The 51364-nt window shown below is 57.6% G+C and carries 63 protein-coding genes (1 of these 63 running past the window's edge); 24 read left to right on the top strand and 39 right to left on the bottom strand.

Going from position 1 to position 51364, the window contains the following annotated elements:
* From infB to VO84_RS04375, 8 genes are all read left to right on the top strand, one after another.
* Window positions 1-1092, top strand: partial view of a translation initiation factor IF-2 gene (infB, locus tag VO84_RS04340; RefSeq protein ID WP_058186066.1) — the final stretch only. Its footprint begins 2253 nt before the window's first position; only the last 1092 of its 3345 coding nucleotides appear in the window; its start codon lies off the left edge, out of view; it ends in the stop codon at window positions 1090-1092.
* Between the two features lie 294 nt (window positions 1093-1386).
* A complete protein-coding gene (locus VO84_RS04345; protein ID WP_058186067.1) occupies window positions 1387-1929 on the top strand; it encodes an RNA polymerase sigma factor in 543 nt (180 codons plus the stop codon).
* Window positions 1922-2464, top strand: coding sequence for a hypothetical protein (locus VO84_RS04350; protein ID WP_058186068.1), 543 nt, complete (start codon window positions 1922-1924; stop codon window positions 2462-2464). The genes VO84_RS04345 and VO84_RS04350 overlap by 8 nt, the downstream gene beginning before the upstream one ends.
* A 9-nt stretch (window positions 2465-2473) precedes the next feature.
* A complete protein-coding gene (locus tag VO84_RS04355; RefSeq protein ID WP_058186069.1) occupies window positions 2474-3052 on the top strand; it encodes a hypothetical protein in 579 nt (192 codons plus the stop codon).
* Between the two features lie 146 nt (window positions 3053-3198).
* Complete coding sequence (locus VO84_RS04360) at window positions 3199-4236, top strand: phospholipase D-like domain-containing protein (protein ID WP_058186070.1); 1038 nt, start codon at window positions 3199-3201, stop codon at window positions 4234-4236.
* Window positions 4237-4562: 326 nt separating this feature from the next.
* On the top strand, window positions 4563-8132 hold the full coding sequence (locus VO84_RS04365) for a TonB-dependent receptor (RefSeq protein ID WP_082661706.1): 3570 nt from the start codon (window positions 4563-4565) through the stop codon (window positions 8130-8132).
* A 200-nt stretch (window positions 8133-8332) separates the two neighbouring features.
* Window positions 8333-9478, top strand: a complete 1146-nt coding sequence (locus VO84_RS04370) for a PP2C family protein-serine/threonine phosphatase (RefSeq protein WP_058186071.1) — start codon at window positions 8333-8335, stop codon at window positions 9476-9478.
* Between the two features lie 34 nt (window positions 9479-9512).
* On the top strand, window positions 9513-10160 hold the full coding sequence (locus tag VO84_RS04375) for a dihydrofolate reductase family protein (RefSeq protein ID WP_058186072.1): 648 nt from the start codon (window positions 9513-9515) through the stop codon (window positions 10158-10160).
* A gap of 40 nt (window positions 10161-10200) precedes the next feature.
* Here the strand turns inward: VO84_RS04375 and VO84_RS04380 are convergent, their stop codons facing one another.
* Entirely contained in the window at window positions 10201-11991 is a 1791-nt protein-coding gene (locus VO84_RS04380) for an acyl-CoA dehydrogenase family protein (RefSeq protein WP_058186073.1), read from the bottom strand.
* A 160-nt stretch (window positions 11992-12151) separates the two neighbouring features.
* Between VO84_RS04380 and VO84_RS04385 the strand changes: the two genes are divergently transcribed.
* Complete coding sequence (locus tag VO84_RS04385; protein WP_058186074.1) at window positions 12152-13744, top strand: thioredoxin family protein; 1593 nt, start codon at window positions 12152-12154, stop codon at window positions 13742-13744.
* Here the strand turns inward: VO84_RS04385 and VO84_RS04390 are convergent.
* On the bottom strand, window positions 13738-14163 hold the full coding sequence (locus VO84_RS04390) for a hypothetical protein (protein WP_058186075.1): 426 nt from the start codon (window positions 14161-14163) through the stop codon (window positions 13738-13740). The two genes, VO84_RS04385 and VO84_RS04390, sit on opposite strands and share 7 nt — an antisense overlap.
* An 81-nt stretch (window positions 14164-14244) precedes the next feature.
* Between VO84_RS04390 and VO84_RS04395 the strand changes: the two genes are divergently transcribed.
* Both VO84_RS04395 and VO84_RS04400 read left to right on the top strand, forming a co-directional pair.
* Entirely contained in the window at window positions 14245-14469 is a 225-nt protein-coding gene (locus tag VO84_RS04395; protein WP_058186076.1) for a ribbon-helix-helix protein, CopG family, read from the top strand.
* A complete protein-coding gene (locus VO84_RS04400) occupies window positions 14466-14828 on the top strand; it encodes a type II toxin-antitoxin system VapC family toxin (protein ID WP_231737780.1) in 363 nt (120 codons plus the stop codon). The genes VO84_RS04395 and VO84_RS04400 overlap by 4 nt, the downstream gene beginning before the upstream one ends.
* Before the next feature lie 25 nt (window positions 14829-14853).
* Here the strand turns inward: VO84_RS04400 and VO84_RS23220 are convergent, their stop codons facing one another.
* Window positions 14854-15117, bottom strand: coding sequence for a hypothetical protein (locus tag VO84_RS23220; protein WP_082661707.1), 264 nt, complete (start codon window positions 15115-15117; stop codon window positions 14854-14856).
* Between VO84_RS23220 and VO84_RS04405 the strand changes: the two genes are divergently transcribed.
* From VO84_RS04405 to VO84_RS04430, 5 genes are all read left to right on the top strand, one after another.
* Window positions 15088-16572 (top strand): cellulose synthase family protein, encoded by a 1485-nt coding sequence (locus VO84_RS04405; protein ID WP_082661708.1) that lies wholly within the window; start codon window positions 15088-15090, stop codon window positions 16570-16572. The two genes, VO84_RS23220 and VO84_RS04405, sit on opposite strands and share 30 nt — an antisense overlap.
* The gene (locus VO84_RS04410; protein ID WP_231737781.1) at window positions 16573-16857 is read left to right on the top strand and encodes a BrnT family toxin; all 285 of its coding nucleotides are present in this window, start codon (window positions 16573-16575) and stop codon (window positions 16855-16857) included. It begins immediately after the preceding gene.
* Window positions 16841-17074: a hypothetical protein gene (locus VO84_RS04415; protein WP_058186079.1), complete on the top strand. Its 234-nt coding sequence runs from the start codon at window positions 16841-16843 to the stop codon at window positions 17072-17074. The genes VO84_RS04410 and VO84_RS04415 overlap by 17 nt, the downstream gene beginning before the upstream one ends.
* A gap of 79 nt (window positions 17075-17153) precedes the next feature.
* Entirely contained in the window at window positions 17154-18284 is a 1131-nt protein-coding gene (locus tag VO84_RS04420) for an aminotransferase class I/II-fold pyridoxal phosphate-dependent enzyme (RefSeq protein WP_058186080.1), read from the top strand.
* A gap of 205 nt (window positions 18285-18489) precedes the next feature.
* Window positions 18490-19383, top strand: coding sequence for a hypothetical protein (locus VO84_RS04430; protein WP_058186082.1), 894 nt, complete (start codon window positions 18490-18492; stop codon window positions 19381-19383).
* A gap of 131 nt (window positions 19384-19514) precedes the next feature.
* On the opposite strand, the gene VO84_RS04435 is transcribed toward VO84_RS04430, so the two are convergent.
* On the bottom strand, window positions 19515-22145 hold the full coding sequence (locus VO84_RS04435; protein ID WP_058186083.1) for an ABC transporter permease: 2631 nt from the start codon (window positions 22143-22145) through the stop codon (window positions 19515-19517).
* A gap of 237 nt (window positions 22146-22382) precedes the next feature.
* Here VO84_RS04435 and VO84_RS04440 point away from each other — a divergent pair, with 237 nt between their 5' ends.
* The 3 genes from VO84_RS04440 (at window position 22383) to VO84_RS04450 (ending at window position 24127) form a co-directional block, all read left to right on the top strand.
* Window positions 22383-23156, top strand: a complete 774-nt coding sequence (locus VO84_RS04440) for a DUF4184 family protein (protein ID WP_058186084.1) — start codon at window positions 22383-22385, stop codon at window positions 23154-23156.
* Window positions 23157-23187: 31 nt separating this feature from the next.
* A complete protein-coding gene (locus VO84_RS04445; RefSeq protein ID WP_058186085.1) occupies window positions 23188-23571 on the top strand; it encodes a nuclear transport factor 2 family protein in 384 nt (127 codons plus the stop codon).
* A gap of 145 nt (window positions 23572-23716) precedes the next feature.
* On the top strand, window positions 23717-24127 hold the full coding sequence (locus tag VO84_RS04450) for a nuclear transport factor 2 family protein (protein WP_058186086.1): 411 nt from the start codon (window positions 23717-23719) through the stop codon (window positions 24125-24127).
* Between the two features lie 285 nt (window positions 24128-24412).
* Here the strand turns inward: VO84_RS04450 and VO84_RS04455 are convergent, their stop codons facing one another.
* The gene (locus tag VO84_RS04455; protein WP_058186087.1) at window positions 24413-25609 is read right to left on the bottom strand and encodes a cellulase-like family protein; all 1197 of its coding nucleotides are present in this window, start codon (window positions 25607-25609) and stop codon (window positions 24413-24415) included.
* Window positions 25610-25841: 232 nt separating this feature from the next.
* Here VO84_RS04455 and VO84_RS04460 point away from each other — a divergent pair, with 232 nt between their 5' ends.
* Both VO84_RS04460 and VO84_RS04465 read left to right on the top strand, forming a co-directional pair.
* On the top strand, window positions 25842-26348 hold the full coding sequence (locus VO84_RS04460) for a hypothetical protein (RefSeq protein ID WP_058186088.1): 507 nt from the start codon (window positions 25842-25844) through the stop codon (window positions 26346-26348).
* Between the two features lie 444 nt (window positions 26349-26792).
* Window positions 26793-28049, top strand: coding sequence for a M23 family metallopeptidase (locus VO84_RS04465; RefSeq protein WP_058186089.1), 1257 nt, complete (start codon window positions 26793-26795; stop codon window positions 28047-28049).
* A gap of 780 nt (window positions 28050-28829) precedes the next feature.
* Here VO84_RS04465 and VO84_RS04475 read toward each other — a convergent pair.
* Window positions 28830-29732, bottom strand: coding sequence for a restriction endonuclease (locus VO84_RS04475; RefSeq protein WP_197413890.1), 903 nt, complete (start codon window positions 29730-29732; stop codon window positions 28830-28832).
* Between the two features lie 379 nt (window positions 29733-30111).
* Here VO84_RS04475 and VO84_RS04480 point away from each other — a divergent pair, with 379 nt between their 5' ends.
* From VO84_RS04480 to VO84_RS04490, 3 genes are all read left to right on the top strand, one after another.
* Window positions 30112-30570, top strand: a complete 459-nt coding sequence (locus tag VO84_RS04480; RefSeq protein WP_058186092.1) for a hypothetical protein — start codon at window positions 30112-30114, stop codon at window positions 30568-30570.
* A 445-nt stretch (window positions 30571-31015) separates the two neighbouring features.
* Window positions 31016-32542 (top strand): IMP dehydrogenase, encoded by a 1527-nt coding sequence (guaB, locus tag VO84_RS04485; protein ID WP_058186093.1) that lies wholly within the window; start codon window positions 31016-31018, stop codon window positions 32540-32542.
* Entirely contained in the window at window positions 32532-33038 is a 507-nt protein-coding gene (locus VO84_RS04490) for a VanZ family protein (RefSeq protein ID WP_058186094.1), read from the top strand. The genes guaB and VO84_RS04490 overlap by 11 nt, the downstream gene beginning before the upstream one ends.
* Before the next feature lie 78 nt (window positions 33039-33116).
* Here the strand turns inward: VO84_RS04490 and rplQ are convergent, their stop codons facing one another.
* The 33 genes from rplQ to VO84_RS04655 form a co-directional block, all read right to left on the bottom strand.
* On the bottom strand, window positions 33117-33590 hold the full coding sequence (gene rplQ / locus VO84_RS04495) for a 50S ribosomal protein L17 (RefSeq protein WP_058186095.1): 474 nt from the start codon (window positions 33588-33590) through the stop codon (window positions 33117-33119).
* Between the two features lie 122 nt (window positions 33591-33712).
* Entirely contained in the window at window positions 33713-34807 is a 1095-nt protein-coding gene (locus tag VO84_RS04500; RefSeq protein WP_058186130.1) for a DNA-directed RNA polymerase subunit alpha, read from the bottom strand.
* 148 nt (window positions 34808-34955) lie between these two features.
* Complete coding sequence (rpsD, locus tag VO84_RS04505) at window positions 34956-35585, bottom strand: 30S ribosomal protein S4 (RefSeq protein ID WP_058186096.1); 630 nt, start codon at window positions 35583-35585, stop codon at window positions 34956-34958.
* Between the two features lie 71 nt (window positions 35586-35656).
* Window positions 35657-36073 carry a 30S ribosomal protein S11 gene (rpsK, locus tag VO84_RS04510; RefSeq protein ID WP_058186097.1) on the bottom strand — a complete coding sequence of 139 codons (417 nt, stop codon included), beginning with the start codon at window positions 36071-36073 and terminating at the stop codon, window positions 35657-35659.
* Window positions 36073-36459: a 30S ribosomal protein S13 gene (rpsM, locus tag VO84_RS04515; RefSeq protein WP_058186098.1), complete on the bottom strand. Its 387-nt coding sequence runs from the start codon at window positions 36457-36459 to the stop codon at window positions 36073-36075. Before rpsM ends, rpsK begins: the two co-directional genes overlap by 1 nt.
* 150 nt (window positions 36460-36609) lie before the next feature.
* Window positions 36610-36723, bottom strand: a complete 114-nt coding sequence (gene rpmJ / locus VO84_RS04520; protein WP_058186099.1) for a 50S ribosomal protein L36 — start codon at window positions 36721-36723, stop codon at window positions 36610-36612.
* Between the two features lie 53 nt (window positions 36724-36776).
* Complete coding sequence (infA, locus tag VO84_RS04525) at window positions 36777-36995, bottom strand: translation initiation factor IF-1 (protein ID WP_058186100.1); 219 nt, start codon at window positions 36993-36995, stop codon at window positions 36777-36779.
* Window positions 36996-37046: 51 nt separating this feature from the next.
* Window positions 37047-37799 (bottom strand): type I methionyl aminopeptidase, encoded by a 753-nt coding sequence (gene map / locus VO84_RS04530; RefSeq protein WP_082661711.1) that lies wholly within the window; start codon window positions 37797-37799, stop codon window positions 37047-37049.
* Between the two features lie 55 nt (window positions 37800-37854).
* Window positions 37855-38574, bottom strand: coding sequence for an adenylate kinase (locus tag VO84_RS04535; protein ID WP_058186101.1), 720 nt, complete (start codon window positions 38572-38574; stop codon window positions 37855-37857).
* Window positions 38574-39959 carry a preprotein translocase subunit SecY gene (secY, locus tag VO84_RS04540; protein ID WP_058186102.1) on the bottom strand — a complete coding sequence of 462 codons (1386 nt, stop codon included), beginning with the start codon at window positions 39957-39959 and terminating at the stop codon, window positions 38574-38576. Before secY ends, VO84_RS04535 begins: the two co-directional genes overlap by 1 nt.
* A gap of 138 nt (window positions 39960-40097) precedes the next feature.
* Window positions 40098-40568: a 50S ribosomal protein L15 gene (rplO, locus tag VO84_RS04545; protein ID WP_058186103.1), complete on the bottom strand. Its 471-nt coding sequence runs from the start codon at window positions 40566-40568 to the stop codon at window positions 40098-40100.
* A gap of 41 nt (window positions 40569-40609) precedes the next feature.
* Window positions 40610-40861, bottom strand: coding sequence for a hypothetical protein (locus tag VO84_RS04550; protein ID WP_157439721.1), 252 nt, complete (start codon window positions 40859-40861; stop codon window positions 40610-40612).
* A 42-nt stretch (window positions 40862-40903) separates the two neighbouring features.
* Window positions 40904-41092: a 50S ribosomal protein L30 gene (rpmD, locus tag VO84_RS04555; RefSeq protein ID WP_058186105.1), complete on the bottom strand. Its 189-nt coding sequence runs from the start codon at window positions 41090-41092 to the stop codon at window positions 40904-40906.
* Window positions 41093-41095: 3 nt separating this feature from the next.
* On the bottom strand, window positions 41096-41605 hold the full coding sequence (gene rpsE, locus VO84_RS04560) for a 30S ribosomal protein S5 (protein WP_058186106.1): 510 nt from the start codon (window positions 41603-41605) through the stop codon (window positions 41096-41098).
* Between the two features lie 96 nt (window positions 41606-41701).
* Window positions 41702-42052: a 50S ribosomal protein L18 gene (rplR, locus tag VO84_RS04565; protein WP_058186107.1), complete on the bottom strand. Its 351-nt coding sequence runs from the start codon at window positions 42050-42052 to the stop codon at window positions 41702-41704.
* A gap of 116 nt (window positions 42053-42168) precedes the next feature.
* On the bottom strand, window positions 42169-42708 hold the full coding sequence (gene rplF, locus VO84_RS04570; protein WP_058186108.1) for a 50S ribosomal protein L6: 540 nt from the start codon (window positions 42706-42708) through the stop codon (window positions 42169-42171).
* A gap of 148 nt (window positions 42709-42856) precedes the next feature.
* Window positions 42857-43252, bottom strand: a complete 396-nt coding sequence (gene rpsH / locus VO84_RS04575) for a 30S ribosomal protein S8 (protein WP_058186109.1) — start codon at window positions 43250-43252, stop codon at window positions 42857-42859.
* A gap of 89 nt (window positions 43253-43341) precedes the next feature.
* The gene (locus VO84_RS04580) at window positions 43342-43527 is read right to left on the bottom strand and encodes a type Z 30S ribosomal protein S14 (protein ID WP_058186110.1); all 186 of its coding nucleotides are present in this window, start codon (window positions 43525-43527) and stop codon (window positions 43342-43344) included.
* Window positions 43528-43544: 17 nt separating this feature from the next.
* Window positions 43545-44093, bottom strand: coding sequence for a 50S ribosomal protein L5 (rplE, locus tag VO84_RS04585; protein WP_058186111.1), 549 nt, complete (start codon window positions 44091-44093; stop codon window positions 43545-43547).
* Window positions 44094-44201: 108 nt separating this feature from the next.
* Window positions 44202-44528 (bottom strand): 50S ribosomal protein L24, encoded by a 327-nt coding sequence (rplX, locus tag VO84_RS04590; protein WP_058186112.1) that lies wholly within the window; start codon window positions 44526-44528, stop codon window positions 44202-44204.
* A 28-nt stretch (window positions 44529-44556) separates the two neighbouring features.
* Window positions 44557-44928 (bottom strand): 50S ribosomal protein L14, encoded by a 372-nt coding sequence (gene rplN / locus VO84_RS04595; protein ID WP_058186113.1) that lies wholly within the window; start codon window positions 44926-44928, stop codon window positions 44557-44559.
* Window positions 44929-44952: 24 nt separating this feature from the next.
* Window positions 44953-45273, bottom strand: coding sequence for a 30S ribosomal protein S17 (rpsQ, locus tag VO84_RS04600; protein ID WP_058186114.1), 321 nt, complete (start codon window positions 45271-45273; stop codon window positions 44953-44955).
* Window positions 45274-45528, bottom strand: coding sequence for a 50S ribosomal protein L29 (gene rpmC, locus VO84_RS04605; protein WP_058186115.1), 255 nt, complete (start codon window positions 45526-45528; stop codon window positions 45274-45276).
* Between the two features lie 68 nt (window positions 45529-45596).
* Window positions 45597-46043 (bottom strand): 50S ribosomal protein L16, encoded by a 447-nt coding sequence (rplP, locus tag VO84_RS04610; protein WP_058186116.1) that lies wholly within the window; start codon window positions 46041-46043, stop codon window positions 45597-45599.
* A 143-nt stretch (window positions 46044-46186) separates the two neighbouring features.
* Window positions 46187-46855: a 30S ribosomal protein S3 gene (gene rpsC / locus VO84_RS04615; protein ID WP_058186117.1), complete on the bottom strand. Its 669-nt coding sequence runs from the start codon at window positions 46853-46855 to the stop codon at window positions 46187-46189.
* 35 nt (window positions 46856-46890) lie between these two features.
* Complete coding sequence (gene rplV, locus VO84_RS04620; RefSeq protein ID WP_058186118.1) at window positions 46891-47394, bottom strand: 50S ribosomal protein L22; 504 nt, start codon at window positions 47392-47394, stop codon at window positions 46891-46893.
* 65 nt (window positions 47395-47459) lie between these two features.
* A complete protein-coding gene (gene rpsS, locus VO84_RS04625) occupies window positions 47460-47750 on the bottom strand; it encodes a 30S ribosomal protein S19 (RefSeq protein ID WP_058186119.1) in 291 nt (96 codons plus the stop codon).
* 14 nt (window positions 47751-47764) lie between these two features.
* On the bottom strand, window positions 47765-48589 hold the full coding sequence (rplB, locus tag VO84_RS04630; protein WP_058186132.1) for a 50S ribosomal protein L2: 825 nt from the start codon (window positions 48587-48589) through the stop codon (window positions 47765-47767).
* Window positions 48590-48700: 111 nt separating this feature from the next.
* Window positions 48701-48994, bottom strand: coding sequence for a 50S ribosomal protein L23 (locus tag VO84_RS04635; RefSeq protein WP_058186120.1), 294 nt, complete (start codon window positions 48992-48994; stop codon window positions 48701-48703).
* The gene (gene rplD / locus VO84_RS04640) at window positions 48994-49668 is read right to left on the bottom strand and encodes a 50S ribosomal protein L4 (RefSeq protein ID WP_058186121.1); all 675 of its coding nucleotides are present in this window, start codon (window positions 49666-49668) and stop codon (window positions 48994-48996) included. Before rplD ends, VO84_RS04635 begins: the two co-directional genes overlap by 1 nt.
* A 98-nt stretch (window positions 49669-49766) precedes the next feature.
* Window positions 49767-50492 (bottom strand): 50S ribosomal protein L3, encoded by a 726-nt coding sequence (gene rplC, locus VO84_RS04645; protein WP_058186122.1) that lies wholly within the window; start codon window positions 50490-50492, stop codon window positions 49767-49769.
* A 58-nt stretch (window positions 50493-50550) separates the two neighbouring features.
* Window positions 50551-50868 carry a 30S ribosomal protein S10 gene (gene rpsJ, locus VO84_RS04650; RefSeq protein ID WP_058186123.1) on the bottom strand — a complete coding sequence of 106 codons (318 nt, stop codon included), beginning with the start codon at window positions 50866-50868 and terminating at the stop codon, window positions 50551-50553.
* Between the two features lie 57 nt (window positions 50869-50925).
* Window positions 50926-51364, bottom strand: a 439-nt coding sequence (locus VO84_RS04655) for an EF-Tu C-terminal domain-related protein (RefSeq protein WP_269431402.1), incomplete at its 5' end; no start/stop codon positions are given.

A 51364-nucleotide genomic window follows, 5' to 3' on the forward strand; every position in this document is an offset into this window, starting at 1 on the left:
GCCAAGAAGCATCTCAATCTCGATCTGCTTCTCGAGATGATCTGCCTTGTCTCGGACCTCAAGGCTCCCAAGGCCACTCCGGGCCGTAAAGCCGTCGGATCTGTCCTCGAAGCCAAGCTCGATCGCGGTCGCGGCGCAGTCGCCACCATCCTCGTGCAGGACGGCACGCTTCACCTCAACGACAGCTACATCGTCGGCAACACCTTCGGTAAGGTCCGCGCCATGTTCGACGATCGCGGACGCGCCATTGAAGAAGCCGGCCCGTCAACGCCCGTCGAAGTCCTCGGACTCGAAGCCATGCCCGACTCCGGCGACACGTTCCTCGTCGTCGGCGATCGTGACAAGGCCAAGGGCATCGCGCAATACCGCAAGATGAAGGATCGCGAAGCGCAGCTCGCCAAGAGCTCCCGCGTCTCGCTCGAAGGCCTCGCCGAACAGATTCGTCTGGCCGGCGTCAAAGACCTTCCGCTCATCATCAAGGGTGATGTCACCGGCTCGGTCGAAGTCCTCGCTGACTCGCTCGTCCGCATGTCCACCGAGAAGGTGCGCGTCAAGGTCATCCACTCCGGCGTCGGTTCCATCACGGAATCTGACGTGCTCCTGGCGACGGCCTCGAACGCCATCATCATCGGCTTTAATGTGCGCCCCGAGCGCAAGGCCGCTGAGCTTGCCCAGCAGGAAAGCGTCGATATCCGCCTGCACTCCATCATCTACGAGTTGCAGGATGAAATGCGCCTCGCCATGATGGGTCTCCTCGAACCCACCTTCAAGGAGAACTATCTGGGCCGCGCCCAGGTGCTGCAGGTCTTCCGCATTCCCAAGGTCGGCACCATTGCCGGCTGCCGTGTGCAGGATGGCGCCTTCAAGCGCGATTCGGAAGTCAAGGTCATGCGCAACGGCGAACAGGTCTTCAAGGGCAAAATCGGCTCGCTCAAGCGCGTCAAGGACGATGTCCGCGAAGTCACCAACGGCATGGAGTGCGGCATCGGCATCAACGGCTACAGCGACATCAAGGAAGGCGACATCTTCGAAGCCTTCACGACCGAAAAGCTGGCCGCCGACCTCGGCCAGTTAACGACAGCCAAGGCATAACCCAATCCCACCCAAACACGACGGCCCGATGCGCAAGCATCGGGCCGTTCCTTTTTGCATTTCGAAATCCGCCATCTTTCTGAGCAACAAAGCTCCCTCGCCACAAAGATGTCATCCTGAGCGTAGCCGCTTTTCAGGCGGAGCGAAGGATCTGCGGTTGCTTTTGCTGTTGCCTTTTGCCCAATCAGACCGGGCGCCATCCTCCGCAGAAACCAATAATTCCCCAAAATATATCCGAACACTCCCCCATCCCACTCCGTCATAACCAACAGGAAGTGCCGGAGAGCAGACACGTTGACCCCAGCGGAAGAGGCAAACTTCACGGCACTCGTCGAGCGCCAATCCCGATTTGCCTTCCGCGTGACATACGCTGTTCTGCTCAACACGCATGACGCCGAAGACGCGGTACAGGAGACATTCTTGAAGCTCTATCGACACAGCGGCTGGCAGCAGGCAGACAACGAGCGCGCCTACATTGCGCGCGTCGCCTGGCGCTGCGCCATCGATCGCCGCCGAGCCTCGCATCCTGTTGCCGCCGATCCCGATGCAGCTCTGGATATCCCCTCGCATCATCCCGGCCCTGAGCACACATTCCTCTCAGCCGAGCATCACCGTCGCATCCACGCAATGATCGATACGCTGCCTGAAGACCTCCGCCTGCCGCTCATTCTCTCCGCATTCGACGATCTCAACTCGCGTCTCATTGCAGGCATCCTCAACATCCCGGAGGGCACCGTCCGCACCCGCTTGCAGCGTGCCCGCCAGCTACTAAAACAAAAGCTCATCGCCCTCGAATCCCCGCCGGAATCACCACGCAAGGAGGCTCATCATGCCTGACGACCGCGAACTCGACCACCTGCTTGATACCGCGCTCTCCACCTATGCCGAACCACGCGAAGGCCTGGAAGCCCGCGTCCTTGCAAATCTCTCAGCACGCCCCACGCGCCGCTGGCTACCGTGGATCATCGCTCTACCCATCGCCGCATGCCTTCTACTTTTGCTCACGCTCTATCCGCGGCATGATCGCACAGAGCCAGTACGCCAGGCGCAGCACAACCCTACACCGCAAATGCAGCCCACACCACAAAGCTCCACAGCACAAGCTGCACTAGAACCGGTACGCCCGCCTCAGCCGCGCACCTCAATCGCACACGCCACACGCACCGCACCTGCGCCATTACCCAAACTCGACGTCTTCCCCACGCCTCAGCCGCTCTCATCACAGGAGCGAGCTCTCATCCGCTACGTCGCCCACATCCCGGAGCCGGACCGCAGAGCTCTGGCCGCAGCTGAAGACCAGCCCATCGCTCCACTCGCCATAGCCGCCATCCAGATTCATCCCCTCGAACCGCTCGATAAATCAGAAAACTAAGGAGACCCCATGCGTAAGTCCATCCTCGCCGCCTGCATTCTCTTCGCCGCCTTTGCCGTCCCGGTAATTTCCTTCGCGCAGGACCAGGACAAGGCGGCAGAGTCCGCTACGCCCGTCCACTTTTACCGTCTCACCCTCACCGTGCAGGAAGTTGATTCCAGCAACAAGCCCATCAATAGCCGCTCCTATGCCACTACCGTTAGTACCGATAGCAAAAACCCTTTTAGCAATTCCATCCGCACAAGTTCTCGCTTGCCTGTCGCCACAGGTACATTCTCAAGCGGAGAAAAAGCCAGCACGCAAAACGTACAGTTCACATACATCGATATCGGGGCAAACTTCGACATCAAAGATGTAAAGGAACTGGGCCGCCAGTTATCGCTTCACGTTAAAGCAGACATCAGTTCAAATGGTGGCAATACCCCCGTGGGCAACAGTGCCAACTTCGAAGAGCCAATCATCCGCCACAACCAGTGGGAGTCCCCCGTCCTCATCACCATTGGCAAACCCACCGTCATCTTCTCTTCCGACGCACTCGAAAGCAAAAACGCCATGCAAGTCGTAGCCACCGTCATACCCATTCCATAATCTTTCCTTCTAACAACCACACCACGGCCCGCATCTCATACATTGCGGGCCGTTTATTTTTTCAACATCACTTCACCCCATCGCACACCGCAACAGAGCTACAATCTCCGCACAACGGCGTCTCCCACCGCCCCCGAAGGGAAAACATGGCCACCAAATCCACCAAAGAACCCGAACATAAAAAACCCGTGCATAAAAAGCCTGAGCCAAAACCCAAGCCGGCTCCGGCAAACGCGACCACATACACGCTCATCACCATGCCGGATGATGGCCCGAAAGGCCCCACAGCAATCTACGATCTGCTCTCGTCAGCAAAGAAAACCATCGACATGACCATGTACGAGCTCACCGACACACAGGTCACGTCCATCCTCACCAAAGCGGCGTCATCCGGCGTAACCGTCCGCGTCATCCTCGACCAGAACAACGAGAAGAAGTCGAATACCACCGCCTTCAATGCGCTTACCAAAGGCGGCGTTTCCGTCCACTGGGCCAATCCTGTCTACGCGGTCACCCACCAGAAGACCATCACCGTCGACTCAGCTACCTCCGCCATCATGACCCTCAACCTCGTCACAGAGGACTACCCCACCACGCGCGACTTCGCCGTCATCACCAATGACGCCAAGGACATCTCCGCTATCGAGACCACCTTCGCCGCCGACTTCACCAACGCCGCCATCACCCCGCCCACCGGCGACAATCTTGCCTGGTCTCCCACCAACTCGCGCACCGCCATCCTCGGCGTCATCAACGGCGCAACCAAGTCCCTCTACATCGCGCAGGAAGAAATGTCCGATGCCGGCGTCGAATCGGCCATAGAAGCTGCACTCAAACGCGGCGTCTCGGTCACCCTCGTGCAGGAAAACATGACCGGCAGCTACACAGCCGTTCTCCAAGCATTCAAGTCAGACGGCGCCAAGGTTGCAACGTACTCTTCGCGCACCGGCTACTATATCCACGCCAAAGCTTTCCTCGCCGACTACAACACGCCTCAGGCCACGCTCTTCCTCGGCTCGGAAAACTGCACTGCCGCATCACTCAACAGCAATCGCGAGCTCGGACTCATCTTCAGCGACCCCGCCTGCATGACCGGCGTCTACAACGCCATTATGAGCGACTTCAACGGCGGCACACAGTCCCTCATCGTCCCCGCCAACTTCGTGAAACCCGTCATCCACTGAAAAACGCATTCGGCGCCCATCCTTTCGGCAGTTTGCTCAAAGGATGGGCCAATCAATTTTTTTTATGGACAAAATAGATTTTAGTTTTATCGATTAACCTCTTCTGCTCTCGTCCCTTATCTCCCGTCCTTACGTCCGCCCAATGCTCCTCTCACAAATTTCTTAGATCATCCCTATTCCCCGCTTACGCAGCGCTTGCGCGTGCCTTATACCTTTGCGCGCCTAATGGTTCTTGGCAGCCCACTCGGTTTTCTCTCCCGCATATTCATTGCAGTTCATCTCATCGGGGCTGCCAGCGCCGGCGCATGCGCCGGCAGGAGGCCTTTATGATCGTCAACAGTGACCTCACTATTGCAGAGGCGCATAAACTTGCTCTGAGCTTTGCTGGAAAGCAGGCCAGTAAGCAACCCATCCGTCATCCCCTTCAGGGCCGCAAGCTCCATCACGTTCAAGCGCTGCCATTCGCGCGCAAGCGTCTCCTTGGCATCGCGCTTCTCGTTGCCCTCTTCACCCTTTGCACCGCCGCCTTCGCTCAATCCACCTTCGGTTCCGTCCGGGGAACAGTCGCGGACAGCGCAGGCGCCGTCATTCCCGACGCGCAGATCACCGCTCTCTCACTCGACGACAACTCTGTCCACAACGCCACCTCCGGTGCCGCAGGCGAATTTGTCCTTGAGAACCTCAAGCCAGGCCACTATCGCATCTCCGTTCGTCATCAGGGATTCTCGGATACCATTGCCAACACCTCGCTTGAAGCACGTCAGGAGTTGCGTCTTCCCATAACTCTCACCATCGCGGCCACCTCCACCACCGTGGAAGTCAACGCCGTCGGCGAGCAGATCAACACTGAGAATGGCGTCGTCAGCAATACGCTCTCAAACGAGCAGATCACCAATCTGCCCATGAACAGCAGAGGCGTCTCTTCAAGCCCGCTCGGTACACTCGCCATCTCGCCCAGCGTCGTCCAGGATAGCCAGGGCAACATGGCCGTCGGTGGAGCAACCTCATCGCAGGTCGGCTTCTCCGTCGATGGCATCTCGACTGCCAACGTCCGTTCCAACGGCGCGCTTCACGATGCCTACCCATCCTCTGAAGGCATCTCCGAAACCAAGGTCACCGCCTTCAACAACAATGCTGAGTTCGCGCAAATCGGCGATGTCACCTTCACCACCAAGAGCGGTACCAATCAGTGGCACGGTAGCGCATTCGAGTACTTCCAGAACGCAGATCTCGATGCCACCATTTTCAGCTTCTCCTCCAGGGCTCCAAAAAACTTTAATGACTTCGGCGGTTCGTTTGGTGGTCCGGTAGCGCTGCCCAGGCTCAAAGGCCGTACCTTCTTCTTTGCCGACTACGAAGGCAATCGCAAAACGCAATCCAATCCCCAGCAGCTTCTCGTTCCCACCGCGGCCGAGCGCACTGGCGATCTCAATGATCTCGTCAGCTCATCTGTTCCATTGAACAATCCCTTCAGCGGCACCGCCTACACCAACAACACCATCCCCAACGTCAGCCCCGTCGCCACGGCGTTGCTCGCCTACTACCCTCTTCCTAACGCCACCGGCCAAGGCTATAACTACCAGACCCTCGTCCCCATTCCCTCCAGCACCGACGGTTGGGACGCACGCATCGACGAGACAATCACGCAGAAACAAAGCATCTACGGCCGCTTCAGTTGGAAGAACCTCACCTACTCACAGGGCGGCGGCGGTCTAGCCTCGAACAACTTCCTGCCCAACGTCACCGCAAACGACAAAAACCGCAGCCTGCTCGTCAGCTATAACTACACACTGCGCAATAATCTCGTGAACGAGTTCCGATTCGGCTTCACCAATTTCAATGAGAACGACGGCTTCCCCATTGAAGGCAGCACAGCCATCTCGGGTCTTGGACTTCAAGGCGTCAATCTCAGCGCGCATCCCACCGGAGACGCCTTCCCCACCTTCAGCTTCAACGACGGAACCTTCACCAACATCGGCCAGGACCGCGTCGGTACCACCATCTCGCAGACCACGCAGTTCACTGACAACCTCACCTGGGTGCTCGGCCGGCACAGCGTCAAATTCGGCGTGGATGCGCGCTACGTCCGTTACAACGCGCTCATGTTCTTCCAGCCCTCAGACGACTACGGCGATTTCATCTTCTCGCCCGGCCTCTTCACAAACTACGCGCTCGGCGATCTTCTCCTCGGCCTGCCGCAGGAGTCTTTTTTCGCCATCACCAGCCCGCAGATCAACGCCACATCCACGCAGTGGGGCGTCTACGGACAGGACGAGTGGCAGCTCAGCCCTCGCCTCACACTCAGCTTCGGTTTGCGTTGGGAAATTCTGCCGCCATTCGCCGAATCCCGTGGCAATCTCGGCAGCTTTGACGCCTCCAACAACAGCGTCCTGGTGCCTGACAAGTTCCTTTCAAACGGAAGCCTCACTACCACTGCGGACCCCACGCTGCAATCCGTCTACACCGGCTTCCTTGAAACCTTCAATGCCTGCGAGCTTCCCAGCCACAACCCCAATCTGGCATGCACGCATGTTCGCACCTCGAATCAGGACGGCATAACGCAGGGCCTGCGCCAGCTCTACAAGCTCAACCTCGATCCACGCGTCAGTTTTGCGTGGCGTCCCTTCGCCACCGATAAAACCGTTATTCGCGCCGGCTTCGGCATCTTTACGCAAACCACGCTTGGGCCCATGTCCTTCAATAACGCCGGCAACCCGACATCGAACCTGCTCACCAACTTCAACACCACCGCCGCTGCAAACGGTGGCCTTGCAGTCGTGCCGGCTGCCTTCCAGTTCCCGCAGACCTCGCCTTCTTCCACAACCGTCACCCTGGGCGGCGGAAGCCTTGAGCAGGCCAACGATCCCCACTTCCGCGACCCGCAGGCCGCGCAGTGGAATCTCACCATCGAACACCAGGTCACGCCCGACACAGTTGTGCGCCTCAGCTATGTTGGCATGTCCAACTATCGCCTGCCTGTCACCGTCGACTGGAACCAGATCCCCGCAAGCACTACCGCCTGGAACACTGGCGCCACCGCCGGACCCTTCGTCGACAGCCGCGCGCCGTATCAAAACTGGTCGCTTCTCATGTCCTCTGAGAATCTGGGCCACGCCTCCTATCACGCCGGCATCGTCGAGGTGAACCATCGCCTGCGCCATGGCCTCGCGCTGCAGACCAGCTACACACTCGCCAAAAACCTCAGCAACGCGCAAGGCACCGATGCTCCCACCGTCTTCGCCAGCGAAGAAGCTTATGCTGTCGAAGTCGCCAACCGCTTCAATCTCCGTTCCAATCGCGGCAATGTCGTCGCCACTCCGCGCCAGCGCGCCCTGATCAGTGGAACCTACCAGCTACCTTACGGCCCGGGCCGCCCTTGGCACGGACCTTCGATCCTCAATAGCGTTTTCGGGGGATGGGACCTCAGCACCGTCACCACGTTGCAAACCGGCCAGTGGCTCACCCCAACCACCAGTCCCGCCTATGATCAATCCAACACCGGCATGGCCCTTCGCTCCGGCGGCGGAGCCATCCTCCGCCCCGATTGCGGCACAGGGAGTCCCTATGCCAGTCAGACTCCCGGCGTCTTCTTCAACATCAACGCCTTCGCGGAAACGCCCCAGGGCGCAGGCCGCTTCGGCAACTGCGGCGTAGGCATCCTCGAAGGGCCGAAGATGATCAACTCCAACGCGGGCCTCGCAAAAAGCGCCAGCTTCCACGAGCACTATAAGCTGCGCTTTGAAGCCACCTTCACAAACGTGCTGAATCGCTCAAACTTCGCTCCTCCAGCCACCAACATCAGCAACACAACCACCTTCGGAGCGCTTACCTCCGTCCTTCCTCAAGGACTGGGCGGCAATCGCACCGGTCAGCTCGCACTGCGTCTCGACTTCTGAGCGCAACTCAACACCGTATTCCCACCCCTGGTACATTCTTTGCGCCAGGGGCGGGCATACCGATGGCTTTCGCGTTGATTCATGTCCCTTCTTCGCTATCCTTACTCCCAATCCCACAAATCCTATACACTCACTTCCATCCCCGCCGGAATACCGGCATTACGGCCGCAGCTCGCCCGGGATAGGAGACCCCCAGAGAAATGCCCGCTGATTTCGCCAGCACCAGGAGTCTCTGGACGAACGTCCCCCGCAAAAACCTCGTCATCTTCCTGATTGCAGTCTTCTTTACCTTTGCAGTCATCGGCATCATCGGCGACGTCTCCGGCATGGGCTATCAATCACCCCTCCACTTCGCATGTGCCGTACTCGTCGCCGGACCCTTCGCCGTCGGTTACGCTTACTCCGGCATTGCTCTGCGCGGCAAATCCTGGCGAGTGGCTATACCCCTGTTCATTCTCCAGTTCGCCGTAATGGCCCTGCTGGGCTACCTGTTTCCGGAGCCCAGGCGCCCCAGCCAACTCAACACGGCCGAAACCGAGCGCCTTCAAACCCGCCTTAACTTCGATGTCGCCGCCATTGCCGTCGCCGTTTCCCTCGGTTACTCCGGATTCGTCTACGTCTTCGTTCAGGAGAGCCGGCGCCACATTCGCATCCTTACAGAAAAAGCCGTGCTGGACAGCGAAATGCAAGCTGCCCGAGCGGTCCAGCATCTCATCCTGCCGGAGAGTAATGAGACCTTCGCAGGCTTTCATGTCGATTCGGTCTACACTCCCGCGCAGCAGGTTGGCGGAGACTTCTTCCAGATCCTTTCGGATGGCGCTGGCGGAATCCTTATCGTCATCGGCGATGTCGCAGGTAAAGGCCTTTCCGCAGCCATGCTCGTCTCCATGCTCGTCGGCATCATCCGCGCCACCGCAGAAGAGACGCATGACCCGGCACGCATTCTGCGCAAGCTTCACGGTCGCCTTCTTGGCAGCGCCGGCGAGGGATTCTCCACGGCGCTCGCCGCGCACATCGCGAACGACGGCCTTGTCACCGTTGCCAACGCCGGTCACCTTTCGCCATATCTCAACGGCGAGGAAATTGATCTCCCCGGAGCGCTGCCCCTCGGCGTCTCAGCCGGCGGCGACTACCAATCCATCGCCTTCACGCTCCCGCCCGGCGGCCGCCTCACCTTCTATACCGACGGAGTCGTCGAAGCCCGCAACCAGGCCGGCGAGCTCTTCGGCTTCGATCGCGCCCAGGCCATCTCCACTCACACCGCAACCGCCATTACAAAAGCAGCCATAGACTTCGGCCAGGAAGACGACATCACCGTCGCCACCATCGAGCGCCTGCCTGCCTGAAGTGTCCGCAGTAAATTTGATAGAAGAGGAAATTATGCCTAAAGTTCGTGTCGCAGGATTTAGCGTTTCACTCGACGGCTTCAGCGCCGGCATCGAGCAAAGCCTGAATGATCCGCTCGGCAAACGCGGAACCGAAATCTTTCAATGGTTCTTTCACACAAACACCTTTCGTTCCATGCACGGGCAGCAAGGTGGAACCATCGGCGGCGTCGACGATCAATTCGCCCACAGCGCCATGGACAACTTCGGCGCCTTCATTCTCGGCCGCAATATGTTCGGCCCTGTACGCGGTCCATGGCCAGACGATTTATGGAAAGGCTGGTGGGGACCCAACCCTCCTTATCACACGCCAACCTTCGTTCTCACTCATCACAAGCGTGAGCCTCTGGAAATGGAAGGTGGAACGACTTTCTACTTTGTCACCGGCGGAATCGTCGAAGCGCTGGACCTGGCAAAGAAAGCCGCAGGCAGCAAAGACATAAAAATCGGTGGCGGAGTATCAACTGTCCGGCAGTATCTTCAAGCCGGTCTCATTGACTCTCTTCATTTGGCATCGGTACCGGTTCTTCTTGGCCAGGGAGAGTCTCTATTACAAGGCCTCGATCTCCACGCCCTGGGATTCTCCATCACCGATCGCAAGTCCTCGGACTATGCAACACACTTGGTACTCGAAAAAGCTTGAAGCCGTTGCTCGAACTAGCCATGAATCACTATCCACAGCCTTAGAGTGCATAGCGCCCTAAGGCAATACATTCCTTCGCCACCGCGCGACTCAGCGCCACCGTATCCGCAGGCATACTCTTCCCCAGCCGTCGCAGAATCGCAAGCTGCGTCCGCAGTTCATCGCCCTCGCCGCAAGCCGCCAGCACGCGCTTTGCCGCCTCATTCGTTACTGACAGTGCTTCTTCCGCAATCAGCCCCGTCATATTCGCGGCCGCTTTCGCTCCTGCTCTCCCCGCCATCTTCCGCGCCCGCAGAATCGCACTTTCCAGCGCAAACACCTGCGCAATCGCATCGGCAAGGTCCGCCATAATCTCCTGCTGCTCCTCAAGCCCAGCCATATATTTCTGGCTCGCCACGCCCGCCGCAAACAGCGCCATCTTTCTCACCGCAGCAAGAATCTCCGCTTCATGCGCCAGCGCGTCACCCGTTCCATCGCCTTCATCAAATGACGGCGGCTGCATCACCTCATCCATCAGCTTCTTGATCGCAGGCAAGAGCGGCAGCTGTCCTTTAAGGGCACGCTTCATCAGCCAACCCGTCACAATCAGCCGGTTAATCTCATTCGTCCCTTCAAAGATCCGATTGATTCTCGCATCCCTGTAAACGCGCTCCGCCGGATAATCCTCCACATACCCGTACCCGCCCATCGTCGCCACAAGTTCATCGGCCACGTAGCTCATCGCCTCGCTGGCATATACCTTCAGCACAGAGCACTCCACCGCGTACTCTTCAATCTTCTTCTGAATATTTTTTGACTCTTTGGACTCGCTCTCCGTCAGAGCCGACAATGCCGCATCAATCATCCCAATCGTCCGGTACGCCATACTCTCGGACGCATACAGCTTCGCCGCAGAAGTCGAGATCTTCCTCTGGATCAGTCCGAACTCCGCAATCGCCTTCCCAAATGCCGTCCGCTCCTTCGCATAGCGAATCATCTCGCCCAGCGCAGACCGCGCTCCACCCACGCACGCCACGCCCAGCTTGAACCGCCCCACGTTCAGCACATTGAACGCAATATGATGCCCCTTGCCCACCTCGCCCAGCAGATTCCCCGCCGGAACCTTGCAATCGCTCAGCACCAGCGGGCAGGTCGAAGACCCGCGAATCCCCAGCTTGTGCTCCTCTGCACCCACCGTCACACCCGAAAACGTCCGCTCCACCAGGAACGCTGAAAACTTCTCTCCATCAATCTTCGCGAAAACCGTATACAAATCCGCAATCCCGCAGTTGGTAATCCACATCTTCTCGCCATTCAGAATGTAGTGCTGCCCATCCGCGCTCAGCACAGCCTTCGTGCGCACATTCATCGCATCCGAACCAGACGTCGCCTCGCTCAGCGCATACGCCGCCACCCACTCCGCCGTCGCCAGCTTCGGCAGATACTTCTCCTTCTGCTCCGCCGTCCCGAACCAGACAATCGGCAGCGTCCCAATCCCCACATGCGCCCCAAAGGCCGTTGAAAAGCTCCCCAGCACGCTCAAGTAATCCGCAATCACCGCCGAGCTGGTCTTATCCATCCCCAGGCCGCCGTACTCTTCAGGAATATCGCTCGCCAGAAACCCAAGCTCGCCGGCCTTTTCCAACAGCCCACGCACCGCGCCAGGTTCCTTCGCCTCTACAGCGTCAGTCGCCGGCATAATCTCTTCCTTGGCAAACTTCGCCGCCGTCGCCGCAATCTGTCGATGCTCCTCCGTAAAATCCTCCGGAGTAAACACCTCCTCCGGCCTGCGGTCCTCAAGCAAAAAACTGCCGCCCGCAGCAGCAACAGGAAGGCCGGTCAACGTAGACATAAGCGCAACACACTCCTCAATGCCTCAAACACTACGCCACCCATACCACACCCGACAACTGCCGGACACGTCCATCCAATCCTCCTCACGCCGCCAAAAAACTGTGGCCTCCAACAAAACGCCTTGCTATGATGCTCCCCGTCCCCCCACGGAGGCATAAATGTACGGCCTGTTCTTCCTTGAAACGCCGAAGAAGCGTTTCTCATTTGCTGCTCTTTTCTCTCTGGCTTTCGCCTTATCTCTGAACGCGCAGGCAACTGCACCCCAGCCGTCATCTGCAGACGCAGATCACCTGCCTCCCGTCTCCGCCAAAATCAGCTCGCTCGCTCACCGCCTGCTCGCCGCCGGACTCAACGCAAATGCCCTCGGAGGCGACGGCCTCAAGCCATGGCATATCAAGATCGACTACACCATGCAGCCGGGAACCACCGGCTCCCCAAAGCCCGTTGCCGGCACCGTAGAAGAGTGGCACACAGGCCTTTATCAGTGGCGGCGTGATTTTACCGGCTCAATGGCCGGCGCCAACGGCTCTGAGTGGAGCGTCTCCAAGCTGGAGCGCTACGAGACAAAAAATGAGCAGCACTACTTAGGCCGCCGTCTCATCACGCTGCGCGTCGCGCGGCCAGTCATCGACCCGCTCTATCAATCTGTCAACATTCAGCCGGACTATCTAATGGACGCATCGCGGGTCAAGCTCGATCCTCTCGTCCTCACCTGCATCTCGGTCGTAAATGCGCACCAGTATGTCGAGGAAACCGATCCGGATTGGCTCTTCCCCACCATGTGCTTCGATTCAGACATGCATCTGCGCATCGTCAACTCCGGCGACACAGCCGTGCAGTTCGACGACATTCAGCCCTTTCAGAACCGCTCTGTAGCGCACCATGTCAAAGTCACCGAACGCGGCGCGACCATCGCTGAAATGAAAGTCACACTGCTCGAGCCTTGGGATGGCGGCGCAACTTCCGACCTCATGAAGCCCACGCAGGACGCGGTCCTCGAGCCCTTCAAGCGCGAGCCCGGAATGCTCATGCCCGTCTCCACCTACGAGGTCGCAGCCCACATTCCAATCACCGCGGGTCAAATTGAGGCTCACGGGTCCGTTGCGGTGCGTATCTTTATCCAGAAAGACGGCGGCGTCAAAGTAGATACCGCACTGACCAATTTCCTATCCACGGACAGGCGTAATCTCATGGACGCCGTCACTAACGCCGTCAGCCAATGGAAGTACAAACCCTACATCGTCGACGGGCAACCCGTCGAAACCGAATACGCCGTCATCTACGCCATCGACGGCAAACCCTTTGTCCCCTCCTACAACCGCCCGGCCCCACCCACCAGTTCCGGCCCGGGTGACTACTCCAGCGTCTATGACTACAAACGCGACCCGGCCCAGGATCTTGAGAAAGCCAAAGCCGATGCCGCCAAGGCCCGCAAGCGCATCCTCGTGGAGGTAGGCGGAACCTGGTGCTCCTGGTGTACCCTCATGGACCGCTTCTACGCCGAACATCCAGCCGTACGCCAACAACGTGACGACAACTTCGTTTTACTCAAGGTCAACATGAGCGCCAAGAACGAGAACGCCACCTTCCTCGGCCAATACCCAAAAATTCCCGGCTATCCCTGGATCTTCATCCTCGACGCCGACGGCAAACTCGTTACATCGAAAAACACCGACGACCTCGAAGGCCCCGCAAACACCTACAGCGACAAACGCTTCAGCGACTTCTTAACAAGCGCCAAAGGTCAATAGCGTGACCGGTCCCATGGCAACCGGCATCTCGCATTGTCCGGATGCGATTTCGGCCAGGAAACCTCGCACGTCTTCGGATGGCTAGCCAGCCGTGCGTCAACCCATTCTCGGTCCTTGTACATTTCAGGAACAGGCACCCAGCGATCCTGCATCTGCCCATACAGGTCATAATTCACATGCGCTTCGATCCTGTATCCAACCGATGTCCCGCGTTGCCCTTCCTGAATCTGAGTTACTACAATCCTCGTATCGAGAATCTTCGCATCCGCAAATTCTCGTTCAGAGCCACATCCCTCCCAATGGACTCCAAATGCCAGCAGAACACCAAAAAGTACGAGAGCCGCGACGATTGCAGCAGACTCAGCAAACCTGTTCCTCTTCGGCGGCGCCTTTTCAGTATGGATATGCGTCTGGCTCATCGCGGCACCTTCAAACCAGCAATTTTATGCAACATCGTCAATGTTTTCACTAAATGATATATGATATATATATCTGATCACATGCGTATCTTAACCGAAATCCCCGACGAACAGCTCACAGACTTGGCTGACATCTGTTCTGTCCGAAATCTATCCCGCGCCGAAGCCATCCGCCAGGCCGTCGAGGCCTACATCGAGCGCAACCGCCCTGCCCGCGGAGCCGCCTTCGGCCTCTGGCAGAACGCGCACAATAAGCTCCCCAAAGACGGCCTCAAGTATCAGGAACGCCTGCGGAGCGAGTGGTGAAAGCCGTTCTCGACACAAACATTCTCATCGATTATCTGAACGGACATCCCGCCGCCCAACAGGAGTTCGCTCGCTACGCGCACCCCGCCATCAGCGTCATCACCTGGATGGAGGTCATGGCCGGGACCACTCCGCAAACCGAGCAAGCCACCCGCACATTCCTCTCCGGCTTCGATCTTCTAGGAATCGACGCAGTCACCGCGGAACAAGCCGTCAGCCTCCGCCGCAAACATCGAATCAAGCTACCGGACGCCATCGTCTGGGCCACCGCCCAAGTCCGTCAGGCCCTGCTGGTCACGCGCAACAGCCGCGACTTCGACCCCTCCGACCCAAGCGTGCGAATTCCATACGTGGTTTAAGAGCAATCCATCAGCCCACCGTCGCTTACAATACCCCATAGTCCGCCCGGAGGTTTCCGTCCTGTTCGCCGCGATAGCCAGCCACATCCAATCCGGCCTCCCGCACCTCGCCCGGCTGGCAGAACTCGTTCTCGCGCCGCAGAACAGCCTCTCGCAAACCTTCCACCATTGGCGCAACCAGTGGGCCGACACCACCTTCAACAACCTCTATCGCTGGAACGCCTTTGACGCCGCGCTCCTCATCCCCTACTTCGCCGTCATGATCCTGCTCGCCATCTACGGCCTGCACCGCTACACCCTCGTCTATCTCTATTTCAAGTACCGCAAGAACTACAACCCCAACCCGCCCCAGCACTTCGCTGAGTTGCCTCGCGTCACCATCCAGCTCCCCATGTACAACGAGCAGTTCGTCATCGACCGCCTCATTGAATCCGTCTGCGCCATCGACTACCCGCGCGACAGGCTCGAAATCCAGGTTCTGGACGACTCCACCGACGAGACCGAGCAGGTCGCAACCGAAATTGTCGCTCGCTACGCTGCCCTCGGTCACCCCATCGTCTACATCCACCGCACCAACCGTCACGGCTTTAAGGCCGGCGCTCTCGATGAAGGCCTCCTCGTCGCCAAAGGCGAATTCGTCGCCATCTTCGACGCCGACTTCGTCCCTCCGCCCGACTGGCTTATGCGCGTCATCCACCACTTCGCCGAGCCAGGCATCGGCATGGTCCAGACCCGCTGGACGCACCTCAACCGCGACTACTCCATGCTCACCCAGATCGAAGCCATCCTCCTCGACGGCCACTTTGTCCTGGAGCATGGCGCTCGCTCGCGCGCAGGCGACTTCTTCAACTTCAACGGCACCGCCGGCATGTGGTGTCGTCAAGCCATCACCGACGCAGGCGGCTGGCAGCACGACACCCTCACGGAAGACACAGACCTCAGCTACCGCTCCCAACTCGCTGGCTGGAAGTTCAAATACCTGCCTGACATCGAGTGCCCCGCCGAGCTGCCCATCGAAATGACCGCCTTCAAAACCCAGCAGGCGCGCTGGGCCAAAGGCCTCATCCAGTGCAGCAAAAAGTGCCTGCCCCTCATCTGGAAATCGCACATCCCCCGCAAGCAGAAGATCGAGGCCATTTACCACCTCACGGCCAATCTCTCCTACCCGCTCATGGTCGTCATGACGGCGCTCATCGTTCCGGTCACCATCATCAAGTCGCTGCAGGGCTGGTTCCAGATGCTCATCATCGACCTGCCGCTCTTCACAGCCTCCACGCTCTCCATCGCCACGTTCTATCTCGTCAGCCAGCGCGTCCTCTTCCCCAAAACCTGGATGAAGACCTTCCTCTATCTTCCCGGCCTCATGGCCCTCGGCATCGGCCTCACCGTTACCAACACCAAGGCCGTCATGGAAGCCCTCTTCGGCATCCAGTCCGCCTTCGCCCGCACGCCCAAGTACAGCATCCAGAAGAAGGGCGAGACATCCGCCGCCGCCAAGAAATACCGCAAGCGCCTCAACGTCATCCCCTGGATCGAGCTCGCCTTAGGAAGCTTCTTCGCCTGGGCGATCTATTACAACCTAGTCCGCGGCAACTTCTTCACCCCGCCCTTCCTGCTCATCTTCGTAGGCGGCTACTGGTACACCGGCCTGATGAGCCTGTTACAAGGTCGCTTCGACCGCTGGCGCACCGGCACCGCGAACACCGACGAATCCAGCCCCAAACCCTTCCCCGTGGGGGTTTAAGTGCAGCCTCAGAAGATCGTCTGGGACCCTATAAAGGCACAAAACAATCGCGACAAGCACGGTATAGATTTTGAAGAAGCAGCCACAGTTTTTCTCGATCCCCTCTTGATCGTGATCCCCGACATGGCGCATTCTCAAGAAGAGGAACGCTGGATCGCCCTCGGAAAATCAGTAAATCAACTTTTGCTACTGGTAGTACACACTGACGATGACCAAACTATCCGCATCATTAGCGCCCGCAAAGCAGAACCCAAAGAAAGGAGGCAATATGAGCAAAGCACCTAAGCAAGCAATCAAGGACGATGACGAGATGCGCCCCGAGTACGACTTCTCTAACGGCATTCGCGGAAAATACACCAACCGTTTCCGCCCCGATACCGTCATGGTTACTCTGGCGCCTGACGTTGCTGCTGCTTTCCCTGACGCCGAATCCGTCAACGAAGCCCTTCGCGTCCTAATCAAGGCCGCCCGCAAAACTTCCAAAAAAGCAGCAGCAGCCTGACGCCCCACCACGCAGAGCGCACAATATTCTTTTGAACCCCGCCTCACGCCCCCTCGATCCAACTTCGTGAGGTGCGAATATGCGGTTAAAACCCTTCCTGCTCGACGAGTGGCTCGACGCCCACGAACACCACGCCGAATTCAACCTGGCCTCCAGCACCGGCCCCGTCTGGACCCTCAACGAGTTCCTAAGCCTCGCCACCGAAGAAGAACGCGAGCGCTTCCACCATCAAAAAATGGTCTACAGCCGCCCCGCAGGCGCTGACGCTCTGCGTTCAGCAATCGCCCAAATGCACGGCGTCGAAGCAGAAGCGGTCCAAGTCGTCACCGGAGCCTCTGAAGCCCTGCTCATCCTCTTCTGGCTCGCCGCAGAACCGGGAGCAAACGTCATCCTGCCCCAGCCCGGCTTCACCACATTCTCGGCCCTCCCGGAGTCGCTTCACCTTGAAACCCGCTACTACACCCTCCGCAAAGAAAACAGCTTCCGCATCGACATAGAAGAAATCCAGAAGCTGGCAGATCACAACACAAAGCTCATCCTCATCAACAGCCCGCACAACCCGACCGGAGCAACCATCAGCGACGCTGAACTGGACGCCCTGCATGAGTTCACCTCATCTCGCGGAATCCAGCTGGTCAGCGACGAAGTCTACCACCCCATCTTCCACGGCGAGCCCACGCAATCCGCATCACGCCTTCCCGGTGCCACCGTCATCCATGACTTCTCCAAAGCCTTCCCACTCTCCGGCATCCGCACCGGCTGGATCATCGACCACGACCCCAAACGCCGCAGGGACTATTGGACCACCCGCGCCTACTTCTCCATCACCAACAACGCTCCCGGCGAATTCCTCGCCGAACTCGCCATCCGTCATCGCGAGCAGGTGCTCGGAAGAACCCAGAAGGTCGCAACGGAAAATCTCCATCTCCTCACTAGCTTCATGTCTCAACACAGCGACACCCTCGGCTGGATTTCTCCTCGCGGCGGAATGACTACCTTTCCCTGGCTGGTAAGCGGAGAAGACAGCCGCGAATTCTGCAAGGCAGCAGCGGAACAAGGCATCATTCTCGCCCCCGGCGACTGCTTCAATGCACCTTCGCACTTCCGTCTCGGCTTCGCCGCCCTCCCACCAGAAAAATTCACAGAAGCTCTAAGTCAACTAAGCGAACTGGTAAAAACCTGGGCCAGCGTAAACCTCCTCAAAGCCTGATCAAATCGGTAGCCGGCGCACAAAAAACATGGACGCGCCGCCTGTCGGGATGTATAGTTTCTCCGACACATCATCATCAGCAGAAATCCTCCGAATGTACTCTGTGGTTGCTCTTGCTTGCATTGATTTCACGATCGAGCGGCAACTCGTGCGCAACACGCTTCTTCCCTGAAGAAGCCCTCTCCAAAACTTAAGGAGAACAATCATGTCTCTTACTTTCACCAAACCATCTGTCGCGCTCGGCCTGCCGCGCATGGGCGCCGGTAACGAAAGACACACTGACACCAATGCGGTTTTGTCCGCAGGCGTTATGATTGCCTACAAAGCGCGCGCCGGTTATCCAACGCCGCAGATGAAGGACAAGATCAACAGGGCCGCCGTTCAGGCACGGAACATCGTTCGGATAGCGAACGACGCGCTTGCAAGAGTTGTCATGCTCAGAGGCGCGGAGTCCGTATTATTCACCGCAACAATGGCCAGACATTACAGCCTCACCGCTGGCAACCTGGGCGGCACTCTTGCAGTCCCTTTCCTCAAAGACAATATTGTCGACAAGCCCTTCTCTCTCAAAGCGCTCACAGACATAGACAGAAGGTGGGTACTCAATCGCATCCGAGAGGACATGCTCTCAATCAGCTTTCACCTCAACACTGGTGTCTACCTCATCGACATCGATGACGGTGTCCGGGACGTAGACAACGGCCAAAGAAAGCCCCTGAATCAAATCGATAATGACGGCACGGTCGGCTATGTGCAAAGAAGAACCCACACCGCAGCCTCAAGCATCTGCGGTTTCCGAAACGGCGAGATTCACATCAGCTTTGCAGAGTTCCTCGATTACTCATTGAACTCTTGTGCGTGCACCATCATTCATGAGGCATGTCATAAATACCTCTCTTTCAGAGGCGACGTCTACGGCTTTTATGCCAACTACCCGCCGCCATTGACCGATCCGCGCTCATCGCCGGCGGGAACTGCCTCCTCTCTCCGCAACTGCGATAGCCTTGCATGGACCGCTGTCTCGCTGGCAACCGGAGCGGTAAGAATGGATAACAACGACAGCGATGACGACGAGCAGTGCCCTGGAAATGCGATCTGATAACACCGCGGTTGTGGATGCCCCACCTCTGGACTCTGAGATGTGGGGCATCACTCCCGCCGCTCTAGGACGAACCTGTCGTTGCTTTTACTGTCATCCGTAACCTGTAACCTGCAACCTGTAACCTGCCTTTATTCGCACCGAATCGCCTTAACCGGATCAAGCCCAGCAGCCCTCCGCGCAGGCAGCCAGCAAGCAAACACACCCACCAGCGCAAGCATCCCCGCCACCACCGGAAAGATCATCCACACCGGCCCTGCTCCTCCCAGCGGAAGCCCGGCCATTACCTTCGCCAGCGCCAGCGCCGCGCCCAGCCCCACCAGCAGCCCCACGCCCACCTGCAGCAATCCACGCCGCATCACCAGCAGCAGAATGTCCTTCACCCGGGCGCCCAGTGCAATCCGCACACCAATCTCCTGCGTCCTGCTGCTCGTCGCATACGCAATCACCGAGTACAAACCCACCGCAGCCATCAGCATCGCAATCAGCGCAAACCCGCCAAAAATCTTCCCAAACACTTTCAGGAACCACACCTGCTTCGCCACCGCCGCATCCAGCCGGAACGGCTCACTCAGCGGCATCTCAGAATCGACAGCCGCCACCGCCTTCCGCATCTCCGGCAGCGGATCGCCCTCCGCATCCAACATCAGCGTCATATTGTTCGTCTGCAGAAATTTGTATGGAACAAACACGATCGGCTTCGGCTGATCCTCCACCAGCTCCTGCACCATATCCGCGGAAATCCCCACCACCGTCATCCAATCCATCGGCTTCTTGTCGTCGCCCGTCAGCCTCACCCGCTTGCCCAGCGCATCCTCGCCCGGCCACAGCTTGTTCGCCGTATCCCGCGTCACTACCACCGCACCATGATGCGCCGATCCATCCGTCTCATTCAGTCCGCGCCCGCGCAAAATCGGCAGGCCAATCGTCTCGAAATACTCAGGCGATACCACAATCTCCCCAATCACCGGCCGATGTTCCGGCTTGGCATCCACATGCTCCCGTTCGATCGGCTGCCAGTTCGAGCCCAATCCCGGAGCATCCGAAACCAGCGCCGCATGCCTCGCTCCCGGAATCGCCTTCATCTTCAACATCACCCCGTCAAAGAACCGCTGCCGCGCATCGCCATCGCCATCCTTGTAGCGCGTCTCCGGCAGCACAGCACGCGCCGTCATAATCCGCGCAGACGGAATAAACGGATTCACCGCCAGGTTGCTCATCAGGCTCTTCACAAAAATCCCCGCGCCTGTCAGCAGCGCCAGCGTCAGCGCAAACTGGAACACCACCAGCCCGCCTGAAAGCCATCCCCCTCGCCGCCGCCCCACGTTATACGCGCCATCCTTCAGCACGCCCATCAGGTCTGGCTTTGAGGAACGCAACGCCGGAGCAATCCCGAACAGCAGTCCGCTCAAAACGCACAGCCCCGCAAAGTAGCCAAACACTCTATAGTCCGTCGTGAACTCAATCCAATACGGCCGAATCTCCTTCGTCGCCATATCAAACCACCGCACGCCAAACGTGGCCAGCCCCAGCCCCATCACTCCGCCCACCGTGCTCAGCATCACGCTCTCAATCAGCAGTTGCCGAATCATCCTCCACCGCGTAGCGCCCAGGGCCGTCCGTATCGACATCTCCCTCTGCCGGCTCAGCGTCCTGCTCAGCATCATGTTCGCCACATCCGCGCACGCAATCAACAGCACAAATCCCACCGCCGCCAGCATCAGCAGAAATACCAGCCGGATATTCCCGCCATTAAACCGCTCATGAAAACTCAGCACGCTCGCGCCAATCTGCTTGTCTTCCGGAAACTTCGCCGCAAGCCTGCCCGCAATCCCTTGCAATTCCGCGTTCGCCGCCCGCACCGGCGTATCCGGCTTCAAAATTCCATACACCCACAGCGGCCTGTCATCACGCTTCGTAGTCGGCTGCAGCGGCATCCACACATCAAACCCATTCGGAAACTTGAATCCCTCCGGCATCACGCCCACAATCGTCGCCGGCAGCCCATTCACGCGCACTTCGCGGCCCAACACCCGCGCATCGCTCGCGTAGCGATCCTTCCATATCCCATATCCAATCACCATCACCGGCGCAGCCCCCGGCATAGCATCACGCGCCTCAAACATCCTTCCCAGCAGCGCCTTGCCCTGCACCATCTCGAAGATCCCCGTCGTAGCCTTCGCCAGGTGATACATCTGCGGCGCGCTTCCATCCTCGCTCACAATCGCGCGCGAATTATCCACCGCCTCAAACCACTCAAATTGCCTGCTCTGCACCTTCATATCCGCATAGTCCGGATACGACATCGTGATGTTCCGCGAGTTCTGCGCCTCGTCGTTGCTCATCACGGAAACCAGCCGCCCGCCCCCCGGTACCGGAACCGGCTTGAACAGCGCCGCATTCACCAGCGTAAAGACCATCGTATTCAGCCCGATCCCCAGCGCCAGCGTCGCCACAATCGCCGCGGAAAACCATCCATGCGTCAAAATCCCGCGCATCGCATAGCGCACATCACCCGCCAGCCCCGGCATCCACCACCCCGGCCTCTGCCGCTCGCAATCTTCTCGCGCCGCTTCCAACCCACCAAATTCCACCATCGCCAACCTCCGCGCTTCGCCCACCGGAATCCCTTCAGCAACCCGAGCCGTAATCGACTGCTCCACATGAAATCGCAGCTCCTCATCCATCTCCCGCCGCGTCTTCCGCAGAAACAAATTGCGCACCAAAACCAGCCTCACCCGCGTCAGCAGTTCACGAATCATCCCGGCTCCTCTTCCCTAGGTCATTCGACAAGAAAATATCGTGCCTTCTTGTCGAATGTCAAGGGGTACGATTACGGCTTCCCGAAAGTTCCCAGGACCTCACTTTTGTTTTTCGTCAGTTCTACCACAACATTCGGGTGCCCCAGGTCCCTGGTGTTGGGACCTGGGATACCACAAAAGCAAACCATGTCTTTTGCTTTTCCTCGTCCCTAGCTTCCGCGCCTCATAATCGTAAGAGTGCCCTTCACCTTATCCCATGCCGCGGCAGCACTGCCCTTCCGCCGTACGCGCCTCGTCTTCTCAGCCGTAGTCTTCGGCTCTTTCGCTCCGGACTATGAGTACTTTCTCCGCTTCGGCCCCTGGGGAAAATTCGGCCATTCAACGTTAGGCATCTTCGTCTTCGATCTTCCAGCGTCCCTCATCATGCTCTGGCTCTTTCACCGCTACGCCAAGGAGCCACTCTGGGCCTGGCTTCCGGAGCGCGTTCGTCAAAGAGTCATACTCGGTCCACGCACACTTCCGCTGAAAGGCATTCGCCAGATCGCACTCGTCCTCGTTTCAATCCTCATCGGAGTCATCACGCATATCCTCTGGGACTCTGTCACGCACTCTTCCTATTGGCCATACCGTCACTGGCCTCTTCTCAGTAACACGGTTCAGTTGCCTCTCCTGGGCTCCATGCAGTACTTCAAGTTCTTTCAAATGGCCAGTACCATCCTCGGCGCGCTTGTGCTTCTCCTGTGGTTTGTACTCTGGTATCGAAACACCGCTCCCGTCCCCCAGCAAAACAATCCCGTTCACACACACAACGAACGAACAGGCCTTTGGTTTACATCCGCAATCGCAATCATTGCGGGAGCCATTCGCGGATGGGTCGGCATGAACAGCGCCGTTAACTTCAACCCGCTCGCAGTCTTCCTCGCAGAAGCTGTCATTACCACCATGAGTATCTTTTGGCTCGAGGTCGTAATCTACGGAATCCTGCGCGACATACAATTCAAGCGAAAGTGATGGAAGCCGAAATCTCGGCAGGAGATCAACCATGCAAGATGAACAAATCCGGGAACTCCTGAATACACATTGGCATGCATCCGCAAGCGGAGATCTCAATGCGGAGCATGAAATCTACGACGACAATGCCATCTGCGATTACCCTCAGTCCGGCGAGCGAATCCTCGGCAGGAGCAATCTGCAGGCCCTGCGCGGCCATCATCCCGGCAAGCCATCAGGCTTCAACGTCCGGCGAATTCTAGGCAGCGGTGATCTCTGGATCACGGAATATACCATCACCTACCAGGGAAAACCGACCTATACGGTCAGCGTAATGGAGTTCCGCGACGGCAAGGTCGTGCACGAGACACAGTACTTCGCCGATCCCTTCGAGGCGCCCGCCTGGCGCACCCAATGGGTTCAGCAGATCGCATAGCTTTGCGTCACGCTGTCTACTCCGAAGGAGATGAAGAAAGCTCGCGTCACGATTTCTACCGCCACGCTCCGCCGGCGTTAATGTTGCCGTATGCCTGTCGGAACCCATCACCGCTTACCCTAATCTCGATAAGGAAAGGATTCTTATGAGCATCGTTATAGCCCCGCCATTCACCGATCCTGAATTGGCAGTCCAAAAAGTCCAGATTGCAGAAGATCTCTGGAACACTCGCGATCCACAGCGCGTCGCCGCGGCATACACCGAGGACACTCAATGGAGAAATCGAACGGAGTTTCTCAACGGGCGTCACGCCGTAGTCGAATTTCTAAAGCGGAAGTGGGCCACGGAGTTGGACTACAAACTCAAAAAGGAACTCTGGGGCTTTCGCAACAACCGAATGGCGGTTAAATTTCAATACGAGTGGCATGACAGCAATGGCCAATGGTTCCGCTCCTATGGCAACGAGCTCTGGGAATTCGCACCCTCTGGCCTGATGCAGCGCCGCGAGGCCAGCATCAACGATCTCGCGATCACCGAAACGGAGCGCTTCCTCTAATGCTCAAAAAATACGGCCAATCGCGGTTTATGTTTCTCGGAAAGCTGTCTTCGCCCACCGCGTTCATCACTCCCCGTCGTCTAGTTCGGATCCTTGAGCGCGTATGAAAGCCTGCAAGCCACGCTGAATGAAAAGCCCCGGGCGAAGATCAGCGTTCCCGCAATCTATGTCCAGGGCAGCGCGGATGCCGGCGACCTGTCGTCACGCAGTTGCTTCAGGAACAGTTCAACAGCTAGTAGATTTTTGCATCAAGAGTGGCATAACCACAGCCAGCGTCTCACCCTCTCACAACCGCTCGTACAATCGTCCCCGCCGCATCGCCGGCGCAATCGGCGCAGACTTGATAATCCTCGTCAGCCGCTGATGCCAGCCCACATCCCGCCACATCCCCACAAACTGCGGTTCGCAGAAATTACTGCTAGCCATCGCCAGCCACTGCCCCGTGGACGCAGCCCGCTTCACACCCACCGCGCACAGCTCCTTCACCCAATCCCACTTCAGCAGCGGCCAGTCTTTGTAATCCACAATCGCCCAGCACTCGGTCGTAATCAGCGGCACATGAATGGCGCGCGACACCGCCGCCATCCGGTCAATCTTGTCCGTCAGCAGCTTCTGCCAGAACAGCGGCCTCGCACGGTAAATCTCCTCCGCCTTCAGGCTCAGCTTCGTGTACCCCTTCGGATCAAAGCGTTCATATTCGTATCCGGTCAGCTTGTAGAACTCGCCGCCATTCTGCTGCACCATCCACTCATGTAGATCCAGAAGGTCAAAGTCAGCCAGTTCCGCGCCATCGCCATCGTCCGGCTCCCCGGCAACCGAATACAGCAGCGGCAGTTGCGGATAACTCTGCCGTACCACGCCCAGCGCGCGATGCATCCAGCGCAATGAGGCTGGCTCCTTCCACTGCCCAAACGTCAAATGATCCGGCGCAAATGGAGCCCAATCCTGTCCCGGCCATTCATTGCATAAGTCCACATAGAGAATCACATCCAGCAGCCCCGCCTCGCGAATCAGATCCAGCGTGCGAACCCACTGCTGAGCCTGCATCTCCGGCGACGAGATCTTCTCGCGCGTCTTGTCCTCATCTTCCCGATACCACGTCGAGAGTCCTACCTTGATTCCCCGCTTCCGGCACTTGCCAAGAAACTCCATCAGCGCCGGCAGCAGCGTAACGCGGTTCACATCCGGCGAGCCCCAGTCCTGCGTATTCCAGTGAGGCAGCAGCGTCCATGTCTTGTGTGGGTCCGCGGCCAGCAGATGCGGAAACGGATCAATGCGCACGGCATCATAGCCGCGCAGCAGCAATCCATCCAGCACTGCATCCCAATCCTCAAACCCCGCCCCCGGCCACCGCCGCTCAATCCACGAGAACTCCCACATCGTAATCGCGCGCGGCCGTTTCCCCGCCCCCGCCGCCGCGTAAGAGGCAGCAGTAGCCAGCACAGCAGCACCGGATGTTGCCAAAAACTCGCGGCGTTTCATTTCAGCTCTCTCATCTCGCATCCAGCATACTTCGCCCGCCCGCTCCAACACCGCTCATTCAGAACGCCACTGCACTCCATCACCAAGCCGTGTCATCCTGAGCGAAAGGCCCCCAGACGTTTTCTTCAGCCCGAGGTGGTGAGTCGAAGGACATGCCTTGGCTTTTCAGCCATTCAATCACAATATCCGCCCTCGGCTGGTTGTGCGAGAATGGCCCTCGAAAGGAAACACGATGATCTTTCGTCCCGCTGCATTGTTGCTCGGCCTATCGATGGCTGGACTCGTTCCAGCAATGGCAACCCCGCCGTCCTCGCCGGTGGATGCTTGCAAAATGATCGACCCAGTTGCCGTCGCTTCAGCCGCCAGGGCGTGGTTTGGCGTTCCTGTCACGCTCGCCAAAGATTCAGCACCCGGACCGCGCGCAGGCTCGTGCAGTTTTACAACGGACTCGCCCCAACACATCGACATCACCATTTTTTATGCGCCTTCCGCCAATCCCGCGATGTATGGCCTCGATCAATCGCCACCGCCCAACGAGACTCCGGTATCCGGCGTAGGAGACAGAGCTGTCTTCGACCAGGATGCCAATCCCGCCAATCGCTATAAAACTGAGAATCTGGCGATTCTCAAAGGGAGTGCGGTGTTAGTGCTTTCCCTCACTCTCGATCAGAAGCTTGCCTTCGTTGCGAAGGAAAAATTAGCAGACTTTGCCGCCAGGCAACTGGCTCCCAAAATGTAGAGCAGGATGTAGAGCTTGGATGAGCCACCCTGGGCACTTGCCTTGAGCAGTATCGAATCTTCTTCGCTGATCAGAAATTCAATGAGCTTTTAGTCATGCGCGAAGGCGTTAGGCCGAATTGGTAAACGCAAGCACGTCTATCATTCCTCATTTTCGAGTCAGCCGGTCCACAAATCCTGACAAGCCTGGAAAATCGGAAAACGACTTCACCAGTCATCAACCGCCCCGAGACCCAACCCAGGATCGAATGGAACGAAAGCTGTCATCGGTCCTCAGGTAACATAGTCCGTACGATGATGCGTTGAGCTCGTGTTTCCTGTGCGAAGGCGCCGCATCACTCAGTTGTTGAATCTCCATCCAGTTGTTGAATCTCCATCCAAGTTGGCTTTTGCCCTGAACTGCTTTCCCTCGGACACCGAATCGAGTCACCTGGAGAACTACCGCATGTCTCTCTACCTGTTGCTTCGCCGGACCATCGTGGGTGCCGCACTCACTCTTTCCTTCGCAACGACCGCAACCCGTGCGGCAGAGAATCCCACGCCTCTCATCCTCTCCGTGCATGACGCTCCGGTAGTCTTCATCGGCTCAGACGGCAACACGCACCTCGTCTACGAGCTTTGGATGTTGAACTTCTCCAGCGGGGACATCGCTGTTCAGAGGCTCGACATTCTCGCCGACGATAAAGTCATCCAGACGCTTGACGCCACAGCCATCGCTACACGCCTGCAACCCGTCGGGCTCCGCGACTCAACGGGCACCCTAACGAAAAGCACGCAGGCGCTCCTCTTCCTTCACATCACCCTGCCCGGCGGAGCCGCTGTCCCGCATCATCTCACGCATCGAATCACAACTTTCATTGCCGCCGCACCGCCCGCCTTCCAGCACCTCATCCTCACCGGAGGCGAGACCGCGCCCGACCGTCAGACCGTGGCCGTTATCCATCCTCCCCTCGCCGGCGACAACTATGTCTCGGCCGACTCCTGTTGCGATTCCACCCGCCACATGCGCGCCGTCCTCGGAGTCAACAACCACGCCTGGCTCGCGCAGCGCTACGCCGTCGACTGGGAGCAGTTAGACTCCCATGACCGGATCTACTCCGGCCCACGCGAGAAGCTCGAGAGCTACACTATCTTCGGCAAACCCGTCCTCGCCGTCGCCGACGCCACCGTCGTTTCTGTCATCGACAATCTTCCGGAACAAACTCCGGGCAAATATCCGGAAGGCATCTCTCTCGACCAGGCTGACGGCAACTCGGTCATCCTCCGTCTCGACGATCCTCGCCTCGGCGGCCATGTCTTCGCCTTGTATGCTCATATGCAGCCCTGCAGTATTCGCGTCCACTCTGGCGACAAGGTTCACTCGGACGAAGTCCTCGGGCTCGTCGGCAACACCGGCAACTCCCTCGCGCCTCATCTCCATTTCCAGCTCATGGCCGAGCCCTTATCCCTGGCCTCAAACGGGCTCCCTTACGCCATCGACTCCTTCGAAGTCACCGCACAAATACCCAGCACCCAGGCCTTTGACGAAGCCGAGGCCAATGGCACGCCCATCCCTCATCACACGATGCCCACCACTCGACACGTCGAAAAATCTCTTCCTCTCGACCAGTTCATCATCTCGTTCCCCGATTTACGGAAGGACCCGGAGAAGAACCTGGAGAAGAGCCTGGATAAGAATCTGGATAAGAACAGAAAGTGCTGACTTAACCACTCGCGCCATTCCTTCCAGCAATCACCCATCAGGAACGACGCATGACGAAGTGGGCGCAGGTCCGATAGGAGATCAGTCCTCATAAGTCGCCTTCTCACCATCGGTCCCACGCCGTTCGTCCCAGCCATTTCGGAGGCAGGTGCCCCATCCATGCGCGTGTTTTTGCGCCATGGGTGGGATAGCACTCCCGCACACTTCACCACTGAAATTCGTCATCCTGACCGTAGCCGTTTTTCAGGCGGAGGGCCGGGGTCCCCGGCAAGCGATCTTTGCTTGCTGGGGTGGAAAGCGAAGGACCTGCTTTTGTTCTTCAATAACACGAAGTCGAAGTAACATGGCCGCAGAGAAAAACTAAGTCAACCGGCGAAGAAAGAGAGCCAACGCAGCGACCTGCTTTTGCTTTTCGCTCACTCTCCCACCATACCTTCTTCCCTACCCACCACCGCCATGTCATCCTGAGCGAACGGGGCCCCAGACCGGGGTCCCCGGCGAGCGATTTTTGCTCGCTGGGGTGGAGACGTTTTCTTCAGTCTGGGGGTGGTGAGTCGAAGGACCTGCTTTTGCGTTTCGTTGATACACCGCAACGATAGGTCCTTCACATCGCCCGGAATTGAAGATGAACGTTAGCACTCCTCCGGCTTCCCACAAGCGCGTTTACCGTTATTGATCCAGGAATATCTTCCATCGAAGCGCGATTGCCCCCACGTAGCGCGTTGGCAAGTCGCGGCGCGTGGTTCGGAATCATCCATGGACGGGCGCTCTGCCCCTCTTTCATTGTGTAGGGATTCTGGTGACAACGTGATGTTCCGCCCCGCTGTTGAGATTCTTTAGGATAAAGACAGCAACATTCGGAGCTTTGAACACTATCTCCGTTGTCTTGCGCGTAAATACAACGGTTGCTGATAGGCTCTCCTCTTTGATTGTGAAAGGAGGGTCGACCAGTTTCACGAAGGTGGGATACTCGAACCTATGAGTCTTCCGCGCGCTCATCTGACCTTCTCGATGCATTTCTTCGTAAAACCCTCCGAGGATTCTCGTTAGGGTAATTAGCTCTTTTCCATCCTGGTCGAAAAACTGAACCGGTTGAGGAAGGTTGACCAATGTCATTGGCTCAGGCAGGGGATCATTCGCTTGGTGCCAGCTGCTATCTGCTTTTAGTGACAGGTCGGACACTGTGGGGATATTTTGCGCGACGTCGGCCAGCGCGCCGAGAAAACTGCCATCCGGAGCCGTTAAGAACCCTTTCATCCTGAAAGTGAGGGTTGCGCCGGGGTAAGCACAGACAGGTGACCCCAGATTCTCCTGTAGGTTGCAAATCATGATGCCTGATGCTTTAGCCACATCAACGGCACCCTTCTGATACCTGGACGACGTAATCATGATTCCTATGGTCCCAGGGAGATCCTCCAGGACACCTTTGAATGTGAGAACATCCCCCTTGCGAATTGGGTTCTTCCACCTTTTCGCTTGGATGGCTACTTTGTGGGTAACTCCGCCGAGGCAAAACTCCCAGTAGACATCAATCTGATGACTGGTAGCACGACCCTGCTTTTGAACGTTATGTTGCACTATGACGTTCTGCGCTTGGTCTTGGTCAAGCATTTGCTGATAGATTTCGCGCACGAGAAGCTCGTAATCCTTACTGCTAGCCAGAACTGAGCCTTTGTTGGTCACGAGATATGATACGACTACAGTTGAGAACGAGTCCTTGGTGGACGGTTTCTTGAAGCCGGTCCGACGCTGCCAGGCCAAATCTATACATCCGGCAAATTCCTATGCACTCACCATCGGCCAATTGGTACCGTGAAGTCGGCTTCCCACCACCCGTCCCAGCCATTTCGGAGGGCAAATTTCCCCCACGCAAAAATCTTGTCAAGCCCTTTTCTTAAAACTATTTTCTAAATCACTCATTCTAAAAGCCAAAAAACTTCGCCCACTTTGCACATAATTAGGTGGCTTTGTGCGTTAATAGAAATAACAGCGAAAAATCTCCCCAATCGAAGGCCCCGCCACCGCGGGGCCTTCCCATTTTTGTCATCCGGAAAGGAACTCCATGAACTCTCCCTGTACACACGAGCCTCTCTCTCCCGCCGTCCAGCGCTGCTGTGACGCCCGCAACCGCATGATCGAACTCGACCGGCGCGGCCTCGACCCGAACTACAAAGACGGCCTTCCCGAAAGGCCTACATCCAATGACCCCAGGGCGCACTTCGAGTTCCAGGCAAAAACCCTCATCCACCTTAGTGACAACGATCCATCGCTCGCCTACCGCTCCGCTATGCCCGAGCCCACAGGACGCCGGCAGATCAAGCAGTACATCGCCTGCATCATGCATGGACTTGCCATTGAGGCCCTCAAGCCGGAAGAGGCCAGAAATATGCTCTACGGTGCCCGCACCGCCACCCTCGCCCTCAGCAAATACAAAGACAGAGCGAAAAAGCCCGAAACAACGCCCGCCGTAACCGAACAGGGAATGTACAAGGCGGCGCAGGAGCAATTTACATCGCAGTAAATGCGTATTTTCACCGCATTTTGGCCGCAAATTCGCAGCCTTTTTTCTTGCACATTTTGCAGATAAATAAAACAAAATCAATAGCTTATGAAAGACATTGCCGCAAAAATCACAGATTTTTGCCGCTCACAGAATCTGTACTTCTGTACCTCTGTACGGTCATTTGGCAGCCATAGCGCATATTTCCCCTTCTCTGCAAAGAAGAAGACCTCTCCGGTCGCAGTGCTCTGTCACCTGTAACCTGCCTCGCTCGTCAGAGCAGTTACAATACACATAAGCGCCTGCCGTACGGGAATCCAGCGGTTCAGGAAATAGAGCCAGTCAAGCCTCAAGAGCGAAGTTGGCGCGACCATCAGGGAGCGACGACCTTGAATGAGTTTAGAGGTGGCACTGTATTTCCTGAACCGCTCATGAATCCCCCGTTCGCCAGGCGCATCAGAGCATTATGCTAGCCCCAAATCTTCCAGAAGCCCTTACATTTGATGACGTTCTGCTCGTGCCTGCCTTCAGTGACGTCGTACCCGCGCAGGTCAGCACGCAAACGCAGCTTACGCAGCAGATCGTCCTCAATACGCCCCTGATCTCCTCGGCCATGGACACGGTCACCGAGTCCAGGATGGCCATCGCCATGGCGCAGCAGGGCGGCATCGGCATCGTCCATCGCAATCTCTCCATCTCGGCACAGGCCGGAGAGATCGACAAGGTCAAGCGCTCGGAAAGTGGCATGATCGTCGACCCCGTCACCATCGGTCCCGATCAGCTCATCTCAGATGCTCTGGAAGTCATGCGCCGCTACAAGATCTCCGGCGTCCCGGTCACGCAGGGCAAAAAGCTCGTCGGCATCCTCACCAACCGCGACCTGCGCTTCGAGACGCGCACAGACGTTCCCATCGGCTCCGTGATGACCTCGAAGAACCTCATCACGGTTCCCGTCGGCACCACTCTTGAAGACGCCGAGCTCATCCTGCATGAGCACCGCGTGGAAAAGCTCCTGGTCGTCAACGATCAGTACGAGCTCAAGGGCCTCATCACCGTCAAAGACATTCAGAAAAAACAGAAGTATCCCAACGCCAGCAAGGACGAGAAAGGCCGCCTCCGCGTCGGCGGAGCCATCGGAGCTACCGGAGACTTCCTCGAGCGCGCCGCGGAGCTCATCGCTGCCCGCGCAGACGTCCTCGCCATCGACTCGGCGCACGGCCATTCCTCCCGAGTCCTCGAAGCCGTCCGCGAAGTCAAAAAGCGCTTCCCCTCCATCGGTCTCCTCGCCGGCAACGTCGCCACTTACGACGGCGCAAAGGCCTTGATTGAGGCAGGTGCGGATGCCGTCAAGGTTGGCATCGGCCCCGGCTCCATCTGCACCACGCGCATGGTCACCGGCGCAGGCATGCCGCAGATCACCGCCATCGCGGAGGCATATCGCGCCGCGCGCGAGCACAACATTCCCGTCATTGCAGACGGTGGCATCAAGTATTCGGGTGAAATCACGAAGGCCATCGCCGCCGGTGCAAGCACCATCATGATCGGCTCACTCTTTGCGGGCGTCGACGAGAGCCCCGGCGAGACGATCCTTTACCAGGGTCGCAGCTTCAAGAGCTACCGCGGCATGGGTTCGCTCACTGCCATGAGCCAGGGTTCAGGCGAGCGCTACTTCCAGGGCAAAGACGATCTCGCTTCGGCCGGCAGCGGCTCCGAAGGCGTTGTCCAGCGCGAGCGCAACGAAAGCAACAACCGCCTCGCCAAGTTCGTCCCCGAAGGTATTGAAGGCCGCGTGCCGTATCGCGGACCGCTTGAGTCCATGGTCTATCAGCTCGTCGGCGGCCTGCGCTCCGGCATGGGTTACCTCGGCTGCGGAAGCGTTCAGGAGCTGCAGGAAAAAGCGCAATTCGTGCGCATCTCCGGCGCGGGGCTGCGCGAAAGCCACGTGCACGATGTCATCATCACACGCGAGGCGCCGAACTATCATGTCGAGTAGCCTTGCCTCCACGCCGGTCTCAAATAAGCGTGGCAGCGTGCGCTTTTGGGTCTGGACGTGGCTGCCCGTAGCCCTCGGCATCGTCATGATTATGTGTGAGTCCACCGAAACGTTTGGCGGCAATCACACCAGCCGTTGGCTGCGACCCATCTTCCAGTGGCTTTTCGGTCCCATTGGCGATGAGCGGTGGGAGCACATACATCTTTTGCTCCGCAAGACCGGCCACTTCCTCGGCTACGGATTTATCGGCCTCGCTTGGCTGCGCGCCTGGTGGTTCACACTTCCCCACTCGCGCTTTAGAACAGACATGTTCCTCGCCATGCTTGGAACCGCAGCTATAGCCAGTTGCGATGAATGGCACCAGAGCTTCCTGCCCAACCGCACCTCTTCTGTACGGGACGTGCTGATCGACTGCACCGGCGCACTAACTTTACAACTGATTGTTTATACCTACATGCGCGTTACAAACCCAAAGAAGCTACACCGCGCCGTATAAACAAAAGCGGACGCACCCATAAGGGATGCGCCCGCTCGTCCTTCTACAACTTATAAGCAGAGCTGAAGGAAGCCGCGATTAAGCAGCTTCTTCGCCGCCCTGCTCTTTCTTAGCTTCTTCGAGCTGCTTTTCGAGCTCTTCGCGCTTCTTGGCCTTCACTTCGGCGCGCTTCTGGCGCTTCTCGTCGAGCTGCTTCTCAGCACCCAGCAGTTCAATGAACGCCTTCTCGGCGCCATCGCCCTTCTGGAAGCCTGTGCGAACGATCCGCAGATAACCGCCCTGGCGGTCTCCATAACGGGGCGCCACGGTCTCAAAGAGCCGCGTGACAGCCGTGTCGGTCATGAGGAAGCTGAGCGCCTGACGGCGCGAGTGCAGATCGCCCTTTTTGCCGAGGGTGATCATCTTTTCCACGTGCGGACGAACAGCCTTGGCCTTGGCCACGGTCGTCTCCACGCGATCTTCCACAATAATGGACGTGACCAGGTTCCGCAGCAGCGCGCGGCGGTGGCTGGTGTTGCGTCCGAGCTTAAATCCTGCATTGCGATGGCGCATAACAAACTCTCTTTCAACTCAGCGATCAGTTTTCAGTATTCAGTCGTTAGTCCTGATTGCCGTCTTTCGGCAATCAATCAGCCAGTGACCGTCCGATCACTGGCCCTAACCACTGATCCCTGCTAGAAGTTCTCTGTTTCGGTCGGAAGCTGCAGATCGACCGAGTCCAGTGGCTCGTCCTCGTCGTCGTAACGGCCATAGCTGGCAGCCAACGCAGCCGCGGGTGGAATGCTCGTCGGCCCGGGGACCGCATTGCCGTTCTCGTCGATCTTCATGCCCAGCGAGAGGCCCATCTGCGCGAGAATTTCCTTGATCTCGTTCAGGCTCTTGCGACCGAAGTTCTTCGTCTTCAGCATCTCAGCTTCAGTCTTCTGCACCAGTTCGCCAATCGTCTGAATGTTGGCGTTCTTCAGGCAGTTGTAGCTGCGGACCGAAAGCTCCAATTCTTCGACAGAGCGGTTTAGGTTGTCGTTGCGCAGCAGAACACGGCCTTCCTCACCGCGCGCCTCGGCTTCCATTTCCTCTTCGAAGTTGATGAAGATGTTCATGTGGTCCTTGAGCAGCTTGGCAGCCAGGCCCACAGCATCGGCCGGCAGAACAGCACCGTTGGTCCACACTTCAAGCGTCAGCTTGTCGTAGTCGGTGATCTGTCCGAGACGGGCAGCGTCAACGACATAATTTACGCGGCGCACAGGCGAGTGAACCGAGTCCACCGGAATGAAGCCAAGACCCAGGTCTGCGTCGAAGTTCTTGTCGGCGGAGACATAACCGCGGCCACGCTTCAGGCGCATCTCCATCTCGAGCTTGCCGCCCTCGGAGACCGTAGCAATATAGACGTTCTTGTCGAGGATCTCAACGTCGCCGTCGGCTTCGATCATGCCGGAGGTCACGACGCCGGGCTGGTCGGCGCGCAGATAAAGCGCCTTCGGGCCTTCACCCGCCAGCTTGAAGGGAACCTGTTTGAGATTCAGGATGATGTCGGTTGCGTCCTCAACGACGCCGGGGATGGACTGGAACTCATGCAACACGCCTTCAATGCGGACTGCTGTGACAGCGGCGCCTTCAATCGAGCTCAGCAGCGTGCGGCGCAGCGCATTGCCGATCGTGGTGCCAAAGCCGCGCTCAAACGGCTGGGCGCTGAACTTACCGTAGGTTTCTGTGAGCGTCTCGGCATCGACCGCCAGGCGCTTAGGTTTTTGAAAACCTCTCCAAAGCATATTCATCTCTCGATTCCCGCGCGGCAAGTACGTCGCGATGCATTTTGCGGCGGCCGCGCAAGTTCTCCTTCAGTGTGAGTTGTCAGCAGACCGGAAACAGCGGACAGCCGGTCGTACCGACCACTGCCCACTGCCACCTGTTCACTGCTTACTTGCTGTAAAGTTCGACGATCAGCTGCTCGTTGACGGGCAGGTTCACATCCTTGCGTCCGGGTAGGGAAAGCACACGGCCGGACAAATTCGTAAAGTCGACATCGATCCATGCCGGCACCGGGTTCTGTGCGGCGTACTGCGCCGACTGCTCAATGATCACGTGCTTCTTGGCTTCTTCGCGGATTGCGATCACATCGCCCACGTTCACCTGGTAGGAAGGAATGTTCACCTTCTTGCCGTTCACCTGCACATGGCCATGACGAACAACCTGCCGTGCCTGGCGGCGCGAGATGGCAAAGCCAAAACGATACGCAACGTTATCGAGACGGCGCTCAAGCTGCTGAATAAGCAGCTCGCCGGTTACGCCCTGCGCGCGGTTAGCCTTCTCGTAGTAGGCGCGGAACTGACCTTCCAGCGTGAAGTAGATACGCTTGGCCTTCTGCTTCTCGTGCAGTTGCAGACCATAACCAACGATCTTGGCCTTGCGATCCTTGCCGTGCTGTCCCGGGGGAAAGTTACGCTTCTCGATCGGGCAGCGATCGGAGGTGCATTTAGTGCCCTTCAAAAAGAGCTTGGTGCCTTCGCGGCGGCAAAGGCGGCAGACTGCTCCGGTATAACGAGCCATTTCTTCTCCTCAACTTCGAGTGACGGCCGGTTTACGCGCTTTGCGCTTCGTCCCGGCCCGGTTACTTTGTCTTAGACGCGGCGGCGCTTCGGCGGACGGCAGCCGTTATGCGGAACCGGCGTAACGTCGCGGATCGACCGAACGTCGATGCCTGCGGCGGCAAGCGCACGAATCGCAGATTCGCGACCCGAACCCGGACCTGCAACGCGCACATCGACGGCGCGAAGACCGTGATCGCGAGCAATGCTGGCCGCGTTCGACGCTGCCTGCTGTGCCGCAAACGGAGTTCCCTTGCGTGAGCCCTTGAAGCCCAGGGAGCCTGCTGTCTTCCAGCTCAGAGTGTTGCCCACCTGGTCCGTAATGGTCACGATGGTGTTGTTGAATGTGGCTTGAATGTGCGCGATACCATACGGTACATTTTTGCGCTCGCGCTTCTTGAACTTCTTGTTCTTGGCAGCCTTGCCGGCGCCCTTTTGCTCCTTCGCCATTAAGTCTTCGCCGTCGCTTTCTTCTTGCCTGCCACTGTGCCCTTACGAGGGCCCTTCCGTGTACGGGCATTGGTATGTGTGCGCTGTCCACGTACGGGCAGACCACGACGATGCCGGCTGCCACGGAAGCTCTGAATATCGATGAGACGCTTGATGTGCATCTGGACGTCCTTGCGGAGATCGCCCTCGACGTCACCCTCGTCCTCAATCACCTGGCGGATGCGGTTCACCTCGTCCTCGCCCAGGTCCTGGATCTTCTTGAAGGCATCCACATTCGCCTTCTCCAGAATCTTGGCTGCGCGAGGATCACCGATGCCGTAAATGTAGGTCAGCGCAATCCGAGCCTGCTTGTTGCGGGGCAGATCGACGCCTGCAATACGTGCCATTCGAAAATCCTTCGTTACTACTCAGGTTATGTGCCCTCCGGCATAGCGCCGGTCCGCACGGGTTAATTCGGAATTTCTCCGGGGTTCATCGCAAGCCTTGATTCAAGCTAACTCGCCCCATAGACGGAGGTTCCGCTCTGCCAGGCTCTATTAGCCCTGACGCTGCTTGTGCTTTGCGTTTTCGCAGATCACTCGAACCACACCCTTGCGGTTGATCACCTTGCACTTGACGCAAATCTTCTTTACCGATGCACGGACTTTCATTTCGACTACTGCCTTTTCTCCACGTATCCTGCTGACCACGCGGGGTTAACAACTTACTTATAGCGGTACACAATCCGTCCGCGATTCAGGTCGTAAGGGCTCAGTTCCACTGCCACTCGATCTCCCGGGAGAATACGAATAAAGTTCTTCCGCATTCTGCCCGAAACGTGAGCCAGAACCTCATGCCCCTGTTCGAGCTTGACCTTAAACATGGCATTCGGCAATGTCTCAACGACAGTTGCCATTACCTCAATCGCGTCTTCTTTCGACAAACTGTATCCCGCTGCGCTCTCGCGCCCTTATGTTTTGGACGAGCGTATTGTTTACGCCGTCAGAATCGTTGCTCCGGTGTCGGTTACCGCCACCGTATGCTCAAAATGAGCGCTCATGCTTCCATCGTCTGTCACAGCCGTCCAGCCATCCTTCAGAACCCGAACCTCTGGCTTGCCGGCATTCACCATCGGCTCAATGGCAAGCACCATGCCTGCTTTCAGCTTCATGCCGCGACCAGCAGTGCCAAAGTTTGGCACCTGAGGATCCTCATGCATGGAAGAACCAATTCCGTGGCCTACGAAATCACGCACCACGGAAAACCCTTCGGCCTCGACTATCGTCTGAACTGCCTCGCCGATGTCACCCAAGGTTGCGCCGGGCTTAATCACGGAGATCGCCTTTTTCAGCGATTCCTCCGTTATCTTCAGTAATTTTTCGGTCTTCGGGTCAATCTTCTCACCCACCGCTACTGTTACAGCGGAATCGCCGTAATAACCGTCCACAATTGCACCGAAATCCAGCGAAACAATATCGCCTTCCTTCAAAATTCGCTTCGATGAAGGGATACCGTGAACAACTTCGCTATTCACCGATGTGCAAAGCACCGCCGGGTAACCGTGATATCCCTTGAAAGCCGCTTTCGCGCCAAATTCCTTCAGCGTTTCCTCTGCTATACGATCAAGATCAGCAGTGGTGGCACCCGGTTTCACCGTCGCCGACACCCGCTCCAACACCTGCCGGACCACATGCCCAGCGCGGCGCATCTTTTCGATCTCTTTCGACGACTTGAGGACAACAGCCACTCAAAACCCTGCCTTCACTTGCACTTACACACGCAAAACTCACCGTCAGGCTGCGTCAACTTGCCCGCAACCGCTTGACGGCGGCAACAATTTCATCGGAAACCGCCTCAATTGGCCGGTCACCGTCCACTTCCACGAAACGTCCCTGGGTGTGGTAGTGGTCAACGACCGGTGCGGTCAACGCAGCGTATGACTTCATTCGCTGCGCGAAAACTGCTTCCGTATCGTCAGCCCTCTGTACCAAAGCAGCGCCTTCTACATCGCAAGTGCCCTCAACTCCAGGCGGTTTTGCGTAAATGTTGTAGATGGTGCCGCAGACAGGACAATTCCTGCGTCCAGTGATGCGACGCAATAACTGATTATAATCTACCTGGATGCTAACAGCAACCACCGGAATACTGCCTGTTTCGTTCGCAAGGCGCTCATCCAGCCAGTTGGCCTGATTCAATGTGCGCGGAAACCCATCCAAAATATAGCCACGCAGTGTATCTGGCCTGGCGAGGCGATCGGCGACCATGTCATTTACGAGGTCATCCGGAACCAGCTCGCCCCGCTCCATGAGCCCCTTGGCAATTCGGCCCAGTTCCGTGCCGTGATCCTTGTGAAAGCGCAGCAGGTCACCGGTTGAAATCTGCGGGATGCCCCACATCTTGACCAGTTCCTTTGCCTGTGTGCCTTTGCCTACACCCGGTGCACCGAGCAAAAGGATAGGGCCGGGAGCGATTGCCTGCTCCGCTTCCCGGCCGCTTGCAATTTCAGGCAAGGAAGACGACATTACCAGGTCTTCCTTCCACGAATACGGCCCGAGCGAGGAGAAAAGCCATCGTAGTGCCGCATGATCAACTGCGATTCAATCTGGTTCACAGTATCCATAGCTACGCCAACCACGATCAGCAGTGAAGTACCACCGAAGGCGAAGCTGAATCCGAGGCCATTAGTCATCCAGGCAGGTAAAGCATCAAAGGCGCGGCCCACGAGCCACAGATGGTTCAGATGGATGCCTGAGATCATGAATGTCGAAACCAACGAAATGATAATCAGGTACAGCGCGCCAACTAGTGTGATCCGGGTCAGGATGTCGTTAATGTAGTCCGAGGTCCGCTTGCCGGGCCGGATGCCGGGAATGAACGAACCCGACTTGCGGAAATTGTCTGCTATATCGTCCGGCTTCATCACAATCGACACGTAGAAGTAAGCGAAGAAGATAATGCCCAGCATATAGAGGAGCTCATACCAAGGTTCACCAGGCGCAAGGGCACGCATAATCGGCTGTAAAAGCCGGTTATTTTGCACCCAGTCAAACTGTGCCAGGAGCAGCGGCGCAGAAAGGATTGAGCTGGCAAAGATTACAGGCATTACGCCGCCCGAGTTTACCTTGAGAGGTAGGTGGCTGGAAGCACCTCCCATCATGCGGCGGCCTACTATGCGCCGCGCACTCTGGATAGGAATGCGCCGTTCACTGCGCTCAACATAGACGATGAAAGCGACTACAGCAATCATGCCGGCAAGCACCAGCAGGATGCCGATGAGCGTAAACGCGCCCCACGCATTCGACTGAATCTTCTGCACCAGATCTGCCATGCCTCGCGGAAGGCCGGCGACGATACCGGCAAAGATCAGCAGGCTCATGCCGTTACCGATGCCACGATCGGTAATTTGTTCGCCGAGCCACATGATGAAGGCTGTGCCGGTCGTCAGCGTCAGCACTGTCATCAGGCTAAAGCCGATACCCGGATGCAATACCAGTCCTTGCTTGGTCAGAATCGCGGCAATGCCGATGGATTGCAACGCGCCTAGCACCACTGTCACATAACGAGTCCATTGCGTGATCTTTCGCCTGCCCAGTTCGCCTTCCTTCTGGATGCGCGCCAGCGGCTCGTAGACCACTGTCAACAGCTGAAAGATGATGGACGCCGTAATGTAGGGCATGATGCCGAGCGCAAAGATAGTCATGCGACGCAGGTTGCCGCCGCCAAACAGGTCCATCAGGCCCAGCGCCGAGCCACTCTGCGACTGGAACATCTGCTCCAACAGAGGCGCATTGATTCCCGGAGTGGGGATGAACGCGCCAAGCCGGTAGACAGCTAGGATGCCAAGCGTGAACAACACACGCTTGCGCAGATCGGGGATCCGGAAGATATTCAGGAACTTCTCAAGCATGTTTCGGTTTACCCTTCGCGCCTGCGGGCGCCGAATTGTCCGTTAGCTTTCATCTTAGCCGCCGTGGCTCAGGGCTGTCGCGCTGGCTAACTCCAAACGAGGCCCCTGAGGTTTCACTTTAAGGCCTAGACCTACTAACTAGGCCTTCGCCGCTTCCGGTTCGCCACCAAGCACAACAGCCTTGCCGCCAGCCTTTTCAATCTTCTCAACAGCCGACTTAGAAAACTTGTGCGCCGAAATCGTCATAGCTGAGGTCAGCTCGCCCGAGCCAAGAATCTTGATGAGAGCCTTCTTGCTCGAAGCCAAACCAAGCTTTTTGTAGTCGTCCTGAGCGATTTCCGTCACGCCCAGTTCAGCGATACGGTCAAGATTGATGACCGTATACTCGGTGCGGAAGATATTCGTGAAGCCACGCTTGGGCAGGCGACGGTGCAGCGGCATCTGGCCGCCTTCAAAGCCGCGCATCAGGCTGGAGCCGGAACGCGAACCCTGGCCCTTGTGGCCGCGGGTTGAAGTCTTGCCCATGCCGGAGCCCATACCACGACCGACACGCTTGCGCCCAGTGTTCGCCTTCTTGGGCGCGCGTAGATTGGAGAGATTCTTTGCCATGTTTTCCTCGCTATATCGCCAGCGTGACCGCCGACTCGCGTTTATTTTTCACTGCTGTGATATATCTCAACAGCGTGACCATCTGATCTGATTCCCCGAACAACACGATCCAACATCTCGTCCAATTCGGGCTGCTTCAACTGCACCGGATCACCGGTTGTTTGACGTGGAGTCGGAAATAAAATTCCATCCATCAACTCAAACCAGAACGAGCCCCGTGCATCTGCGTAAGTGATACCTCTGAAAGCATACGCCAGAGTGAAACCTTCATCAGAAATGAGCTTGCCAAACAAACCCCATCTTCTTCTGAACATCTGCTCCACCCCGCTGCTGGATTACTGCTCTAGGATGCGAACCAGATGCGGAATCTTCTTCACCATTCCGCGGATCGCGCCGGAATCTTCGCGCTCGACGATCTGATTGAGACGCGTAAAGCCCAGGCCCTTAACCACCAGTTTGTGCTTCACAGGCGTAGCGATGGCCGAGCGGTAATACTGAATGCGAATCTTATTGGTTTCAGCCATGATTTAGAGCTCCTCCACTGCCTTGCCGCGCATGGCGGCAACTTCGGCCCTGTCGCGCAGTTGAACCAGCGCATCAAATGTCGCCTTGATCACGTTGTGCGGATTCGCGGTTCCGAGGCTCTTGGTCAGCACATTCTGCACACCGGCCGAGGTCATCACGGCGCGGACTGCGCCTCCGGCGATTACACCGGTGCCCTCAGGCGCGGGCTTCAGCAGCACCTGGCCCGAGCCAAAGCGGCCAAGCACCTGATGCGGGATCGTGGTTTGGGTCAAGTTCACGCGAACCAGATTCTTCTTAGCGGATTCAATTCCCTTGCGGATCGCCTGCGGCACTTCCTTGGCCTTGCCGGAGCCGTAGCCCACCACGCCCGAAGCTGCGTCGCCCACGACCACAAGCGCGGCAAAGGACATATTCTTGCCGCCCTTGACCACCTTGGTCACACGGTTGATAGCCACCACCTGATCTTTCAGGTTGTACTGGTTGGCATCGAGTTTCTTCTTCAAAATCGTCATTGCTCTCGTCTGTCCTTCCGGGCCGCGCTAGCGCTCCCTGGAAAACTCATCTCAATCGGCCGACACTCTCGACCGAACGCTACCCACTAAAGGCGGTTAGAACTCGAGGCCAGCCTCGCGTGCTGCATCGGCAAGCGCCTTGATGCGCCCGTGATAGAGATAGCCGCCGCGATCGAAGACTACCTTCTTGATGCCCTTCTCGACTGCCTTCTGCGCAATCTCCTTGCCGATTTCCTTGGCAGCAGCTACATTGCCGCCGGTCTTCGACTTGATGGTCGAAGCCGCGACCAGTGTGATGCCTGTCTGATCGTCGATCACCTGCGCGTAGATGTGGTTGAGCGAGCGATACACATTCAGCCGCGGGCGTTCGGTGCTGCCAGCAAGTTTGCGGCGGATGCGCGAGTGAATGCGCTGGCGAATCTCGTTTCTTTTGGTATGCGTGATCATATTTCTTCTTCCTATCAGCGGAGTCGCCCTGCGGCCCCGTTCGGTAAATTCAATGAACAGGTGACAGTGGTCAGTTTATTTTCTGTGCCCTGTCACCTTTTCACTGTGAACAGTTCTTACTTCGAGCCAGTCTTGCCGGCCTTCTTCTTCAGCTTCTCGTTGGTGTAACGGACACCCTTGTTCTTGTAGGGGTCCGGCTTACGCAGCGAGCGCATGTCGGCCGCCACCTGGCCCACCTTCTGCCGGTCGATTCCGGTAATGGTCAGGTGCGTCTGTTTGGGATCAATCGCCACTTCAATGCCCGTGGGCAAAGGGAACTCAATCAGGTGCGAGTAGCCAAGCGTGAAGACCACCGTACCTTTGCCCTTCAACTCGGCACGGTAGCCGATGCCGACGATGTCCAGTTCTTTCGTCCAGCCCTTGGTCACACCCTCAACCGCGTTGAAAACCAGAGCGCGGGTAAGTCCATGAAAGGCAGCAAACTTATCACTGGCACGGTTTACGTGCAGCTGACCATCCTTGGTCTCGAGCGTAATGCCCTCGGCAACCAATGCTGAGACCTTTCCTTTGGGGCCTTCGACGAGCACGGTGTTGCCTTCCACCTTATACTTCACACCCGCCGGCAGCGGGATCAGCTTCTTTCCAATACGCGACATCGACTTAATCCTTCATTGGCTTGCGAGTCCCGATGTTGTCATCGTTCCACTGCAGCCGGGAGGGTCAAACCTCCCCATAAAACATGCTTGAACCCTACGAAACAATCAGCTTGGTAACGCCGAAGGCAACTGCCTGGACGGCCATTCCCTACCAGACTTCGCAGAGCACTTCGCCGCCCACGCCTTCACGACGCGCCTGACGGCCAGTCATGACGCCTTTTGGGGTAGTCATGATCGAGATGCCCAGTCCACCCTGCACGCGCTTGATCTCATCGCGTCCGATGTACACGCGGCAGCCGGGTCGGGAAATACGAGCCAGATCGCGGATGGCTGCTTCGCTGCCGCCATACTTCAAGTACACGCGGAGCACCAGCTTACCTTCCTCTTCCTGGGTCTTGTAATTCGAGATGTAACCCTCTTCCTTAAGAATGCGGGCAATCTCGGTCTTCAGCTTGGAAGCCGGGACATCGAGCTTCTGATGGCGCGCACGGATCGCGTTGCGGATGCGTGCCAGAAAATCTGCTACTGGGTCGGTCAGACTCATTCCTTCTCCTTCATTTCCCGTTCGTCCGGCACAAGGTCGGAAACCAGCGGAAATGGTTAAACAAAACAGAAAATCGGTTCAACAGCTCTTTACCAGCTTGACTTCACAACGCCGGGGATTTCGCCCTTTAGCGCCAGTCCACGGAAGCACAGGCGGCATACGCCAAACTTACGCAGAAAGCCGCGCGGGCGTCCGCAAAGCTTGCACCGGTTGTGCTTGCGGGAGCTGAACTTCGGCTTCCGCGCGTCCTTCACTCGTTTTGCAGTAGTTGCCATAAATCTTAAAACTCCTCTTACGCGCCCTGACGAAAGGGCATGCCGAAGGCCTTGAGCAGCGCGCGCGCTGAGTTGTCGTCCTTCGCCGTGGTCACAATCGTAATGTTCAAGCCCTTCAGCTTTTCTACCTTGGAGTAATCGATCTCCGGGAAGATCAGCTGATCGCGCAGGCCGAGCGTATAGTTACCGCGCCCGTCGAAGCTCTTGGTCGAGACGCCGCGGAAATCACGTACTCGCGGCAGAGCCGTGGCAACCAGGCGATCCAGAAACTCGTACATCCTGTCGTTCCGCAGCGTCACCATCGCACCAATTGCCATGCCTTCACGAACCTTGAAAGCCGCAATCGACTTCTTCGCCTTCGTGGTTACCGGCTTCTGGCCGCTGATTGACCCCAGGTCGCCTACGAGTGGATCGAGCAGCTTATTATTCTGCGTTGCCTCACCCAGACCCATGTTCAGCACGATCTTCTCGAGCCGCGGTACTGCCATCGGATTCTCAAGACTCAGCTCCTTCTGCAGAGCCTGCTTGATTTCCTTGTGATATTTCTCTTTCAGCCTTGCTGCCATTTCTCTTTGCTCTCTTTCTGCCGGTCGTCGGGGTGGATCAGCTTTCGCTCGCCGTGTACCGTTGCGGCAGGTATTCAATTTTTCACCGCCAGCTCTTCAGCTGCCGGCTTACTTTTTGGTGGGCAGGTCCTGCCCGCACTTCTTGCAAAAACGAACCCTGGATTCGCCTTCGGTTTTGAAGCCGACGTGTGCCACGCCGCAATTCGAGCACGTGAGCGCCACGTTGGAGACGTTGATGGGCGACTCCTGCTCGGCAATGCCACCCTTGGTGCGCTGGCCCGTCTTGCTCGAAATCGTCTTCTTGACCACGCGAACGTGCTCGACGAGCACTGTACCCTTATCCGGGAAGACGCGCAGCACACGGCCCGTCTTGCCACGGTCCGATCCCGCGAGGACCTTAACCGTATCGTTGCGATGAATACTTAAACTCGGCATCTTAATCTCTCTCAGTGGTTAGCTGGCGTTAAACAACTTCAGGCGCCAACGAAACAATCTTCAAAAACTTCTTCTCGCGGAGCTCACGAGCGACGGGTCCGAATACGCGCGTTCCCACCGGCTCATGCGCATCGTCGATCACCACAGCAGCGTTCTCGTCAAAACGAATGTAGGTTCCATCACGTCGGCGATACTCTTTGCGGGTGCGGACTATGACCGCCTTCACAACCTTGCCCTTCTTCACGGTGCCATCGGGCGAGGCTTCTTTCACGGCGGCTGTAACCACATCGCCGAGACTCGCCTTCTTTCCCAATCCGCCGCCCAGGGGCAGGATCACCTGCAGCTTGCGCGCGCCGGAGTTATCGGCCACCGCGAGCATGGTTCTCATTTGCACTGCCATGGTTCTTCCCTCTTTCCCTGCGCGTTAAACCGCTGCCGGCGCTGAATCTTCGATCTGACCGAGCGAAGAGCGGCGGACGATCTCTTCCAATGCCCAACGCTTCAGTTTGCTTGTCGGACGCGTCTCACGAATGCGAACCACATCGCCGAGGCGCGCCGAGTTCTGCTCGTCGTGCGCATAGAACTTTTTCGAGCTCTTCACGATGCGCTTGTACTTGGGATGCGCCTTACGCATCTCCACCTCGACCACGATAGTCTTCTGCATCTTTGTCGAGACCACGTTGCCGACTTTTTCATTGCGCCGCGAGCCAGCCGCCGGCGTTTGCACTGCTTCTTCGTTCGCCATTTAGCGTGCTCCCTTCTTTCCAGCCTTCGCCGCCACTGGATTCGTTCCGGCTTGCGCCGAGGCGATGCCGAGCTGGCGCTCACGCGCCACGGTCTTGATGCGAGCGATATCCTTGCGCAGTTCACGAAGCTTCTTCACTCCGTCGTTCTGGCCCATGGAGGTCTGAAAGCGTAGGCGGAAAAGCTGTTCCGCCGAGGTCTTCTCCGTGCTTACAAGTTCTTCATCGCTCAAGTTGCGAATCTTATCGAGTTCCATCTTCTCTTCTCCAGCGGCGGGAGTCTCCCTTGCGGGACTTCCTCACCACTCAATCCTTCACAAGCTGCTTAGGCAGCCGTTTCCTTCTCTGCGGCAGTTTTGATAACGCCCGGACGCTGCACAAACTTGGTCTTCAAGGGCAGCTTGTTCGACGCAAGGCGCATTGCCTCTTGAGCAATCTCCGGCGCGACACCCTCCATCTCGAAGAGGATCTTGCCCGGCTTGACTACGGCAACCCAATGGTCGAGCGCACCTTTACCCGATCCCATTCGGACTTCAGCCGGCTTCTTGGTAATCGGCTTGTCCGGGAATAGGCGCAGCCAGATCTTGCCACCGCGCTTGATGAACCTGGTCATGGCAATACGGCTGGCCTCGATCTGGCGGTCAGTAATGTAACCCGCTTCAAGCACCTTCAAGCCGTACTCGCCGAACGCAAGCGAGGAACCGCGCCACGCCTTACCGCGGCGCTTGCCCTTCTGCTGCTTGCGATACTTCACCTTCTTTGGCATCAACATAATGAAACCCTCAAAAGCTGCTACTAGCTCTCCAGCTACCAGCGCTTAGCTTTATTTCCTTCTACTGCCTACTGCAGCCTCTTCCCGCCCCGCTCCCTGAAAGCCAAATCTGGCAATCAGGTACTGAAGACGGGTAGCTGTCTTTAGAACACCGACGTGCCAACCGGCTGCGGCTGGCGGCGCTTCTGCTCGTAGATATCGCCGCGATAGATCCACACCTTGACGCCGATCACACCATAGGTTGTGTTGGCCTCGGTGAAACCGTAGTCAATGTCAGCGCGGAGTGTGTGCAGCGGCAGACGGCCCTGCAGATACCACTCCGAGCGCGCGATTTCATTGCCGTTCAGACGGCCAGAAACACGAACCTTGATGCCCTTGCAGCCAAAACGCAGCGCCGAGTCAACGCTCTTACGCATGGCGCGGCGGAAGCTGACACGCTTCTCAAGCTGTAGCGCGATGTTCTCAGAAACCAACTGAGCATCCAGCTCCGGCTTGTTCACCTCGATAATGTCGATGAACACGTCGCGGTTGGTACGCTTGCCGAGCTCCGTCTTGAGCTTCTCGATCTCGGCGCCCTTGCGGCCGATCACAATGCCTGGACGCGCGGTACGGATCAGGAAGCGCAACTTGTTACCCGGACGCTCGATCTCGACTGAGCTGACGCCAGCAGCCTTGAGCTTCTCGCGCAACTCAGCCTTGAGCTTTACATCTTCGACAAGGAGCTTGTCATAGTCGCGCTCCGAGTACCAGCGCGAACGCCACGGCTTGTTCACTCCGAGCCGGAATCCGTAAGGATGGACTTTCTGTCCCATAGTTCTTACCTCAAATCCCTAATTCCTAAATCTGGTTAGGCTGACTTAGCTGCCTTCTTTGTTGCGGCTGCCTTCTTGGCCGGCGCCTTTTTTGCCGTGGCCTTCTTGACCGGAGCCTTCTTCGCAGGTTTTGTAGTTCCGACCGGCTCTTCCACCTTGGTGACAAGCGTCGTATTGTTGCGTTCGGCAACGGTGAGCACGATATGCGCAAGCCGGCGTTGATAACGGTATGCGCGGCCCATTGGCGCAGGACGGATACGCTTCATGCGCGGTCCGTCATTTGCCAGGGCCTGTCTGACATAGAGGTTATCCACGTCCAAGTCTGTTCCCCGCTCGCCTGCCACGTACTTGGCATTATCCACCGCCGACACCAGCAACTTGTGGATCACCGGAGCAATGCGCTTCTTGGTAAAGGCAGCTGTCTCCAGCGCCTCCTGCACTCCTCGGCCCTTGATCAAATCGAGCACCAGACGCGCCTTCTGTGGCGACACGCGCTGAAACTTGGCCTCGGCCCGGTATTCTTTTATCTCGACTGCCATCGTCTCTTCCTCAATCTCTCGGCCAGCGATCCGTCGTTCATCGCCGGTCCATATGTCCTGACTTGTTACTTCGCCTTCGCGCCGGCTTCAGCCGCCCTGCCTGCAGTGTGGCCCTTGAAGGTACGCGTCGGTGAAAACTCACCCAGCTTGTGTCCCACCATGTTCTCGGTCACGTACACCGGAACAAATTTCTTGCCATTGTGCACGGCAATGGTGTGCCCCACAAACTCAGGGAAGATCGTCGAGCGTCGCGACCAGGTCTTCACAACCTTCTTGTCGTTGGCCGTGTTGAGCGCCTCGATCTTCACGCTCAGGTGCGTATCTACAAACGGACCCTTCTTCGTCGAACGTGCCATATTTCAGTCGCTCCTTACTTCGTCCGGCGGTTGACGATGAATGCATCGGTCCGCTTATTGTTGCGTGTCTTGTATCCGCGTGTCGGCTGGCCCCATGGCGTCACTGGGTGACGTCCACCCGAAGTCTTGCCTTCGCCGCCACCATGCGGGTGATCAACCGGATTCATGGACACGCCGCGGTTGGTCGGGCGAATACCCTTCCAGCGGTTGCGGCCGGCCTTACCGATCGAAACATTCTCATGGTCCGTGTTGCCCACCTGGCCAATCGTGGCCATGCACTCGACCAGCACCTTGCGGGTTTCACCCGAAGGAAGCTTCAACAATGCGTAGTCGCCTTCCTTGGCTACTAATTGCGCTTGTGTGCCGGCAGAACGCGCCATCTGCGCACCCTTGCCGGGGCGAAGCTCAATCGCGTGTACCGTGGTGCCGGCAGGGATAAACTTGAGCGGCAATGCATTGCCTACCAAAATGTCGGCATCTGGACCCGAGGTTACTGTGGCGCCAACCTTCAGACCAACCGGCTGTAAGATATAGCGCTTCTCACCGTCCGCATAGTGCACCAACGCAATGCGCGATGAGCGATTCGGATCGTATTCGATCGTCGCAACCGTGCCTGGAACACCAGCCTTATCGCGCTTGAAGTCGATCAGGCGGATCTTCTGCTTGTGCCCACCACCTTGATGACGGATGGTCAGATCGCCCGAATTGCGGCGACCACCTGTACGCTTACGCGTTGTCAGCAGCGGCTTGTGCGGCGTCGACGAGGTAATGTCGTCGTTCACCTGCGTGCTCTTGAAGCGCAGGGTCGGCGTTACCGGTCTGTATGTCTTGATAGCCATCGTCTTTTGTCCTGGAAAATCCGCGCTCAATCCTTCAAGCGCCATTCTCCCCGTTTCTCCGGAAGCCACATAGGCTCCGATAATTCCATCTAGTACCGAGCCAACCGCGTCTTACAGGTTGCTCACGTACTCCGGCATCTTTTCGCCAGCCTTCAGCCGGACGTATGCCTTCTTCCAATCCGGGCGGAAGCCGGCAAACTTGCCACGACGGCGTTCCTTGCCCAGCACATTCGAAGTGCGGACCGCAGCTACCTTCACCTTAAAGAGAGCCTCAACGGCCTGCTTCACTTCAGTCTTACTGGCCTCGGGCGCCACGTCGAAGACCAGTGTTCCCTCGGTCTCCTTCACGCTCAGGCCCTTCTCAGTAATCAGCGGGCGGCGAATTACGGTATACAGTGTCGGCATTACGCAGCCTCCGTCTGTGCGAGCTTGCGCTTCGACACGGTTTTGATCAGCGCCTCACTCAGCTGCTCAATTGCGGCCTTCGAAAAGATAGCCCGCTCGTAGCGCAGCAGATCGTAGGGATGAACCTCATTGTTCAGCACCAGTTCAACTCCATCCAGATTGCGAGCGCCTAATACCAGAGCCTGCGTCAGCGTCTTGCCATTCTCCACGAGCAGCGTCGTACGAGTTGCTCCGAGCGTGTCCAAAGCCTTGCGATAGAGCTTGGTCTTCGACTCTTTAATCTCAAGCGTATCGACCACGGTCAGCTTGCCGTCGGCGAGTTTTGCCGCAAGAGCCGAGCGCAGAGCGCCCAGAAGCTTCTTGCGCGGAAAGGCATATTCATAGCTGCGGGGCTGGGGTCCGTGCACCGTACCGCCATGGCGCCACAGAGGCGAGCGCACCGAACCAACGCGAGCACGGCCCGTGCCCTTCTGCTTCCAAAGCTTCTTGCCAGAACCGGCAACAAGCTTGCGATTCTTGGTGGCGTGCGTGCCCTGACGCTGCGAGGCACGGTAATGCTTCACGGCCTCCCACAGCAGAGCCTCATTGACCTGGTCCGCGCCGAAAACAGCGTCGGCCAGCTCCACCGAGCCCACCTTTTTGCCATCCAGATTGACTACATCCACGTTTGCCATCTTCTTCTTCTTCCGCTGACTTACTTGCCCGTCAGCTCGTCATCTTGTCGCACCCGGCCGGATTCACCCTTAGAGCGCATATTTCTTAACAGGCCGCCTTACTTCTTCTTGGGCGATGCCTTCTTCGAGGCCTTCAACGGATCAACCGTACCGGAGCCGGCAAATCCACGACGCTCACGCGGCGGAGCCTTAGCCTTGGTGATCATCACGTAACCGTCGCGAGGACCAGGAACCGCACCTTCTACCATCAGCAGGTTCTCATCCAGATCAATGCCACGAATCCGCAGATTGCGTACCGTCACCTGATCGGTTCCGAAGTGTCCCGGCATACGCTGACCCGGGAATACACGTGAAGGGAAGCTCGATGCACCGATCGATCCCTGCACCTGGAACATGTGACCGTGTGCCGCAGGACCGCCAGCGAAGTTGTGACGGCGAACGACACCCGCAAAACCGCGACCTTTAGAAGTGCCTACCACATCGACAAACTTGGCATCGGAAAAAATATCAACCAAAACGCGATCGCCAGCCTTCGTGCTTTCGGCACCATCAGCGCCCAGCTCAAGCGGGAATTCCTTCACGTACTTCACCGGAGGCGCGTCGGTCTTGGCCAGATGTCCCGCCTCGGGCTTGGTTAGCTTGCTCGCTTTGACGAACTCAACCAATCCGATCTGCGCAGCTTCATAGCCATCCTTGGCAAGAGACTTCAACTGCGTAATCACGCAGGGTCCTGCCTGGAGCACAGTGATCGGATGCACGTCGCCCTTTTCGTCGAAGACCTGCGTCATGCCGATCTTTTTACCCAGAATTCCCGTAATTGCCATATCGTCCTCTCCTCATCATGCGAAGCTGTACGCATCGCACTGCCGGGGTTCATACAACTTACTTCTCGAACGCCTTGATCTCGACGTCCACGCCAGCAGGCAGATCGAGCTTCATCAACGCGTCTACTGTTTGCTGCGTCGGCTCAAGGATGTCGATTAAGCGCTTATGCGTGCGGATCTCAAAAGCTTCACGCGACTTCTTGTCCACGTGCGGCGAACGCAGCACGCAATACTTGTTCTTCACCGTCGGCAAAGGAATCGGGCCGGCCACCGAAGCTCCGGTGCGCTTGGCCGTTTCCACAATCTCGCCGGTCGAGGTGTCGAGCACACGATAGTCGTATGCCTTTAACCGGATGCGAATTCTCTGACCTACCATTGCTCTACCTTCCGGGGTTTAGGGACCGAATATTGTTTCGGTCCCACCCCACATCCCTTACTTGATGATCTCGCTGATGGTACCTGCGCCGACGGTACGTCCGCCTTCACGAATCGCAAACCGGAGGCCCTTTTCCATGGCCACCGGCGTGTGCAACTCAACCACAAGCTGCACGTTGTCGCCCGGCATCACCATCTCCACGCCCTCAGGAAGCTCTGCCGTGCCCGTCACATCCGTCGTGCGGAAGTAGAACTGCGGGCGGTAGCCCTTGAAGAACGGTGTATGACGGCCGCCTTCTTCCTTCGACAACACGTAAACTTCGCCCTTGAAGCGCGTGTGCGGCGTGATCGATCCGGTCTTCGCCAGCACCATCCCGCGCTCCACGTCTTCCTTCGGAATGCCGCGCAGCAACAGACCCGCGTTGTCCCCAGCAAGACCTTCGTCCAGCTGCTTCTTGAACATTTCCACGCCCGTCACTACCGTCTTGCGCGTCTCG

It is taken from the genome of Occallatibacter gabretensis (assembly GCF_001449115.1).
Classification (GTDB): Bacteria; Acidobacteriota; Terriglobia; order Terriglobales; family Acidobacteriaceae; genus Telmatobacter; species Telmatobacter gabretensis.

Coding starts and splice junctions, on each gene's coding strand:
- rpsD (WP_058186096.1), bottom strand. CDS start 35,585: ATGGCTCGTTATACCGGAGCAGTCTGCCGCCTTTGCCGCCGCGAAGGC.
- VO84_RS04415 (WP_058186079.1), top strand. CDS start 16,841: ATGAGCAAAGCACCTAAGCAAGCAATCAAGGACGATGACGAGATGCGC.
- rplB (WP_058186132.1), bottom strand. CDS start 48,589: ATGGCTATCAAGACATACAGACCGGTAACGCCGACCCTGCGCTTCAAG.
- rpsK (WP_058186097.1), bottom strand. CDS start 36,073: ATGGCGAAGGAGCAAAAGGGCGCCGGCAAGGCTGCCAAGAACAAGAAG.
- VO84_RS04355 (WP_058186069.1), top strand. CDS start 2,474: ATGCGTAAGTCCATCCTCGCCGCCTGCATTCTCTTCGCCGCCTTTGCC.
- VO84_RS04385 (WP_058186074.1), top strand. CDS start 12,152: ATGTACGGCCTGTTCTTCCTTGAAACGCCGAAGAAGCGTTTCTCATTT.
- VO84_RS04455 (WP_058186087.1), bottom strand. CDS start 25,609: ATGAAACGCCGCGAGTTTTTGGCAACATCCGGTGCTGCTGTGCTGGCT.
- VO84_RS04430 (WP_058186082.1), top strand. CDS start 18,490: ATGTCTCTTACTTTCACCAAACCATCTGTCGCGCTCGGCCTGCCGCGC.
- rpsQ (WP_058186114.1), bottom strand. CDS start 45,273: ATGGCGAACGAAGAAGCAGTGCAAACGCCGGCGGCTGGCTCGCGGCGC.
- rpmJ (WP_058186099.1), bottom strand. CDS start 36,723: ATGAAAGTCCGTGCATCGGTAAAGAAGATTTGCGTCAAGTGCAAGGTG.
- VO84_RS04420 (WP_058186080.1), top strand. CDS start 17,154: ATGCGGTTAAAACCCTTCCTGCTCGACGAGTGGCTCGACGCCCACGAA.
- guaB (WP_058186093.1), top strand. CDS start 31,016: ATGCTAGCCCCAAATCTTCCAGAAGCCCTTACATTTGATGACGTTCTG.
- rplV (WP_058186118.1), bottom strand. CDS start 47,394: ATGGCAGTCGAGATAAAAGAATACCGGGCCGAGGCCAAGTTTCAGCGC.
- VO84_RS04375 (WP_058186072.1), top strand. CDS start 9,513: ATGCCTAAAGTTCGTGTCGCAGGATTTAGCGTTTCACTCGACGGCTTC.
- VO84_RS04445 (WP_058186085.1), top strand. CDS start 23,188: ATGCAAGATGAACAAATCCGGGAACTCCTGAATACACATTGGCATGCA.
- VO84_RS04480 (WP_058186092.1), top strand. CDS start 30,112: ATGAACTCTCCCTGTACACACGAGCCTCTCTCTCCCGCCGTCCAGCGC.
- rplO (WP_058186103.1), bottom strand. CDS start 40,568: ATGGCAAAGAATCTCTCCAATCTACGCGCGCCCAAGAAGGCGAACACT.
- VO84_RS04365 (WP_082661706.1), top strand. CDS start 4,563: ATGATCGTCAACAGTGACCTCACTATTGCAGAGGCGCATAAACTTGCT.
- rplR (WP_058186107.1), bottom strand. CDS start 42,052: ATGATCACGCATACCAAAAGAAACGAGATTCGCCAGCGCATTCACTCG.
- VO84_RS04490 (WP_058186094.1), top strand. CDS start 32,532: ATGTCGAGTAGCCTTGCCTCCACGCCGGTCTCAAATAAGCGTGGCAGC.
- secY (WP_058186102.1), bottom strand. CDS start 39,959: ATGCTTGAGAAGTTCCTGAATATCTTCCGGATCCCCGATCTGCGCAAG.
- VO84_RS04405 (WP_082661708.1), top strand. CDS start 15,088: ATGATCCTGCTCGCCATCTACGGCCTGCACCGCTACACCCTCGTCTAT.
- rplC (WP_058186122.1), bottom strand. CDS start 50,492: ATGGCAATTACGGGAATTCTGGGTAAAAAGATCGGCATGACGCAGGTC.
- rpmC (WP_058186115.1), bottom strand. CDS start 45,528: ATGGAACTCGATAAGATTCGCAACTTGAGCGATGAAGAACTTGTAAGC.
- rplX (WP_058186112.1), bottom strand. CDS start 44,528: ATGCCGAGTTTAAGTATTCATCGCAACGATACGGTTAAGGTCCTCGCG.
- rplF (WP_058186108.1), bottom strand. CDS start 42,708: ATGTCGCGTATTGGAAAGAAGCTGATCCCGCTGCCGGCGGGTGTGAAG.
- rplD (WP_058186121.1), bottom strand. CDS start 49,668: ATGGCAAACGTGGATGTAGTCAATCTGGATGGCAAAAAGGTGGGCTCG.
- VO84_RS04500 (WP_058186130.1), bottom strand. CDS start 34,807: ATGCTTTGGAGAGGTTTTCAAAAACCTAAGCGCCTGGCGGTCGATGCC.
- VO84_RS04535 (WP_058186101.1), bottom strand. CDS start 38,574: ATGTCGTCTTCCTTGCCTGAAATTGCAAGCGGCCGGGAAGCGGAGCAG.
- rpsS (WP_058186119.1), bottom strand. CDS start 47,750: ATGGCACGTTCGACGAAGAAGGGTCCGTTTGTAGATACGCACCTGAGC.
- VO84_RS04390 (WP_058186075.1), bottom strand. CDS start 14,163: ATGAGCCAGACGCATATCCATACTGAAAAGGCGCCGCCGAAGAGGAAC.
- rpsC (WP_058186117.1), bottom strand. CDS start 46,855: ATGGGACAGAAAGTCCATCCTTACGGATTCCGGCTCGGAGTGAACAAG.
- VO84_RS04380 (WP_058186073.1), bottom strand. CDS start 11,991: ATGTCTACGTTGACCGGCCTTCCTGTTGCTGCTGCGGGCGGCAGTTTT.
- rpmD (WP_058186105.1), bottom strand. CDS start 41,092: ATGGCTGAAACCAATAAGATTCGCATTCAGTATTACCGCTCGGCCATC.
- rpsE (WP_058186106.1), bottom strand. CDS start 41,605: ATGACGATTTTGAAGAAGAAACTCGATGCCAACCAGTACAACCTGAAA.
- rpsH (WP_058186109.1), bottom strand. CDS start 43,252: ATGAGTCTGACCGACCCAGTAGCAGATTTTCTGGCACGCATCCGCAAC.
- VO84_RS04395 (WP_058186076.1), top strand. CDS start 14,245: ATGCGTATCTTAACCGAAATCCCCGACGAACAGCTCACAGACTTGGCT.
- VO84_RS04465 (WP_058186089.1), top strand. CDS start 26,793: ATGTCTCTCTACCTGTTGCTTCGCCGGACCATCGTGGGTGCCGCACTC.
- VO84_RS04580 (WP_058186110.1), bottom strand. CDS start 43,527: ATGGCAACTACTGCAAAACGAGTGAAGGACGCGCGGAAGCCGAAGTTC.
- rpsM (WP_058186098.1), bottom strand. CDS start 36,459: ATGGCACGTATTGCAGGCGTCGATCTGCCCCGCAACAAGCAGGCTCGG.
- VO84_RS04450 (WP_058186086.1), top strand. CDS start 23,717: ATGAGCATCGTTATAGCCCCGCCATTCACCGATCCTGAATTGGCAGTC.
- rplQ (WP_058186095.1), bottom strand. CDS start 33,590: ATGCGCCATCGCAATGCAGGATTTAAGCTCGGACGCAACACCAGCCAC.
- VO84_RS04635 (WP_058186120.1), bottom strand. CDS start 48,994: ATGCCGACACTGTATACCGTAATTCGCCGCCCGCTGATTACTGAGAAG.
- rplN (WP_058186113.1), bottom strand. CDS start 44,928: ATGGCAGTGCAAATGAGAACCATGCTCGCGGTGGCCGATAACTCCGGC.
- rplE (WP_058186111.1), bottom strand. CDS start 44,093: ATGGCAGCAAGGCTGAAAGAGAAATATCACAAGGAAATCAAGCAGGCT.
- VO84_RS04350 (WP_058186068.1), top strand. CDS start 1,922: ATGCCTGACGACCGCGAACTCGACCACCTGCTTGATACCGCGCTCTCC.
- VO84_RS04460 (WP_058186088.1), top strand. CDS start 25,842: ATGATCTTTCGTCCCGCTGCATTGTTGCTCGGCCTATCGATGGCTGGA.
- VO84_RS04370 (WP_058186071.1), top strand. CDS start 8,333: ATGCCCGCTGATTTCGCCAGCACCAGGAGTCTCTGGACGAACGTCCCC.
- VO84_RS04360 (WP_058186070.1), top strand. CDS start 3,199: ATGGCCACCAAATCCACCAAAGAACCCGAACATAAAAAACCCGTGCAT.
- rpsJ (WP_058186123.1), bottom strand. CDS start 50,868: ATGGTAGGTCAGAGAATTCGCATCCGGTTAAAGGCATACGACTATCGT.
- VO84_RS04435 (WP_058186083.1), bottom strand. CDS start 22,145: ATGATTCGTGAACTGCTGACGCGGGTGAGGCTGGTTTTGGTGCGCAAT.
- rplP (WP_058186116.1), bottom strand. CDS start 46,043: ATGTTGATGCCAAAGAAGGTGAAGTATCGCAAGCAGCAGAAGGGCAAG.